This window comes from Oceanobacillus polygoni (assembly GCF_008304605.1).
Lineage (GTDB): Bacteria > Bacillota > Bacilli > Bacillales > Amphibacillaceae > Oceanobacillus > Oceanobacillus polygoni.
In genome coordinates this window covers 1-57671 of sequence record NZ_PIJY01000020.1, presented here as the reverse complement: position 1 = coordinate 57671, position 57671 = coordinate 1, and the positions used below count along the sequence as shown (strand labels likewise).

General features: G+C 37.4%; 60 protein-coding genes, 1 riboswitch and 1 other annotated feature (1 of these 62 running past the window's edge). Of the genes, 11 read left to right on the top strand and 49 right to left on the bottom strand.

Annotated features, from left to right (window positions below):
- The 28 genes from glyQ to gpr form a co-directional block, all read right to left on the bottom strand.
- Window positions 1–641 carry the 5' portion of a glycine--tRNA ligase subunit alpha gene (gene glyQ, locus F1560_RS07095; RefSeq protein ID WP_149473946.1) on the bottom strand. The gene continues 238 nt to the left of window position 1, outside the view, so only the first 641 of its 879 coding nucleotides appear in the window; it begins with the start codon at window positions 639–641; its stop codon lies beyond the left edge, outside the window.
- Window positions 642–711: 70 nt separating this feature from the next.
- Window positions 712–890: a binding site (T-box leader), on the bottom strand.
- Between the two features lie 61 nt (window positions 891–951).
- Entirely contained in the window at window positions 952–1695 is a 744-nt protein-coding gene (gene recO, locus F1560_RS07090) for a DNA repair protein RecO (RefSeq protein ID WP_149473945.1), read from the bottom strand.
- A 184-nt stretch (window positions 1696–1879) separates the two neighbouring features.
- The gene (locus F1560_RS07085; RefSeq protein ID WP_149473944.1) at window positions 1880–2020 is read right to left on the bottom strand and encodes a YqzL family protein; all 141 of its coding nucleotides are present in this window, start codon (window positions 2018–2020) and stop codon (window positions 1880–1882) included.
- Window positions 2021–2117: 97 nt separating this feature from the next.
- Window positions 2118–3026, bottom strand: a complete 909-nt coding sequence (gene era, locus F1560_RS07080; protein WP_149473943.1) for a GTPase Era — start codon at window positions 3024–3026, stop codon at window positions 2118–2120.
- 233 nt (window positions 3027–3259) lie between these two features.
- Window positions 3260–3622: a diacylglycerol kinase family protein gene (locus tag F1560_RS07075; protein WP_245347739.1), complete on the bottom strand. Its 363-nt coding sequence runs from the start codon at window positions 3620–3622 to the stop codon at window positions 3260–3262.
- Window positions 3612–4076, bottom strand: coding sequence for an rRNA maturation RNase YbeY (gene ybeY / locus F1560_RS07070; RefSeq protein ID WP_149473941.1), 465 nt, complete (start codon window positions 4074–4076; stop codon window positions 3612–3614). Before ybeY ends, F1560_RS07075 begins: the two co-directional genes overlap by 11 nt.
- Window positions 4077–6209 carry an HD family phosphohydrolase gene (locus F1560_RS07065; protein ID WP_338112801.1) on the bottom strand — a complete coding sequence of 711 codons (2133 nt, stop codon included), beginning with the start codon at window positions 6207–6209 and terminating at the stop codon, window positions 4077–4079. It abuts the gene before it with no gap.
- A gap of 80 nt (window positions 6210–6289) precedes the next feature.
- A complete protein-coding gene (locus tag F1560_RS07060; RefSeq protein ID WP_149473940.1) occupies window positions 6290–7249 on the bottom strand; it encodes a PhoH family protein in 960 nt (319 codons plus the stop codon).
- A gap of 2 nt (window positions 7250–7251) precedes the next feature.
- On the bottom strand, window positions 7252–8484 hold the full coding sequence (gene yqfD, locus F1560_RS07055; RefSeq protein ID WP_149473939.1) for a sporulation protein YqfD: 1233 nt from the start codon (window positions 8482–8484) through the stop codon (window positions 7252–7254).
- Window positions 8485–8509: 25 nt separating this feature from the next.
- Window positions 8510–8791 carry a sporulation protein YqfC gene (gene yqfC / locus F1560_RS07050; protein ID WP_149473938.1) on the bottom strand — a complete coding sequence of 94 codons (282 nt, stop codon included), beginning with the start codon at window positions 8789–8791 and terminating at the stop codon, window positions 8510–8512.
- Between the two features lie 508 nt (window positions 8792–9299).
- Window positions 9300–9815, bottom strand: a complete 516-nt coding sequence (locus F1560_RS07045) for a type II toxin-antitoxin system VapC family toxin (RefSeq protein WP_149473937.1) — start codon at window positions 9813–9815, stop codon at window positions 9300–9302.
- Between the two features lie 30 nt (window positions 9816–9845).
- Window positions 9846–10838, bottom strand: coding sequence for a flotillin-like protein FloA (gene floA / locus F1560_RS07040; RefSeq protein WP_149473936.1), 993 nt, complete (start codon window positions 10836–10838; stop codon window positions 9846–9848).
- 32 nt (window positions 10839–10870) lie between these two features.
- Window positions 10871–12214, bottom strand: a complete 1344-nt coding sequence (locus F1560_RS07035; RefSeq protein ID WP_420874446.1) for an NfeD family protein — start codon at window positions 12212–12214, stop codon at window positions 10871–10873.
- Between the two features lie 294 nt (window positions 12215–12508).
- Window positions 12509–12955: a GatB/YqeY domain-containing protein gene (locus tag F1560_RS07030; RefSeq protein ID WP_095307048.1), complete on the bottom strand. Its 447-nt coding sequence runs from the start codon at window positions 12953–12955 to the stop codon at window positions 12509–12511.
- A gap of 15 nt (window positions 12956–12970) precedes the next feature.
- A complete protein-coding gene (rpsU, locus tag F1560_RS07025; protein ID WP_010650937.1) occupies window positions 12971–13147 on the bottom strand; it encodes a 30S ribosomal protein S21 in 177 nt (58 codons plus the stop codon).
- Window positions 13148–13302: 155 nt separating this feature from the next.
- A complete protein-coding gene (deoC, locus tag F1560_RS07020) occupies window positions 13303–13974 on the bottom strand; it encodes a deoxyribose-phosphate aldolase (RefSeq protein ID WP_149473934.1) in 672 nt (223 codons plus the stop codon).
- 23 nt (window positions 13975–13997) lie between these two features.
- A complete protein-coding gene (gene mtaB / locus F1560_RS07015) occupies window positions 13998–15353 on the bottom strand; it encodes a tRNA (N(6)-L-threonylcarbamoyladenosine(37)-C(2))-methylthiotransferase MtaB (RefSeq protein WP_149473933.1) in 1356 nt (451 codons plus the stop codon).
- Window positions 15341–16111, bottom strand: coding sequence for a 16S rRNA (uracil(1498)-N(3))-methyltransferase (locus F1560_RS07010; RefSeq protein ID WP_149473932.1), 771 nt, complete (start codon window positions 16109–16111; stop codon window positions 15341–15343). Before F1560_RS07010 ends, mtaB begins: the two co-directional genes overlap by 13 nt.
- 31 nt (window positions 16112–16142) lie before the next feature.
- Window positions 16143–17081 carry a 50S ribosomal protein L11 methyltransferase gene (gene prmA / locus F1560_RS07005; RefSeq protein WP_149473931.1) on the bottom strand — a complete coding sequence of 313 codons (939 nt, stop codon included), beginning with the start codon at window positions 17079–17081 and terminating at the stop codon, window positions 16143–16145.
- Between the two features lie 113 nt (window positions 17082–17194).
- Window positions 17195–18322 carry a molecular chaperone DnaJ gene (dnaJ, locus tag F1560_RS07000; protein ID WP_149473930.1) on the bottom strand — a complete coding sequence of 376 codons (1128 nt, stop codon included), beginning with the start codon at window positions 18320–18322 and terminating at the stop codon, window positions 17195–17197.
- A 147-nt stretch (window positions 18323–18469) separates the two neighbouring features.
- A complete protein-coding gene (gene dnaK / locus F1560_RS06995) occupies window positions 18470–20302 on the bottom strand; it encodes a molecular chaperone DnaK (protein ID WP_149473929.1) in 1833 nt (610 codons plus the stop codon).
- Window positions 20303–20335: 33 nt separating this feature from the next.
- Window positions 20336–20914 carry a nucleotide exchange factor GrpE gene (gene grpE, locus F1560_RS06990; protein ID WP_246811915.1) on the bottom strand — a complete coding sequence of 193 codons (579 nt, stop codon included), beginning with the start codon at window positions 20912–20914 and terminating at the stop codon, window positions 20336–20338.
- A gap of 202 nt (window positions 20915–21116) precedes the next feature.
- Window positions 21117–22160, bottom strand: coding sequence for a heat-inducible transcriptional repressor HrcA (gene hrcA, locus F1560_RS06985; protein WP_149473927.1), 1044 nt, complete (start codon window positions 22158–22160; stop codon window positions 21117–21119).
- A gap of 90 nt (window positions 22161–22250) precedes the next feature.
- Window positions 22251–23417, bottom strand: a complete 1167-nt coding sequence (gene hemW, locus F1560_RS06980) for a radical SAM family heme chaperone HemW (RefSeq protein ID WP_149473926.1) — start codon at window positions 23415–23417, stop codon at window positions 22251–22253.
- An 85-nt stretch (window positions 23418–23502) separates the two neighbouring features.
- A complete protein-coding gene (lepA, locus tag F1560_RS06975) occupies window positions 23503–25311 on the bottom strand; it encodes a translation elongation factor 4 (protein ID WP_149473925.1) in 1809 nt (602 codons plus the stop codon).
- A 231-nt stretch (window positions 25312–25542) separates the two neighbouring features.
- Window positions 25543–25848, bottom strand: coding sequence for a hypothetical protein (locus F1560_RS06970; RefSeq protein ID WP_149473924.1), 306 nt, complete (start codon window positions 25846–25848; stop codon window positions 25543–25545).
- 12 nt (window positions 25849–25860) lie between these two features.
- Window positions 25861–27039, bottom strand: a complete 1179-nt coding sequence (spoIIP, locus tag F1560_RS06965) for a stage II sporulation protein P (RefSeq protein WP_149473923.1) — start codon at window positions 27037–27039, stop codon at window positions 25861–25863.
- A gap of 129 nt (window positions 27040–27168) precedes the next feature.
- Complete coding sequence (gene gpr / locus F1560_RS06960; protein WP_149473922.1) at window positions 27169–28263, bottom strand: GPR endopeptidase; 1095 nt, start codon at window positions 28261–28263, stop codon at window positions 27169–27171.
- Between the two features lie 241 nt (window positions 28264–28504).
- Between gpr and rpsT the strand changes: the two genes are divergently transcribed.
- Window positions 28505–28765 carry a 30S ribosomal protein S20 gene (gene rpsT / locus F1560_RS06955; protein ID WP_149473921.1) on the top strand — a complete coding sequence of 87 codons (261 nt, stop codon included), beginning with the start codon at window positions 28505–28507 and terminating at the stop codon, window positions 28763–28765.
- A gap of 169 nt (window positions 28766–28934) precedes the next feature.
- On the opposite strand, the gene holA is transcribed toward rpsT, so the two are convergent.
- Window positions 28935–29957, bottom strand: coding sequence for a DNA polymerase III subunit delta (holA, locus tag F1560_RS06950; protein ID WP_149473920.1), 1023 nt, complete (start codon window positions 29955–29957; stop codon window positions 28935–28937).
- Window positions 29958–30410: 453 nt separating this feature from the next.
- On the opposite strand from holA, the gene F1560_RS06945 reads away from it, so the two are divergent.
- On the top strand, window positions 30411–30542 hold the full coding sequence (locus F1560_RS06945) for a YqzM family protein (protein WP_149473919.1): 132 nt from the start codon (window positions 30411–30413) through the stop codon (window positions 30540–30542).
- A 125-nt stretch (window positions 30543–30667) separates the two neighbouring features.
- On the opposite strand, the gene F1560_RS06940 is transcribed toward F1560_RS06945, so the two are convergent.
- The 11 genes from F1560_RS06940 to F1560_RS06890 all read right to left on the bottom strand — a co-directional run bounded on the left by F1560_RS06940 (window position 30668) and on the right by F1560_RS06890 (window position 39515).
- Window positions 30668–32980 (bottom strand): DNA internalization-related competence protein ComEC/Rec2, encoded by a 2313-nt coding sequence (locus F1560_RS06940; protein ID WP_149473918.1) that lies wholly within the window; start codon window positions 32978–32980, stop codon window positions 30668–30670.
- A 124-nt stretch (window positions 32981–33104) separates the two neighbouring features.
- The gene (locus F1560_RS06935) at window positions 33105–33668 is read right to left on the bottom strand and encodes a ComE operon protein 2 (protein ID WP_149473917.1); all 564 of its coding nucleotides are present in this window, start codon (window positions 33666–33668) and stop codon (window positions 33105–33107) included.
- A 69-nt stretch (window positions 33669–33737) separates the two neighbouring features.
- A complete protein-coding gene (locus F1560_RS06930; RefSeq protein ID WP_149473916.1) occupies window positions 33738–34343 on the bottom strand; it encodes a helix-hairpin-helix domain-containing protein in 606 nt (201 codons plus the stop codon).
- Window positions 34344–34470: 127 nt separating this feature from the next.
- Entirely contained in the window at window positions 34471–35223 is a 753-nt protein-coding gene (locus F1560_RS06925; RefSeq protein WP_149473915.1) for a class I SAM-dependent DNA methyltransferase, read from the bottom strand.
- Between the two features lie 2 nt (window positions 35224–35225).
- Window positions 35226–35582, bottom strand: a complete 357-nt coding sequence (rsfS, locus tag F1560_RS06920) for a ribosome silencing factor (RefSeq protein WP_149473914.1) — start codon at window positions 35580–35582, stop codon at window positions 35226–35228.
- Window positions 35572–36159 carry a bis(5'-nucleosyl)-tetraphosphatase (symmetrical) YqeK gene (gene yqeK, locus F1560_RS06915; protein WP_149473913.1) on the bottom strand — a complete coding sequence of 196 codons (588 nt, stop codon included), beginning with the start codon at window positions 36157–36159 and terminating at the stop codon, window positions 35572–35574. The genes rsfS and yqeK overlap by 11 nt, the downstream gene beginning before the upstream one ends.
- Window positions 36137–36715 carry a nicotinate-nucleotide adenylyltransferase gene (locus F1560_RS06910; protein ID WP_149473912.1) on the bottom strand — a complete coding sequence of 193 codons (579 nt, stop codon included), beginning with the start codon at window positions 36713–36715 and terminating at the stop codon, window positions 36137–36139. Before F1560_RS06910 ends, yqeK begins: the two co-directional genes overlap by 23 nt.
- Window positions 36716–36737: 22 nt before the next feature.
- Window positions 36738–37028 (bottom strand): ribosome assembly RNA-binding protein YhbY, encoded by a 291-nt coding sequence (gene yhbY, locus F1560_RS06905; protein ID WP_149473911.1) that lies wholly within the window; start codon window positions 37026–37028, stop codon window positions 36738–36740.
- Window positions 37029–37033: 5 nt separating this feature from the next.
- On the bottom strand, window positions 37034–37879 hold the full coding sequence (aroE, locus tag F1560_RS06900; RefSeq protein ID WP_149473910.1) for a shikimate dehydrogenase: 846 nt from the start codon (window positions 37877–37879) through the stop codon (window positions 37034–37036).
- Between the two features lie 17 nt (window positions 37880–37896).
- Window positions 37897–38997 carry a ribosome biogenesis GTPase YqeH gene (gene yqeH / locus F1560_RS06895; protein WP_149473909.1) on the bottom strand — a complete coding sequence of 367 codons (1101 nt, stop codon included), beginning with the start codon at window positions 38995–38997 and terminating at the stop codon, window positions 37897–37899.
- Between the two features lie 2 nt (window positions 38998–38999).
- Window positions 39000–39515 carry a YqeG family HAD IIIA-type phosphatase gene (locus F1560_RS06890; RefSeq protein WP_149473908.1) on the bottom strand — a complete coding sequence of 172 codons (516 nt, stop codon included), beginning with the start codon at window positions 39513–39515 and terminating at the stop codon, window positions 39000–39002.
- A 388-nt stretch (window positions 39516–39903) separates the two neighbouring features.
- Here F1560_RS06890 and F1560_RS06885 point away from each other — a divergent pair, with 388 nt between their 5' ends.
- From F1560_RS06885 to F1560_RS06845, 9 genes are all read left to right on the top strand, one after another.
- Entirely contained in the window at window positions 39904–40044 is a 141-nt protein-coding gene (locus tag F1560_RS06885; protein ID WP_095307086.1) for a sporulation histidine kinase inhibitor Sda, read from the top strand.
- Between the two features lie 291 nt (window positions 40045–40335).
- On the top strand, window positions 40336–42753 hold the full coding sequence (locus tag F1560_RS06880; protein WP_149473907.1) for a Na+/H+ antiporter subunit A: 2418 nt from the start codon (window positions 40336–40338) through the stop codon (window positions 42751–42753).
- Window positions 42750–43184 carry a Na(+)/H(+) antiporter subunit B gene (locus F1560_RS06875; RefSeq protein ID WP_149473906.1) on the top strand — a complete coding sequence of 145 codons (435 nt, stop codon included), beginning with the start codon at window positions 42750–42752 and terminating at the stop codon, window positions 43182–43184. Before F1560_RS06880 ends, F1560_RS06875 begins: the two co-directional genes overlap by 4 nt.
- Window positions 43184–43522, top strand: coding sequence for a Na(+)/H(+) antiporter subunit C (locus tag F1560_RS06870; RefSeq protein WP_149473905.1), 339 nt, complete (start codon window positions 43184–43186; stop codon window positions 43520–43522). Before F1560_RS06875 ends, F1560_RS06870 begins: the two co-directional genes overlap by 1 nt.
- Window positions 43515–44999 (top strand): Na+/H+ antiporter subunit D, encoded by a 1485-nt coding sequence (locus F1560_RS06865; protein WP_149473904.1) that lies wholly within the window; start codon window positions 43515–43517, stop codon window positions 44997–44999. The genes F1560_RS06870 and F1560_RS06865 overlap by 8 nt, the downstream gene beginning before the upstream one ends.
- A gap of 5 nt (window positions 45000–45004) precedes the next feature.
- Entirely contained in the window at window positions 45005–45481 is a 477-nt protein-coding gene (locus F1560_RS06860) for a Na+/H+ antiporter subunit E (protein WP_149473903.1), read from the top strand.
- A complete protein-coding gene (locus F1560_RS06855) occupies window positions 45481–45756 on the top strand; it encodes a Na(+)/H(+) antiporter subunit F1 (RefSeq protein WP_149473902.1) in 276 nt (91 codons plus the stop codon). The genes F1560_RS06860 and F1560_RS06855 overlap by 1 nt, the downstream gene beginning before the upstream one ends.
- Window positions 45749–46090, top strand: a complete 342-nt coding sequence (gene mnhG, locus F1560_RS06850) for a monovalent cation/H(+) antiporter subunit G (protein ID WP_338112806.1) — start codon at window positions 45749–45751, stop codon at window positions 46088–46090. The genes F1560_RS06855 and mnhG overlap by 8 nt, the downstream gene beginning before the upstream one ends.
- Window positions 46091–46280: 190 nt before the next feature.
- Window positions 46281–47759: a UDP-N-acetylmuramoyl-L-alanyl-D-glutamate--2,6-diaminopimelate ligase gene (locus F1560_RS06845; protein WP_149473900.1), complete on the top strand. Its 1479-nt coding sequence runs from the start codon at window positions 46281–46283 to the stop codon at window positions 47757–47759.
- A gap of 226 nt (window positions 47760–47985) precedes the next feature.
- Here the strand turns inward: F1560_RS06845 and F1560_RS06840 are convergent, their stop codons facing one another.
- From F1560_RS06840 to F1560_RS06800, 9 genes are all read right to left on the bottom strand, one after another.
- A complete protein-coding gene (locus tag F1560_RS06840; RefSeq protein ID WP_149473899.1) occupies window positions 47986–49353 on the bottom strand; it encodes an LLM class flavin-dependent oxidoreductase in 1368 nt (455 codons plus the stop codon).
- A gap of 29 nt (window positions 49354–49382) precedes the next feature.
- Entirely contained in the window at window positions 49383–50048 is a 666-nt protein-coding gene (locus F1560_RS06835; protein ID WP_149473898.1) for a carboxymuconolactone decarboxylase family protein, read from the bottom strand.
- Between the two features lie 155 nt (window positions 50049–50203).
- Window positions 50204–50306: riboswitch (SAM riboswitch) on the bottom strand.
- Between the two features lie 152 nt (window positions 50307–50458).
- Window positions 50459–51238 (bottom strand): 2-keto-4-pentenoate hydratase, encoded by a 780-nt coding sequence (locus F1560_RS06830; protein WP_149474079.1) that lies wholly within the window; start codon window positions 51236–51238, stop codon window positions 50459–50461.
- A 22-nt stretch (window positions 51239–51260) separates the two neighbouring features.
- Window positions 51261–52085, bottom strand: coding sequence for an FAD synthetase family protein (locus F1560_RS06825; protein WP_149473897.1), 825 nt, complete (start codon window positions 52083–52085; stop codon window positions 51261–51263).
- A 27-nt stretch (window positions 52086–52112) separates the two neighbouring features.
- Window positions 52113–52592 carry a flavin reductase family protein gene (locus F1560_RS06820; protein ID WP_149473896.1) on the bottom strand — a complete coding sequence of 160 codons (480 nt, stop codon included), beginning with the start codon at window positions 52590–52592 and terminating at the stop codon, window positions 52113–52115.
- 195 nt (window positions 52593–52787) lie between these two features.
- Window positions 52788–54179: a solute carrier family 23 protein gene (locus tag F1560_RS06815; RefSeq protein WP_149473895.1), complete on the bottom strand. Its 1392-nt coding sequence runs from the start codon at window positions 54177–54179 to the stop codon at window positions 52788–52790.
- Window positions 54180–54278: 99 nt separating this feature from the next.
- On the bottom strand, window positions 54279–55130 hold the full coding sequence (locus tag F1560_RS06810) for an alpha/beta fold hydrolase (protein ID WP_149473894.1): 852 nt from the start codon (window positions 55128–55130) through the stop codon (window positions 54279–54281).
- A gap of 17 nt (window positions 55131–55147) precedes the next feature.
- Window positions 55148–56101: a 3,4-dihydroxyphenylacetate 2,3-dioxygenase gene (gene hpaD / locus F1560_RS06805; protein WP_149473893.1), complete on the bottom strand. Its 954-nt coding sequence runs from the start codon at window positions 56099–56101 to the stop codon at window positions 55148–55150.
- A 100-nt stretch (window positions 56102–56201) separates the two neighbouring features.
- Entirely contained in the window at window positions 56202–57398 is a 1197-nt protein-coding gene (locus tag F1560_RS06800; protein WP_246811914.1) for an acyl-CoA dehydrogenase family protein, read from the bottom strand.
- Window positions 57399–57671: the final 273 nt, after the last annotated feature.

The window sequence follows — 57671 nt, the reverse complement described above, 5'->3', positions numbered from 1 at the left end:
GAAAACAACTGAAATAACATTTCTGTATTGGATTCTTCAAACGTATATTTCGAATGCTCGAATTCCGGCTGATAAAAGATATCCCGGACTGTAACACCATTATTCCATTCTAAATCAAACACATTTTCCTTATCTTGGATGTAAGAAGCAAGTCGTTCAATCCCGTATGTTATTTCAACGGTTACTGGATTTGCTTCAAGTCCACCGATTTGTTGAAAATAGGTGAATTGGGTTATTTCCATTCCATCAAGCCAAACTTCCCAGCCAAGCCCAGCAGCACCTAATGTTGGGTTTTCCCAATTATCTTCCACAAAGCGAATATCATGTTCAAGTGGATTAATTCCCAGCTTCACTAAAGAATCTAAATAGAGTTGTTGAATATTAGCTGGTGATGGCTTCATAATCACTTGAAATTGATGATGCTGGTACAAACGGTTTGGGTTTTCCCCATATCGTCCATCTGCAGGTCTTCTTGACGGCTCCACATAAGCAACATTCCATGGCTCTGGCCCTAGGCTACGCAATAATGTCATTGGCGACATCGTGCCTGCTCCTTTTTCCACATCATACGCTTGCATTAAAATACAATTTTGATCTGACCAGTGTTTTTGTAATGTTAAAATCATTTCCTGGATATTCATTGCAAAATCCCTCCACATTCTTTAATCGTAAAACACTAAAAAACCGTCCCTATGTCTATATCTTGATAGACATAGGGACGGTTTTACCGCGGTTCCACCCTATTTGCTCTATATAATTGTATATAAGAGCCACTTTATTTACTTTGCTCCAGAGTTCCTTTCCCAGCCATCTCATTATCCAGCTCACACTATCCTGGACTCGCTTTAAACAGAATTCGTACTGGTACTCTTCTCCTTCGTCACAAATCATTATTTAATATTGAAATATGTAAAAATCATACTTTATCCTTTTCATTCTGTCAATCGTTAGCTATATTAATTTGTCAAGCTGTGTTAGAAATTTTCTTGTTTTTAAATAAAAGCCACCATATTGATCATAATACGCATTTAATAAATTTCGGAGAAGCTCTTTATTTTCTGGCTTGATGGAGATCGTCCCGATACGTTCCAAACCAACAGAAGAAAACATGAAGAGTAATTTAGCGATCGTATCAGGTAGTCCGACTGCTTCTGTATCCATATACCTACAGCGTGTGCAAAGCATTCCACCTTCTGCAATTGAAAAGGCGAATGGCATTTGTCTATTTCCACAATTGGTACAACGATCAACAGTAGGAGCAAATCCTCCTTTTTCAAATAGCTTCAACTCATACATCATTAACGGTATCTCGGCTTCATCATTTTCTGCGATCCAAGTCATGGTTTGAACAAATTGATCAAACAGGTATGGATCTGGGCTTTTTTCATCAAGTAACTTCTCTGTGAGCTCCGTCATATAGGCTGCATAAGCGGTTTTGACAATATCCTCTCGAATTGGTCGAAAAGAATCAATGATTTCTCCTTGCTGAATCGTGCTCAAGCCTTGATTTACATACACAAATAATTGGGCACGGATAAACGGCTGTATAACTGCAGCCATCCTACTTTTTGGTTTTTTAGCTCCTCTAGCAAGCGCTGTGAATTTCCCAATATTTTTACTAAGAATTGTTACAAGCTTATGAGTCTCTCCATAATCCCTTGTTTTTATGATGATTCCATCTATCTTCTCTAGCACACAACTTCACCCTTCTTCTTATACAAGAATAATCACAATTGTGGATCATTCCATCTCCCATATGAAGATGAATGCTTTAGTAGAAATTATATGTGTCATTGTTTTTATTAGTGGAATGGTCCTGTCAGCCACTTTGCTCACACAACCATTCCTTCGTTTCAAGCCGTATCGGCATTCTGTAATATTATATATTTGCATCTAGTGTTGCTTCTGCTTCAGTCTGTCCAAACTCTTGTTGCGATGTTGCATTTTCTAGTTCCTTTAATAACAAATAGGTTTCAATGTTTCCTGTCTGACTAAAAACTTTCCAAGTTAGGTCGATCACAAGAAACCCCACCTTTCTTTAATGTTTAATGAAAATGTAACTTACTACTTAGAGTGGCACTTCAGCTAAAAAACATTAGTATTAAAAATTACCATCTTTAATAATCATCACTACGATAGCCAAATTCATGCAATTGACTTTGCCTATTTCTCCAATCTTTCTTGACCTTAACCCATAACTCTAAGTACACTTTGGAGCCAAGTAATGCTTCAATATCTTTCCTGGCATTTCTTCCAATATTTTTAAGCATACTTCCTTGTTTTCCAATCAAAATGCCTTTTTGTGTACTTCTTTCGGTAATAATAGTTGCTTGAACAAGCAATTTCTCTTGTTCACGTTTTTCAATATTTTCGATTGCCACTGCAATCGAATGAGGTACTTCTTCTTTTGTTAAATGTAATACTTTTTCCCGAATAAGCTCTGAAATAATAAAGCGTTCAGGGTGATCTGTTACTTGATCTTTCGGATAGTATTGTGGACCTTCAGGTAAATGGCTTTTTAACACTTCAACTAAATGGTTCACATTGTTTCCTTCCAGTGCAGAAATCGGAATAATTTCTTCAAATTTACATTTATCTTTATATTGGTCAATCAATAAAAATAATTCATCTGGATGGATTAAATCAATCTTGTTAATGATTAAGAAAATGGGACTGTTTATTTTTTGCAGTCGATCTAAAATATACTGATCGCCCTTTCCATACCCTTCCTTTGCATTAATCATAAACAAAACAGCGTCCACTTCATTGAGTGTACCCTCTGCCACGTTTACCATGAAATCGCCCAAGCGGTGCTTTGGCTTATGAATTCCTGGTGTATCGATAAATATGAGCTGCGCATCATCTGTTGTAAGTACACCTTGAATTTTATTTCTTGTTGTTTGTGCCTTGTCACTCATAATAGCAATTTTTTGCCCGATAACACGATTCATAAATGTTGACTTTCCAACATTTGGTCTACCAATTATTGTAATAAACCCTGATTTAAAATGATGATTTGTTTCCATGCTGTATCCTCCGCGACGATTTCTTTAATATGTGATTCTTTACATTATAATACTACAAATAATGCAAGCTTTCATTCAATCGACAAAACCTTTAAAAAGATTATCTTTTCACTTAAAGTACCACAATAAATTCCAAAAGCAAAGGTGGAAGAAAAATATATGTAACTCTTAAATTCACATACCCGGTTTACTTTAACGTAAAACACACAAAAAAGTCCTTGAGACAAGGACTTTTAAAAAAGAATATGCAGTTTAGGAAGGAAAATTAGCAGGCCAATGATTGCTGCTATTATTGCAGCAATCAAAACCGCTCCTGCTGCAACATCCTTGATTATTTTAGCCGTTGGATGGATTTCTGGCCTTAAATAGTCAATCAGCTTTTCTATAGCAGTATTCGTTACCTCTACCATAAGTACCAATCCAATTGTCAGTACAATGATTGCCCATTCGACCATTGTCAGCTTAAATAGAAATCCAGCAGCTACCGTTAAAAATGTTGCTAGCAAATGGATTCTAAAATTCCGTTCTGTCTTTGCGATTTCCTTAATACCGTTCCACGCATACGAGAATCCTATTTTCCGCTTCTTATCTTTCAATTCCGAACTCACCTAGAATTTCCTCTTGTCTTTTAAACATTCTCTCTTCGTCAGCTTTATTCATATGATCATACCCTAACAAATGCAAGAACCCGTGTACCGTCAAAAAGGCAAGCTCTCTTTCAAAAGAATGTTCATATTCGATCGCTTGCTCCTTTGCCTTATCTACGGAAATAACAATATCCCCAAGTGCCAAAGGGAGATCCTCACCAACTATTTCAAGCTCTCCTTCTACTGATTCTTGCATCGCAAATGAGATGACATCAGTAGGTGTATCCTTTTGGCGATAATTACGGTTAAGTTCTTGGATCTCTTTATTACCAACGAAATTAACAGACATTTCCGCCTCTTTAGATACTCCCTCTTTTTCGGCAGCGAATTGTAGTAAACGTTCTAATAAATCAACGTAATCACTTATTACTGATTTTGTTTCATCATGAAAATCAATGTACATTCATTTTCCCTCCTTCGATGGATATTGAATTCTAGAGTGAAAAATTCCTTTTAACGATTCAATAATTGTTCGATGAATAACATGAAGCTCTTTTAATGTTAAAGGACTTTCATCTAATTGTCCATCAGCGAGCCGACTCTTTACAATAGAAGCCACAATCTCCTCAATTTTACCGGTTGTAGGTTCTTCCAAAGATCGAACCGCTGCTTCAACTGAGTCACAAATACAAATAATTGCAGCTTCCTTCGTCTGTGGCTTCGGACCCGGATACCTGAAAATGGATTCTTCCACATTGGGATTCTTTTCTTTCTCTTTGTAGTAAAAAAATTTCAATAACGATGTCCCGTGATGTTGTTTTGCAATATCGATAATTTCTTTTGGCATTTTATGCTTTTTTAACAGTTCTGCTCCATCATATGGGTGTCGAATAATAATTTCAGCACTTTTTTTCGGATCAATAAAATCATGTGGATTGCGAATGGATAATTGATTCTCTATAAAATACTGTGGTCGAGCCGTTTTACCAAGGTCATGATAATAGGCCCCAACCCTAGCCAACAGTCCATTTGCACCAATCGCTTCACATGCCGTCTCACTAATGTTTGCAACCATAACAGAATGATGGTACGTCCCAGGTGATTCGGTTAACAGTTTTTTCAAAAGCGGTTGATTCGGATTGGATAGCTGTAATAATTTGATATCTGATAGAATTCCGAGTATGGTTTCAAAAAAGGGAAGTAAACCAATTGCTAATACCGTTGCCAGAACTGCCGAACCAAGTCCAAAACTTGTATGTACAAAAAGATCGAACCAGGAATATTTTTCAAAGGAAAGAAATAAGAATAATAATACAGTAACGATATTGACAAAAGCTACGCCTAGCCCTGTCTTTAAAATTGTCAGTCGATCTTTCACATTCATTAAAAAGATGATCCCAGCTAATTGGCTGACAAGAAAATAAATCCCTGCTTCCACATTTAAAGAGCCTGCTATTTGCCCATTAAAGATAACACTTCCTAAGATAGCATAAAGAATGGACAACACAATTGCTAGCCTTTCATTGATTAGCATTTTAATTAGTATAACACCAGTAGCAATTGGTGTAACGAAAAAAAGTTGATTGGACTGTGTTGTATAAACACTAATAATCTTCATCAATGAAACTACAATTATGCTAATAAAAAAGATCGCAAGCATTTTTTCGAAACTCCATTGGTTTTGCTTGGAAATATGATACATCTCAACAGCTATAAAGCTACAAATCATGACAATAAGTAATGCAAGCCCAACAACTGGATAAATATTACTCTGCTCGTCCAATAATCCAACAAGATCCAGCCTTTCATAGATTTCATTTGTTATCGTCTGTCCTTCTCGAACAATTACTTCACCTGCACGAATCATAGCTGGATCAACGCTACTTGCAGCCTCTTTTCTAGCTTCTGAAGTTTTTTCCACGTCAAAAAATGAATTTTCAACCACAGCAAAATCAGTGAGCTCTGTTAATGGCTCCTTCAACGTTTCTTCTATATCCGCATATTCAATATACTGATTCACATTTGCTTTTGCCGTTTCCAAATTCTCTGTACGCACACCATTATTTAACGTTTCTTCAAGCGCATCTGCTAGTACTTCTTTCCCCGTATCCAACTCATCTTCGCTAAATTGTAAAAGGTGTATCAGTGTACCATCTTTTACAGAGCTGCTTATTTCATCAGATAAAATTTGCTTTAATTGTATTACTTTTTCTTGATCTGTAAGTGGAGCAGCTACATCCTCTTCATCGCGTTGATTTTCACTTTCTTCTTCCAACTTGAAAATACCGTCAAATATTTCCTCCACAAAACTAACTTGCTCCATGGTAACTTCATTGGATATACTATATCTATCTTGAACAGACTGAACGGTTTCTCTCGTTTTCCGTTCTGTTTCTTGTTCATTTTCAATTGTTATTGGAGAACGAATTGTTTCACTTGCATTGCTAAATCGTTCAATATCGTAAATTTTTGTTTGAATATTGTTCAACGTTATAAAAAAGAAAAAGACACCTAATAAAACCACTGGTAATAATATCAATAGCCAACTATGTTTTTTACCTAACGATTCAAGCTTGCTTCTCATTCGAACTTTCACTCGTATCACCCCATTTTATAAGACAGCTATACAGAAATAAGACCCGAATAGCTCAGGGCCTTACCTGTTTTATTCTATTTCTAGTTTTCGGTTTCATATGCTGCAATGATACGTTGAACTAGTGGATGCCTTACAACATCTGTTTGTTTCAAATACACTAATGAAATTCCATCAATAGAGGCTAACAACTGTTGTGCAATATGCAAACCAGATTTAACCCCTTTTGGTAAATCAATTTGCGTAATGTCACCTGTAATAACCATTTTGGAGCCGAAGCCCAGTCTAGTTAAAAACATCTTCATTTGTGCTGGTGTTGTATTTTGTGCTTCATCTAAAATAACGAATGCATCATCCAACGTCCGCCCACGCATGTAGGCTAGTGGTGCAATTTCAATCGTCTCTCGTTCTATCAAACGCTGTGTATGTTCTGCTCCTAATACATCATGAAGTGCATCATATAGAGGACGCAAATAAGGATCTACCTTCTCTTTTAAATCCCCTGGTAAAAATCCGAGGCTCTCGCCAGCTTCTACGGCAGGACGAGTGAGAATAATTCGTTTTACGAAACCATTTTTTAATGCATGTACTGCCATTACTACAGCTAGATATGTCTTACCAGTTCCAGCTGGACCGATTCCAAAGACAAGGTCATTCGCCTTAATCGCGGCGATGTAGTTTTTTTGACCAAGCGTTTTTACACGAATTGATTTGCCTTTTACATTTTTTGTGATTTCGTCTTCAAAAAGCGCTTCTAGTTGTTTAATTTCACCTTTTTTCGCTAAGTCTACAGCGTAAACAACATCTCGTTCAGAAATGGTTTGTCCTTTTCTAATAACCGATAAAAGGGTGAGAAGAATTTCTTGGACAAGCGCAATCGCTTCCTTTGAACCAGAAACATGAACAGCTTCTCCACGAGACACGATGGACACGTTTAAAAGATTTTCAAGCTGCTTCAGATGCTTATCGTTTATGCCGAATAGCGCAAGCGCTTCATTCGTACTTGTTAATTGCAAGTCAATTTCAATTAAGTTACCTGGCATAATCAGTCTCCTTGATTTAATGGTTCTACTCTTACAATATTTTCTTCAACTGAAACAAATAGGGTTAAATTTACTTTACCATGCTCTATACTTTCATGCAAAACTTTTTCAGACAATATTTTTGCGTCAGCACCTAGTTCATTCTGCAGTTGAATAATAGCTTGATCAATTCCTGCTTGAATAGCTTCTTCCTTTGTTCGGCTCACTTTATTATACGTCTTTTCACTTAAAATAGTTTCAACAATTTCTATTGGAAGCTCCCATTTAAAAAAACGCAGGTTATTACCATGTGATTCTCGATGAATTTCACTGTAATCAGGTTCTCCAAATCCCCATATTGGTAATTGAAAATCTCCTGTTTTGAGATAATACTTCTTTTTTTGGTTTCCTGTTATCTCTTCATAGTTAAATTCAAGCGGTACCGTAACAGAGACCTCATACCAAGTATTTGCTGTAATCTCGGCTTCTGCAGCAACAAACTCACTATCTTGTTGTTCACGTTCTTCTGTTTCACTTTCTTCTTCATCCAATTGCTCCTCGCCCTCCAAAATTCCAGAAACCAAGATGTCGCCAGGTTCTACATAATCATTCACTTGTACATGAGTGGTGCCTTTTGATACATATAAATTCATAATAACGCCTTTTTTCGCAGCAACTAAATTTCGTGGCTGTTTTGGGTCCGCTTCTTCAACGACAATCTTTTCTACTCCCTCTAAGTAAAAGGTTGTCCCTTTTTGATCCACACCAGCCCAAAGAAGCTCAGGTACATCCTTCATTAGCTTTTGCTGAATCGTAGTTGGTGGATCCAGGGAAAAAAGCCAAGCCCCTGGATGAATTCCGTAACTAACTAACTGCTTGTCTATCTTTTCTTCAATATCTTTTGGAACACCACTAATTTTAACTTCCCAAATAATATTCGATAAAAAAAAGAAGAGAAGTACACTGAAAAATAACCCAAGTACCAATGGCTTCTTTTTTAAAAAACGTCTAATAAAAAATGGATAACCGTTCTTTCCAGTAAACGTAATTTTATAAATCGTTTTCCTTCTGATATGTTTCATTTGTTTTATATCCGAAAGTTTTATATTGCCTTCACATAAATCGGTTGCTCTTTTTTTTACATCCCAAACAGAAATTCCAGCATTCGCGCATTTTTGAAAAAACATCTCAGGAGCTGTTCCTTTTACTTGAATCGTTACATAGCCAGTTACTGTTTTACTATTTAAATGCTTCAATTGTATCCTCCTCTAGTTCAAGGTTTTAGTTTCCTAAGAATTTCACTTCCGAGATGGTTCCTTCGAGCAGAATTTCTTTAGGAAGCATCATTTTTAACACAAAGGAAGTACCCCTAATTTGGACATATCCATTATTCGTTTTTAACTTTAGTTCATTTTCGGAATAAACAGCCAAGCCTTGATGATTTTCAATGTATAGGTGTATGTTTCCAATTACCGTAATTCTAGGCATTTCAAGGATTATATCAGAAGGAAGAGAGAATTGCTCCGTTAACAAGGTACGTAGTCTTTGTTGCCATTTAGCCAATGATGATCCCCCCTCACATACATATGTATGAGGCTGCTTAAAACATAAGAACAAAATGCGTGATAAAAATGAGCAGGTTTTATATGGTCGGGTGCTTTATATAATATATAAACTTCGCACTTGCTTAGTATGAGCAACTATTGCCGTCCGGGATCGCTTCGGGCGGATGCTTTCCGCGGACACGGCTTCAGCCTCCCCCGGACTGGTTTGAGCAACGTTTTTTTATTTATGATACCGATGTTAATACTAGGTAACGCGCCAATTCTAGCGAAGGAAACACACGAAGACTTCTGCGGGATACGTATCCAGAGTGAGGCTCTGAAGAACGGAGTTCGAAGAGTCTCAGGGGTCACCCGCGAAAAGCGTAGTGTGTTTCCGTAGCGGGGTATACGCACACTTAATCCATAATTGCAGTAGTTCGTAGTTTCTTTCAAATGCGATGATAAAAACAGCAAAAAACCACCGCTATAAAAGCTTTAAAGCTTTTATAGCGGTGGTTAGGCTATACTTATTTGATTCGATCGTCTAATACGCTTTTATATGACTTTTTAGCTCTTGGTGGTCCTAGTATTTCAGACATGATAATGCCATTAACTAATCCTTTTGCACCAAGGTTGCCAACTACTTGTTTCTTCAGTCTTTCTTGTTTTTTACTTGTTTCTTTCTCAGGCTCAAGTAAAATACTTCCGCTATTCGTCTGTGACTTCAAATCCTCAATTTTTGAATTTGAAATAGCGCTATACTTACTAGCCAGCTTCTCCATTTGTTGCTTTTGCTGCTCTGCAATGGACGCAGTTGAGACCGTATCTCGTGATCTTTCTTCACGATACACTCGCTGCTCTGCTACAGGCTGCGGCCTACGTTCTGGAGTTCTTTCTGGCACTGTTCTTCTCGGCCTTTGTGGAGGTGTTTTTTTCTTCTCTTTTTCTTGCTGTTTCTGCTTCTCATTCGAGTTGTTAAAAAAGCCGATAATCCCTGAAATAATAATGATAATTATGAAGAGGTTATCGAAAATCCAGCCCATCAGACCCCTCCTTCAATTTCATGACGAACATTATTTTTGATCATCTTCACTGCTATCTTTGGTTAATTTACCAATTGTATCACGCATACCAGTATCAGCATCAATGTTTTTATAATTCATATAATCCATGACACCCAATTTTCCAGTACGTAATGCTTCTGCTAGTGCTTTTGGAACCTCTGCTTCAGCTTCTACAACATGAGCACGCATCTCTTGAACTCTTGCAACCATTTCTTGTTCTTGTGCAACAGCCATTGCGCGACGTTCTTCCGCTTTTGCCTGTGCAATGTTTTTATCAGCTTCAGCTTGGTCTGTTTGTAGGATAGCTCCAATATTTTTACCGATATCCACGTCGGCAATATCGATCGAGAGAATTTCAAAAGCAGTTCCTGAGTCAAGGCCTTTACTTAATACTGTCTGTGATATTGAATCTGGATTTTCTAATACTTTTGCATGTGTGTCTGAACTACCAATTGTACTTACAACACCTTCACCAACACGAGCGATAACTGTCTCTTCTCCAGCTCCCCCAACAAGTCGATCAATGTTTGCACGTACTGTGATTCTTGCAAGTGCTTTTACTTCAATACCATCCATCGCGATACCTGCAATAAATGGAGTTTCGATTACTTTCGGATTTACACTCATTTGAACAGCTTCTAGTACATCACGACCTGCTAGGTCAATTGCAGCCCCACGTTCAAATGGAAGCTCAATATTTGCACGGTGTGCAGCAATTAAAGCATTTACTACTCTATCGACGTTACCACCTGCTAAGTAGTGACTTTCCAATTGATTTGTTTTTACATTTAAACCTGCTTTATGTGCTTTAATTAAAGGGTTGATTACACGATTTGGAACAACTCGACGTAATCGCATTCCAATTAATGTAAAGATACTTACCTTTACTCCAGCAGCTAAGGCACTAATCCACAGCGCAACTGGTACGAATGTGAATAAAATAGCCACAGCAATTAAGATTACCGCAATAATAATAAGCGGCATTAGTTCTGTTAATGACATTAAAATTCCTCCTTGTATTTTCATCTATATCATTATACTTCTCTAACTACGACACGAACTCCTTCAACTCTTACCACTTTAACAGACTTATTTCGATCAATAAAGCTTCCTTCTGAAACAATATCAATTCGTTCACCATCAAACTCACCAATCCCTGATGGTCTTAATGGAGTCAGCGTAATACCTTCCATACCGATTAACTCCAGGCGATTTACGGATGATACATATCCCTGCTCTGTTGCTGTGCTATCCCTAAGAATAATATGTCGAAAAACACCTTTATCCATGCCTATTCGTCTAAAAAGAATCACAGCAACAATGAGTGTAACAAGAAATGCAATTCCAATACTCATTGACATATGCCCTAAATCGTATCCTGACATAAACAATGAACCGATAATTGCCCCTACACCGAGGAGTCCTAATATCCCCCCTGGGACAAAAAATTCAGCTATAATCAAAATGATTCCTAATACTAGTAGTACGACCGCTTCCATACCTGCAAGTCCCGCAACGATATGACCATAGAAAAACAATAATAGTGAAACAATTCCCATAATTCCCGGTACTCCAAATCCAGGCGAATACAGTTCCACGATTAAACCAAGACTTGCCACTGATAGAAGAATCGGGATTACAATTGGATTTGTTAGAAATCGTGCTACTTCTTCTGCAGCACTCGGTTCCGTTTCTATAATGGAAGCATTCGATAAGCCAAGCTCATAAAGCAATTCCACTCGGTCATCCACAATTCCATCCGCATAACCAACTTCCACAGCATCTGATGGCCCAAGTGTTAGAAACCTGCCTTCAGGTGCACCATACTCAGGAAGGTCAATACTGCTATCAGCCATAGCTAATGCATAAAGTGGATCTCTCCCAGTAGACTCGGCAGCACTTTTCATTGCAGCGAACCAAGCTGATTGTGCTTTTTCGTCAGCTGCTGTACCATCAGCGGTAATCACACCGCTTGCCCCCATCGTTGCATGCGGTTTGAAATAAATGGTTTCAGAAAACAACGCGATATAAGATCCAGCAGACAAAGCTTCATTCACGATAAATGCTGTTGTCGGAATCGGTAAACCCTGGATAATTTGACCAATTTGACCAGCTGCATCGACCCTCCCGCCTGGAGTATCGATTTCAAAAATAATATGATCGGCACCAGCTTCAACCGCTTCGGAAGTTGTACGCTTTAAAAAAGCCTCTAGTCCACGCTCTACCTCTCGTTCAATCGGTATAACATAAACGGACTTTCCACCACCCTGTTCTTGCGCACTAGTAACTGAAAGATTATCCGAAACTTGGTAAATAAGTGCTACGAAAATGGCTGCAATAATGAGTATGTATTGTTTGAGTCGTTTCCTCGACATCATTATTCACCTCCCTCAGCCTGTTATCAATTAATACGGAAGTGGTATGGGATTGGTTTCATTTTTTAACGTTAGAAAAGTATACATCATTCCAATTTGCATAATTGCAATAACGAATCCCCAAAGGCTAGCAACTAGTAAGTTCTCTAACAGGAGTTATGTCATAATTAGATACTATCATAATCTTATCCATAGAGAAACTTTGATGGTGCTTATCTTCTATATTTCTAGAAGGCTTATAATTTTCATATATAAGAAAAGAATCCCAAGTCTTATGACTTGAGATTCTTTAACTTATTATTGTAATTCTTGTTGTACAAGTTTTTTTATTTGAGAGCCGTCTGCTTTGCCCTTTACCTTTGGCATTACAGCACCCATCACTTTACCCATATCTTTCATTGATGTAGCATTTACTTCCTGAATCGTTACTTGGATAATTGAAAGTAGTTCTTCATCTGAAAGTTGCTTCGGTAAATACTTTTGTAAAATTACCAATTCATTTTCAAGTTTTTCAACTAAATCTTCACGTCCAGCAGATTTAAATTCTTGGAGGGAATCTTTCCGTTGTTTAACTTCTCTGGATAAAATTGTTAAATCTTCGTCCTCAGATAGTGTATCCTTACTAAGTTTAATCGATTCATTCTGGATAGAAGCCTTCACCATGCGAATAACGCTTAGCGTTTCTTTATCCTTGTTCTTCATAGCTTGCTTCATGTCTTGATTCAATCGATCAAGTAACGTCATACGCTTGCACCCTCTTTAGAATTTACGCTTTCTAGCAGCTTCAGATTTCTTCTTACGTTTAACACTAGGCTTTTCATAGTGTTCACGTTTACGATATTCCTGTAGTGTACCGCTTTTTGACACACTGCGTTTGAAGCGACGAAGAGCATCCTCAAGAGACTCGTTTTTACGAACGCGAGTTGTATTTGACATGCTAATTTCCCTCCCTCCGAAGCACAAAACCAATTTATACCGACATGACTACCTTCTCATGCCTTTTTAAAGTATAATATATTCCTACAATCTGGTCAACGATTATTTAACTAATTATACTAGTAAATACATCTTTTATTGCATAGTTTGCTGAATTAATAATCGCTAGTACCTGTAATTCCATTGATAATATCGACTCCAGCACTAGCACCAATGCGGGTTGCTCCCGCTTCAATCATAGCGTTCATTCCTTCTAAATCACGGACACCACCAGATGCTTTGACACCTATTTCTGCACCAACTGTCTCACGCATCAATTGAACATCTTTTACTGTTGCGCCTTCATTTGCAAAACCTGTAGAAGTTTTAACATAATCAGCACCTGCTTCTTTTGCTAATTGACAAGCACGAACTTTTTCATCATTCGTTAGCAAAGCTGTTTCAATGATTACTTTTGTTAAAGCTTTTCCTTTAGCTGCATTCACAACAGCTTCAATATCGGCTTTTACAAGATCGTCATTACCAGACTTTAATTCTCCAACATTAATGACCATGTCTACTTCTGTTGCACCGTCTTTAATTGCTTGTTCAGTTTCAAAAGCTTTAACAGCCGTCGAATTAGCTCCAAGTGGGAAGCCAATGACCGTACAAACTTTTACTGTTGTTTCTTTTAGGTTCTCATAACAGTAAGAAACCCAATGCGGATTAACACAAACAGAGGCAAAATCATACTCCCTCGCTTCTTCAACTAATTTCTGTATTTGATCCTTTGTTGTATCCGTCTTTAATTGTGTATGATCAATATATTTAGCTAATTTATTACTCATCTTAAACGTCCTCTCTGAATAAGTTATTGATTAACTATCTTTTCACCAGCATGTGTTGCATGTTCCATAACCCTAACAAATGTACCTTCATTATATGGATATCCAGATTTCGTAATTTTCACACGGACAATCTTGCCAATCATATCTGCAGTACCCTCAAATTGGACTTTCATATAATTATCTGTGTATCCCACAAGCAATTCAGGATGATTCTCATCAAGTATACGTTCCTCTGGAATAACTTCAAGAACTTCATTCTCATATTGTGAAGCATATTCCTTCGCTAGTTGATCAGATAATGCGATTAAACGATGCACACGATTTTCTTTTACCGCTTCATCCACTTGATTATCCATACGTGCAGCAGGCGTTCCAGTTCTTCTTGAGAACGGGAATACATGTAGCTCTGAGTAGCCAATTTCTTTTATGACATTATAGGTTTCCATAAATTCTTCTTCTGTTTCACCTGGGAAGCCAACAATAACATCCGATGTAATGGCTAAACCAGGTAATGCTTTTCTAATTTTAGTTACTTTTTCTTTATAGAACTCTGTAGAATACTTTCTGCGCATTCTCGCCAAGACAGTATCTGAGCCAGCTTGTAATGGAATGTGCAAATGCCTAACAATTTTCTCTGATTTGTCTAGGACATCAATCACTTCATCTGTAATTTGACTTGCCTCAATCGAAGAAATTCGAATCCGTTTCAAGCCCTCAACCTGCTCCAATTCCCGAAGCAACATTGCAAAATTATAATCCTTCATATCTTCTCCATATCCTGCTGTATGGATACCAGTGAGGACAAGCTCTTTGTAACCAGCTTCAACCAATTTTTCAGCTTGTTGAATTACATTTTCAGGGTCTCTTGAACGTAGTAAACCACGAGACCAAGGGATAATACAAAATGTACAGAAATTATTACACCCTTCTTGAATTTTCAAAGATGCTCGTGTACGGTCTGTAAAAACAGGTACATCCATTTCTTCAAACACACGGTTTTTCATAATGTTGGAAACACCATTAACCGGTTCCTTCGTTTCTTGGTGTTTTTCAATATACGTGAAGATATTTTTTCGTTCCTGTGTACCGACAACAACATCGACACCCGGAATCTCCATAATCTCACCTGGTGACGTTTGAGCATAGCAGCCCGTTACACAAACTACTGCATTCGGGTTTTTCCGAATTGCTCTACGAATGACTTGTCTACTTTTTTTATCTCCAGAATTGGTTACCGTACACGTATTAATAACATAGACATCCGAATCGTGATCAAAATCGACACGCTCATAGCCTTTTTCCATAAACATGCGCCAAATTCCTTCTGTTTCATAATGATTCACTTTACAGCCTAATGTATGAAATGCTACTGTTGGCATTCCGAACACCTCATTTCTTCAAAATGATACGATATGCTAGCGAGCGCATAAAGTGCAGCAGTCTCTGTTCTTAAAATCCGCGGACCAAGCCGAACCGGTGAAAAATTATTTTCTTTCAACAGCCCTGCTTCTTTCGGAGAGAATCCACCTTCTGGACCAATGCAAACCAATATGTCTTGCCCTGGATCGAGCCTATTTATTATATTACCAAATGATTGGTGTTTCGAAACCTTCGCTTCTTCTTCATATGCAAAAAGCTTCACATGATAGTTTTTGCTCTCCTCAATTAAATCCTTCACCGACACTGGACTTTTTATAACAGGAACTTTATTGCGGTGACTTTGCTCACTAGCTTCTTTAATAATTTTTTCAAAGCGTTGTAATTTTTTTTCAGCTTTCTTTTTATCCCAAATCGCTATTGATCGGTCTGCTTGAAATGGAATAAATGCATGTGCACCAAGCTCTGTTCCTTTTTGAACTACTAAATCAAACTTATCCCCTTTAGGGATACCTTGGGCAATTGTAACATTGATTGGTAGCTCTACATTTTCATTCAGCCACGTTTCAATGATAACCTGAACTTCATCACTTGTTACTTGTGAAATACGGCAAATCGCAGCCTTACCTTCTTCGTTATTACATATTATTTTATCTCCCACATTGTATCTCATAACACGAGTAATATGATGAACATCATCACCAGTAATTGTAATGTTATTATCTTTAAAACGAGAAGATGAGACAAAATATCTTTGCATGTACACACCCACTTCATGTATATCGCGTTTTTTAATTTTTCTTAGCTACGATGGAAATCCAATCTTCCATTTCATTAACAGCTATAATTTCAAACCCTTGCTCCGTAAGTTTTTCTTTAACGAGTTGTTTCTTATTCTGTATAATTCCTGACGTTATAAATAATCCACCACTTACAAGGTTATCCCATGCATTGTCTACAAAACGAACGATAATTTCTGCCAGTATATTAGAAACAATAACATTTACTTGCTGGTTTACGTGGTCAAGTAAGTTATTCTGAGCAACAACAATTTGGCTGTTCAGCTCATTGAGCTTTGCATTTTGCTGTGTACTTTTAACAGCTATTTCATCCAAGTCATATGCATAGACTTCTTTTGCACCAAGCTTTGCAGCAGCAATACTAAGTACACCTGAACCACAACCAACATCGATAACTGTATCATCATGTGTTAAATAAGTTTCTAATGCTTGCATGCTTAGAACCGTTGTGGGATGTGTACCCGTACCAAAAGCCATGCCGGGATCTAGCTCTATAATGATCTCATCACTAGAAACTGGTGTATACTCTTCCCATGTTGGTGTTATGGTTATCTTTTTAGAGACCTTCACCGGTTTATAATATTTCTTCCACGCAGTTGCCCACTCTTCCTCATTTACTTCACTCAAGGAAACATGGTTTTTACCTAGATCAATATCATAAATCAATAAATTATTGATTGCTTGTTTAATTTGTTCTACCGTTTCTCCTAGGAAGCTATTCATCGGCAAGTAAGCCTTGATCCGCACTCCTTCTTCTGGATATTCGTTTGGATCTAAATCATAGATTTCTCCGTATACATTGTCGCGTACTTTTATTAAGTCCTGCGGGTCTTCAATTACTAATCCACTTGCACCCGTTTCATGTAAAATATTAGAAATCGGTTCAATTGCTTCATTTGTCGTATGAATACAAACTTCTGACCATTTCATTATTATTCACCCATTTCATTGGATGGTGGATCTCTTGGAATGTAAATCTTGCACATATCCCATCAAGATGCTTCACCTAAAAAATATGTAGACGATGTTGCTAAGCAACATCGTTAGTCACCTTTAAACGCTTTTTTAAAACGTTGAAAAATATTTCCGTCCTGTTCATCTGTGGAATCATTTCCACCAATTTCATTGAACTCACGAAGTAGTTCTTTCTGTCTATCTGTCAATTGTGTAGGGGTCATTACTTTCACTCTAATATGCTGATCCCCTTGACCGCGTCCACGTACATTCGGTGAACCTTTACCTTTCAGACGAAACGTTTTTCCGGTTTGCGTTCCAGCTGGTACTTTTAATTTTACTTTTCCATGTACAGTAGGAACTTCTACCTCATCCCCTAAAGCAGCTTGTGTAAATGTTAGAGGTAGTTCACAGAAAATATGATCTCCTTCTCTTATAAAGAAGTCATGTGGCCTGATCTGAACAACTACGAACAAATCTCCGGCAGGACCGCCATTTTTACCTGGCTCACCTTTTCCAGATACTCGAATTTGTTGACCTTCATCAATTCCTGCTGGAATACTGATATGGATCTTTTTATTCTTTTTCACATTTCCTGTTCCACCACAAGTATTACATTTATCAGGAATAATATTTCCAGTACCATTACAATGATGACATACTCTGCGGTTAACTACTCGACCAAAAGGAGTATTCTGTTCTTGGTTTAATTGACCAGAACCGTTACAATGAGAACATGTTTTCTTGCTCGTTCCAGGTTTTGCGCCTGAGCCACTACATGTTCCACATGTTTCTTCATTAGGAATCGTAATATCTGCTTCCTTGCCAAAAATTGCTTCTTCAAAATCTAATACCATGGTATACTGCAAATCTGCCCCTTGTTGTGGTGCATTTGGATCACGACTACGTCCGCCACCACCAAAGAACATATCAAAGATATCGCCAAACCCACCGAAATCTTGCGCTCCGCCGCCAAAGCCACCAAAGCCTTGACCACTAGCTCCTGCATGACCAAACTGATCATATTGCGCGCGCTTTTGTTCGTCACTTAATACTTCATACGCTTCTTTAGCTTCTTTAAATTTATCGGCTGCATCATCTGCTTTATTTACATCTGGGTGATACTTTCTTGCCAATTTCCGATATGACTTCTTAATTTCTTCTTTTGAAGCACCTTTTTCTACTCCAAGTACATCATAATAATCTCGCTTGCTCAACCTTCTTCACTCTCCCGACACACTATAGCATAGGTTTTATCATATCATCAATGATTGCTTCATAGCAAATCATGATTTCTTTAAAAAAGTCAAAGTCAAGAGAATCCTGACTTTGACTTTTGGTTGGGTCTATCCTTTATTCATTACTTACTTTTTTTCGTTGTCATCTTCAACTTCAGAGTAGTCTGCATCAACAACATCATCATTTGCATCATTCGCTTCTTGACCTTGTTGTGCCTCAGCATCCTGTTGCATTTGCTCATACAATTTTACTGATAATTGTTGTACATGCTCTTGTAATGCTTCTTTCTTTTCTTTAATTTGCTCGATATCATTTGCTTCAACTGCAGCTTTTAGTTCTTCTTTTGCTGACTCTGCTTTTTGTTTATCGTCTTCAGTTACCTTATCTCCAAGGTCTTTAATTGTTTTATCTGTAGTAAAGATTAACTGGTCTGCTTCGTTACGTAATTCTACTTCTTCACGACGCTTTTTATCAGCTTCCGCATTTTCTTCAGCGTCCTGTACCATTTTTTCTACTTCTTCATCAGAAAGACCTGAAGATGATTTGATTGTAATGGATTGTTCTTTGTTCGTACCCATATCTTTTGCACGTACATTAACGATACCATTTGCATCAATGTCAAAAGAAACTTCAATTTGTGGAATTCCTCTTGGTGCTGGTGGAATATCCGTTAATTGGAAACGTCCTAATGTTTTATTGTCTGCAGCCATTTCACGTTCACCTTGTAGAACATGGATATCAACAGCTGTTTGATTATCTGCAGCAGTTGAGAATACTTGTGAATGACTTGTAGGAATTGTTGTATTACGCTCAATTAATTTCGTGAATACAGAACCCATTGTCTCAATACCTAATGAAAGTGGTGTTACGTCTAGTAGAACAACATCTTTCACATCACCTTGCAACACCCCACCTTGAATTGCAGCACCTAATGCTACAACCTCATCTGGGTTAACACCTTTAGACGGATCTTTACCAATTTCCTTTTTAATAGCTTCTTGAACAGCCGGGATACGAGTTGAACCACCAACTAGAATTACTTTATGAATTTCATTTGTTGATAATCCTGCATCTGATAATGCTTTACGTGTTGGGATCATAGTACGTTCAACAAGGTCAGAAGATAATTCTTCAAATTTCGCACGTGTTAATGTCATTTCCAAGTGCAATGGACCTGCTTCACCAGCCGTGATAAATGGTAATGAAATTTGTGTTTGGGATACACCAGAAAGATCTTTTTTCGCTTTCTCTGCAGCATCTTTCAAACGTTGTGTAGCCATTTTATCCTTCGATAAGTCAATTCCGTTTTCTTTTTTAAATTCTTCCACCATATGGTTAATGATTACATCATCAAAGTCATCTCCACCTAGGCGGTTATCACCTGCAGTTGAAATTACTTCAAATGTACCATCACCAATATCTAGAATCGATACGTCAAATGTACCACCACCAAGGTCATACACTAAAATTGTTTGATCTTGATCATCTTTATCAATACCATATGCTAATGCTGCTGCAGTTGGTTCGTTAATAATACGCTCAACTTCAAGACCAGCAATTTTACCCGCATCTTTTGTCGCTTGACGCTCAGCATCATTAAAGTATGCAGGAACAGTGATTACAGCTTTATCAACTTTTTCACCAATATAATCCTCTGCATAGGACTTGATATATTGTAAAATAATAGCCGAAATTTCTTGTGGCGTATATTCTTTATCTTCAATTTTCACTTTATAATCTGTTCCCATATGACGTTTAATGGATTGGATTGTGTTCGGGTTTGTAATTGCTTGACGCTTCGCAACTTCCCCTACTTGTCTCTCACCATTTTTAAATGCAACAACAGATGGAGCTGTACGGTTACCTTCTGGATTCGGGATAACTACCGCTTCGCCACCTTCCATTACGGATACGCATGAATTTGTTGTTCCTAAGTCAATACCAATAATTTTACTCATAATTACATTGTCCTCCTTAAACTACCTATCCAATTATTTATTCACTTTTACCATTGCTGGGCGGATTACTCGATCTTTTAACTGATATCCTTTTTGTAACTCTTCTACAACGATATTGGATTCCATTTCATCATCTTCGATTTGCATAACTGCGTGATGTAAGTTAGGATCAAAAGCTTGCCCTTCTGTCTCAATCACTTCAAGTCCTTGTGATACGAGCGCATCCTGGAGTTGACGATATACCATCGTAATGCCATCAAAAAGATTTGAATTTGCTTCCGTAACTTCTACTTGTAGAGCTCTTTCAAAGTTATCTAGAGCAGGAAGCAGTTCATTGATCAAATCCTGTGATTTATATTTACGTTCTGCTTCTTTCTCTTTTTGGGAACGTTTTTTGAAATTATCATACTCAGCCTGTAATCGTAGCAGTCGATTGAATACTTCATCCTTTTCCGCTTTTAATGCTTGGTTTTCTGCTTTTAACTCTTCCATACTAGCTGAATCAGTCTCGTTTGATTCCGTTATTTCTTGATCAGTGGAATCAATCACTTCAACTTCTTCATTGGTGATGGATCTATCATCTGTCACTGTATCTTTATTTTGATCTTCCACCAATGCCACCTCCATATTAAAATTTCTTAGAAAACATTCCATTCGCACACTTTTGAGCGAATGCTTTATTGTGCTTACGTTAATAGAACAGTTTTATACTTTCCTATTTTCCAAGTAAGACTATATCATGAATAGCATTTTAATGAAACTATATTGGTAACTGGTCTAGCATAGATGCTAAGACCTGCGATTATTGATTCATTTATGCATCATCATCATTTTTGTACCACATGTACAATGCATCTGTCATCTCATTCGATAAGCCTCTCAGAAGTGTGATGACCTTTCTATACTCCATCCTTGTTGGACCAAGTAATGCAATGGTTCCCATATGGTCCCCTTCCATGTGATAAGAAGCAGTTATCAAGCTTAAATTCTTAATTGCTTCTACTTCGTTCTCATTACCAATCGTTACTTCAATACCACTTTTCGTGTTTTTGAGTAAATTGGCTATCTCGTCTTCTCTTTCCATCATATTAAAGAATGAGCGAATTTTATCGACATCGTTAAATTCAGGTTGCATCAGTATATTGGATTTACCTCCAATATATAGTTTAACAGGATGTTCACTCAAGAAAACAGATTTCAAATAGTCAAAGGATGTATCAAAATCATCAATGTACATCTTCATCAGTTGAGCAATCTCTGTTGTTAATTTCTCTTGCAATTGAACAATCGGCACTCCTTTAAGTCGATCATTCATTATATTTACCATTTTTTCTAGATCCGAAGCGCGGACCTTTTCAGGTATCGAGAACGAACGATGCTCCACATGCCCTGTATTTGTAACCAGAATAGCTACAGCAGTATACGCTGAAAGCGGGAGAATTTGAATTTGTTTCAGTTTCGTCTCAAACATTTCTGGTCCGAGAATAATCGATGTATAGCTCGTAAGCTTCGATAAAACCTCTGCCGACATTTGCACGATTTGTTCAAATTCAAAGAAGCCATCGTCGATAATGTTTTTAATAATCGTAACTTCATTTTGGCTCGGACTTAAAATTGGACCAATCAAATGGTCTACATAATACCGGTAGCCTTTTTCTGATGGAACTCTCCCTGAAGATGTATGAGTTTTTTCCAAAAAACCCAGTTCTTCTAAATCAGCCATCTCATTTCTAATCGTTGCTGCACTATATGGAAGGCTTTCCTTTTTGGAAAGTGCTCGTGACCCGATTGGATGAGCTGAATCAACGAAATCATCAATTATGACTTGTAAAATTGTGAGTTGCCTTTCTGTTAGCATGATGATCACTCCTGTTAGCACTCTAAGTACCTGAGTGCTAATACTACTATAAAATTATCAAATGACTATTTTTTTGTCAATTAGAACGTCTTAGGAGATTGTTTCTATTTTAGGATCGCTTTCCAGAAGAAATTTTTCAAATACGCGATTACCAAGAAGCATCCCCTGTTCCGTTAACCGAATCATTTTCATATCTTCCTGAATCAATCCAAGATGGATTAGATTTTCAAGCTCTTTTCTATATAACCTTTCCAATTCGATCCCAAACCGCTCCCGAAAATGCTGCTTGTCTATCCCATTTATTTTCCGAAGTCCAAGAAACATTTCTTCCTCAATTCGTTCCTTTATGGTAACCTCATCTACTTGCAATATCGGCATTCCGTCTGAAAACGCCTTTTTAACATAGGCTGGAAGTGGGCGAATGTTTGTAATTCGTTTCCCTGGTAAATAACCATGGGCCCCAGCACCGAATCCATAATAATAATCGTTATTCCAGTAGGTTAGATTATGTTTGCTTTCAAATCCTGGAATAGAAAAGTTACTTACTTCGTATTGGCGAATCCCATTGGATTTCATCGTACGCTTTAATATGTCATACATCATTACTTCATCATCTTCAGGCGGACGATGGAGTTGCCCTTTTTTATGCTTTTGATAGAAAATTGTTTTCGGTTCAATTTGCAAAGCATACGTGGAATAATGTGGCAGTCCAAAAGAAAGAGCTTCTTCCAAGGAAGCTTGAAACTGTTCAACCGTTTGATGCGGTAAAGCATATATAAGATCAAGACTAATGTTTGAAAAATCATGCCGCTTTAATAAATCAACGGTATCATACACATCTTTCACTCGATGCACACGACCAAGCTGTTCAAGCATCTTGTCATCCATCACTTGCACACCAAAAGATATCCGGGTTATCCCATAATCCCTTAGTAGCTTTGTTTTTTCGGTATCAATATCGCCTGGGTTTACTTCAATTGAAACCTCTTCAAAGCTCGAAAGATCAAATTTCTTAGATAAAAACCGAAATAGCGTATGTAATTGCTCTATAGTTAAAGCAGTCGGTGTACCACCGCCGATGTACATGGTCCTCAACTTATGATTATCTCCTGGCAAGGCTGTATCTATCTCATGCATCAAAGCCTCTAAGTATTCTGTAGCTAATTCCTCATTATAGAAAAACTTTACAAAATCACAGTAATGACAAATCTGTCTGCAAAACGGAATATGAATATAGACCGATTGTATGGATTCCATAAAATTGTTCACCTCCTGTAGTACGAATAAGTGCGAAAAGGAAAAACTATCCCACATCACGTGTTCAAGTTCTCCCTTTTATCAATTAATCGTCGTTCATTTGTAATACAGCCATAAATGCTTCTTGTGGAACTTCCACAGATCCAACCATCTTCATTCGTTTCTTACCTTCTTTTTGTTTCTCAAGTAATTTACGCTTTCTTGAAATATCCCCACCATATAACTTGGCTGTTACATCCTTACGTACCGCTTTAATCGTAGATCGTGCAACAATTTTATTTCCAATTGCTGCTTGAACAGGAACCTCAAACTGCTGTCTCGGTATTAACTCTTTCATTTTATCCACAATCTGTTTTCCGCGTTCAAATGAAAAGTCACGATGAACAATGAAAGACAATGCGTCAATCGTGTCACTATTCAGTAGGATATCCATTTTTACAAGCTTAGAAGGCTGATACCCAATTAGTTCATAGTCAAAAGAAGCATATCCCTTTGTATGTGATTTCAACTGATCGAAGAAATCATAAACGATTTCCGAAAGTGGAATATGGTAAATTACGTTCACCCGAATATCATCTAAATATTGCATATCAACAAATTGACCACGTTTTTTCTGGGCTATCTCCATTACTGCACCAACATAATCATTTGGCACCATGATTGTTGCTTCTACATACGGCTCACGGATTTCTTCAATTACTTGTGGATCGGGCATTTTTGATGGATTATCTACCGTCATGACCTCACCATTTGTTTTTTCCACTTCAAAAATAACACTTGGAGCAGTTGTGATGAGACTAATATTAAATTCTCTCTCAATACGCTCTTGAATAATCTCCATGTGCAATAGACCAAGGAAGCCACATCGGAAGCCAAATCCAAGGGCTTGTGAAGTTTCCGGCTCATACTGCAAAGAAGAATCATTTAATTCCAATCTTTCTAATGCTTCTCGTAAATCGTTATAGTCATTGGAATCAACTGGATAGAGTCCACAAAATACCATTGGATTTAATTTTCGATAGCCAGGCAATGCTTCGGCAGCTGGTCTATTTGCAAGTGTTATTGTGTCCCCTACTTGCGTGTCTCCAACATTTTTAATCGAAGCTGTTATATAGCCTACATCCCCGACATTTAATTCATTCTTAGCGAGTGCTTTCGGTGTAAACACTCCAACTTCATTAACTTCAAATTGTTTCCCAGATGACATCATTTGGATTTTATCGCCAACCTTGATTGAGCCTTCCTTGATACAAACATAGGAAATAGCTCCACGATAAGAGTCATATAATGAATCAAAAATCAATGCTTTTAATGGAGCATCAGGTTCACCGGCAGGTTCTGGTACAACCTCTGTAATCCGTTCTAATATTTCTTCTATCCCTATATTCGCTTTCGCAGAGGCAAGGATTGCATCCTCGCCATCGATCCCAAGAACATCCTCTAGCTCTTTTTTAACCCGTTCCGGATCCGCACTTGGCAGATCAATTTTATTAATAACAGGAATTATTTCTAATTCATTTTCCATTGCCAAATAAACATTCGCTAAGGTTTGTGCTTCAATACCTTGTGCCGCATCAACAACAAGGATAGCTCCCTCACAAGCAGCGAGACTTCTAGAAACTTCATATGTAAAATCGACATGCCCAGGCGTATCAATTAAATGAAATATAAATTCTTCTCCGCTTTTACTTGTATATGACAATTGAACAGCATTAAGCTTAATGGTAATCCCACGTTCGCGTTCTAAATCCATTCCATCAAGAAGCTGTTCCTTCATTTCTCGTTTTGTAACCGTTTGTGTATTTTCTAAAATCCGATCAGCTAAGGTTGATTTTCCGTGATCAATATGTGCTATAATCGAAAAATTACGTACTTTCCGTTGTTTTTTCACCATTCGTGTTGCTCACTCCTACAAGACCTTCATCCACTCTACGTGTGAAAGTTTAAAATATAAGCCAATAATTACTAGGTTGATTATAGCAATTGAAGCTGTTATATTCAAGAACAAAAGCGAAAGCGCCCGGTTTGCGACATCCAAAATGAGAAGTGGGCCACATTTCTACTTGAACGGTTTACAATCGCGATGAGATAAACAACCCGTAGCAACTATAAAAATTTTAGTGTTCTAGAAAAATAATTGCGCAGTTTGATACAACACTTGCATTAGAAGTTCAAAAAAACCTTTAACCCCCGCCCCTAATATAGAGGCGGTTTTTTGCGTATATTGCGCAGGAGCGTCAGCATCAGCCATTGGCTGGCTTACTGGTATGGTAACCGTTTCAACAGAGGACTCTTGCTCCTCAGTATCTTCTATTACATCAACAACAGCCGTGTCATTGTCTATTGCTTGGGGTTCTTCCTGGTTCATCCCATATACAATCCCTGATAGAAAAAAAACAGCGAGCAAAAGTAGAATTACGATAAACCGCATTGGTCATACCTCCTAAGGATTTCCTTGAACCGCTTCTGCGTCCCAATAATAGTCACTAAATATTTCTGCTACAGCATCTGCTGCTCGATATAATTCATCTAAATCGTTGTCGACACCGCCAAATTCAATTAAAATTGCATTTTCCGATAGGTCTTGATTATAAACACCGTTTACACGTGGGCCCTCACTCTTAATCAGCCCTCTACTTAAGCCTGGATACTTTTTTTCAATTAGCTGATGTAACTCGGAAGCTACTTCAATGTTTTTCTCATGATTAGGATGCTCCATACCGACAACAAACATAATCCTGGCATATGACTCACCATTTATTTCTTTTGTCGTAATGTCTTTGCGTGCTGAATCCCGATGCAAATCAAATATATATTGTATTTCGCCATTCATTGCTATAGCTTCTTCTACGAATTCTCGAGAGGCATCATATGCTTGTGGACGCTTCATCCCCCTATCATTAAGAACCTGATCAATATCCGTATCTTCTACTTGGGCTCCAATCCCTTTTTCCTCAAGTGCTTTAGCTAGATGGTCACTTACCTTCGTAATATTCACTTCACCATGGAAAGCAAGATCTGGATCTGTGACGTCAGGTAGATGCGGTAAAAATGATTCACGAGTATGTGTATTATATATATAAACCACTTTTCTACCATCTGTCGTTGGGTTTTCACCTTCTGTACCTTCCTGAGTCTCATCATCTATTTGATCTTCCTCTTCTTTCGGTTCATCGATCAAAGCCTCCCGATCCCTTAAAACTTCTTCAAGAGGCGGAGACGATTCAAAAGGCAGGTTTGTATAGTTTGTCCCTTCGCCAGCTATTAATATCTGTTGATCATAGATAGAAAATCCAGGAATTTCATTTCCTAATAGGCTTCTTGGGTCATCAGGCTTTAAATTTGTTGCAACTTGGAAGAACACACCTGAAAGTTTAGGTAGTTGACGATCTTCTGGAAAAGCTTGTTTAAATGCCCTATTTTCCATACTTAACAAGTTATAAAATACAAAGCCATCAATATCTCTTGTCCATTCTGTTAATAGACTGGATGAGAAGCGATATGCCGGCTGTACGGTTGTCAATATTCCTATGCTGACAAACAGAACAACGATACTTATAAGATATAGGCCACTTTTTCTATATATACTATTCACATTTCTTTTTAGGTGTTTGTTTTTCATAAAAATACATGATCCCACCTTCCTAACAGTTAACTCTTGTTTTAAATCTATGAGTTGAACAAAGAAGCTAGAACCATGTATTTAAAAAAATAGAGACGATTTAATAGAGTAAATCAACCCTACTTTAATTCATCGAGTGTATGAAGCAAAATTGTCGACATTGACATTTTCATGTAAAGCGGCATTTAAACCATTAGCAATGACATTCGCCATATCAATCATAAACCCATCGACTTCCTTTGGCGTAACCATTAAATTATGACCAATTGGAGTTAATACCTCAGAAATAAGCTTTCTTTTCTCATCTTCGGAAAGTCCACCAACCATACCCAAAACGGTTTGACGCTGTTCTTCATTCGGCATATCAGCTTCCGTTAACTTTTTTCCGCCAAATACCATTCCTGCCGGCGCTAAAGATTTAGACGGTTTATCTTTCTCATTCCATTCACGTCCAAAGTGCTTTAATAGAAAGTCAATTGTATCGCTCGTAATGGTTACTGCATCAACAACCGTAGGAACGCCAATTGCTAAAACAGGTACACCTAATGTTTCCCTGCTTATCTCCTTACGTTTATTACCAACGCCAGACCCGGGATGAATACCAGTATCTGAAAGTTGAATGGTTTCATTCACACGTTCAATCGACCTAGAAGCAAGCGCATCAATTGCTATTACAAAATCAGGCTTGTACTTTTCTGCAATCCCAAAAATAATATCGCTTGTTTCAATACCTGTAACCCCCATTACTCCAGGTGTTACCGCTGCAACTTCACGATACCCTTCAGCTACTGTCTCTTGTTGCAGTTTAAATAAATGACTCGTAACGAGTACTTTTTCAACAGCCATTGGTCCTAATGCATCTGGTGTAACATTCCAATTTCCGAGGCCAACAATTAAACCATTCGCATCTATCGGTATATTATTGCGAACTAATAGCTGTTCTATCTCCTTCGCAAGCACTTTAGCAGCTGCTTCTTGCCTGGCTGTGTCCTGTTTTTTCACACCATCAGCATAAATCGTTACATAATTACCCGGTTTTTTCCCAAGTAATTTTGCCCCTTCTTCATCAATATCAACATAAGAAATTTTGATATCAGCCTCGTGCCTCTCTTTAAACGTAACTCCTTTTAACTCGCTTTCTTTTTCCACTGTCTCTGTATACATATCCCTAGCTTCAACGGCTAAATCTGTACGCACCTGAAACACCTTGTTTTCATCAGTCATTAGCTTGTCTTCCCTTCATTCAATACTTACAATACTTATCAGTAATAGAATGAACCATTGGCAAAAAAACATACGAATTGTTCCATGTTCTAACAATTTTATTGAAAACATCCTGTTCCTTTGGTAAAATACTCTTTGTCCACATTGAAAGTTAAACGAATCTAATGATTGACTTTGATAGGATTATTGAACATTATCACGAAACGTTTCGAATTTCGTTCATTTTTAGGAGGTGAAATAAATGGCTAATATTAAATCTGCAATCAAACGTGTAACGGTTAACAATAAAAAACGTGCGAATAACGGACCACAAAAAGCAGAAATGCGTTCTGAAATCCGTCGTGTAGAAAGCTTAGTTGAAGCGAATGACGTAGAAAACGCTAAAGCTGCATTACAAAATACTGTAAAACGTATTGATAAAGCTGTTCAAAAGGGACTTGTCCACAAAAATGCTGGAGATCGTCAGAAATCCCGTCTTACTAAAAAAGTAAACAGCCTATAAAACGTAAAAAACGATCCTCGAAGGATCGTTTTTTTAGTTTACTAAAGTTATTATATTTAATCGTCAGGCGATAACATATTTACTAGACTAACCCTACAGGAAGCGCTGAAACCGTACAAGTTTCCTCACAGCTCCCTGCATTACTAATCAAGCACTTTCCCTTTTTCACTCACGAAGCCGTTTGAATCAAGTCATAAAGCAAAAGTTCAAAAGCGAGATCCTTTTCCATTTTACCTTGCTTCATAACTGCATCTGTATCTGCCAATTTACGCATAACATCCTGAAGTTTTTTAGTTGAAAATTGTCTCTCTCTACTTAAAGCAATTTTTACAACATATGGATGGGCACCAATGCTTTTTTGTATTTGGGATTGTCCATAACCTTTCTGCTTTAGCAGCTTTACGCGCAAGATAGTTCGGAATTGAAATGCAAGCAGACCAATCAATGCAATTGGTTCTTCTTTCATTTTTTCTAAATCCTTAAAGATAGCAATTGCCTTATGTAAATTCCGCTCCATAACAGCATCTACCAGTCGTAAGGATGAGCTACTTGAGGTATGTGAGACTAGGTTCTCAGCAATTTCCTTTGTAATTACCCCGTTCTCTCCAACATATAGAGCTAACTTTGATAGTTCATTTTCCAACAAATGAAGATTTGTAGACAATTCCGTTTCAAAAATTTCGTAAGCATCTTGATCGATTGAAATTTGCAGCTGATTTGCTAACGTGTTTATCCACTGTGTTAATTCTTGCTCTTTTACTTCGTTACAAATTGCAATCGTAGCGTGTTTTTTCAATTGTTTGCTTATTTTTTTCCGCTCATCTATTTTCTCATATGGTGCTATTAGCACGAGAACAGAGTATGTAGCAGGTTCACTTAAATAGCGCTCTAAAGACTCCATTTTATGTTCGAATGGTAACTTTCCGGGCTTGGCCTTTAAAAAATCAGGATTGGTGGCAATGATTAGCTTTCTTTCTCCAAAAAAAGGATATGTCTCTGCATCAGCCACAACTTCTTGAATCGGTGTTTCTTCGAGATCATATAAGGAAAGATTCTCTTCTTCCCCGTTCAAAACACGCTTAATTAATTCCTGTTTTAAATTTTGTAAGAAAAAAGACTCAACTCCATGCGCGAGATAGACGGGAGAAATTTGGTTTTTCTTCAATTGTTTGACTACTTCTATATAAGACATCTATAATCCACTCCAACTTGGTATAACTATAATGGTAAATCGGAACAGATGGAATGGCAAGAACTTTTGTTTGATTAGGGATGCCTTCATTCCGAAAGCATCCCTAAATTCATCTATATAAACGCCTGTTGTACAGCTCTAGAAACTAGACAACAGACGAAATTTTACTCGTCATTAGCTTATACTGACACAGCAAAAGTATAGATGTTAAGTCTTGCTAAATATGGAGAAGAATAAAGTGAAGCTTCATTCAGTGGTCTTTCTGAATGTTAGTACCACAAGGGTATGACCTAAAGGCCATTGAACAGAATCAGGAATTTACGCAACGTTTACCCTCGTTTTAAACTTTTCACACTTAGATGCGCGATAAATTTAAAACGCGTTTTTATCATTAAGTAGATTTTTTTAATCATTTAATTTATACTAATGTTGATGACATAGGAGGGGTATATTGTGAATGAATTTGAAAAGGATGTACAGTATAAAGGAAATGATGTAGTTGACTCCGCTTTAGGATTTGTTTTTTCATTCGTTTTCTTTTTCGTAATCTTTGCGGTCGGAGCTGCAATTAGCGTCTTCGGATAAGAGCAGGTTACACATGTAATCGTTACCTTTTACCTAAATTTTGTTGAAAGAGACTGTACCCCTACAGTCTCTTTGTTCATTTAATTATTCAATACGAATACGATTAGAAGTTTGAACGGTGTGTTTTACTCTTCTCCACGTAGTTTATGTAAAAACGTGAAAAACGTTCCTCCATCACTTTTGTACTTAAATTGCACAGCGCCATGTTGATCAGTTCGTAAAATCACCACACCCCATTTTTCCAGCGTTTCTAAAACTTTTGCCGTAGGATGCCCATAGGAATTATTTACTCCAACAGGGATGAGAGCAAACTTGGGATCGATCACTTCTAGAAAGTTCTGATCTGTAGATGTGCTGCTCCCATGATGTGCGACTTTTAATACGTCCACCGACAATTCGGGATAGATTTGTACCAATTCCCATTCTTCCGCTTTACTTATATCACCAGTAAATAACCAGTTTACTCCTCCAAATTCGGTAAACATAACAATGGAATTTTCATTTGATGATGCATGATCAATCTCTGGTCCAAGTACATAAAATTGTTGATCGGCAACCTCAATTAAATCTCCCCGCTTAACTTGAACAACCTCTGGCTGTTTTCTTATTTGCGACCACTCTTGCATCACGGATAAATCAAAATAGCTACTGACAATCAATTGTTCAACTTCCATTTCCTTCAATAAAAATTCAGTACTTCCAACGTGGTCGATATCCTCATGGGTAAGCAGGAGTGTATCAAGTTGTCTAATACCTCGTGAATAAAAATAAGGTCTTAATATTTGTTGATAAACACTGGCTGTCGGCTCCATATCTTCAAACGAAAATCGGGAGCCAGCATCAATCATAACTACGCCTTTCCGATATGGCAGTTCAATCAAAAACGCATCCCCTTGTCCGATGTCAAACATCGTTACTGTACCAACAGGAGAGAAATATGGTCTAGCAGCAATCCCCATTACTAACAATGCCAATAACAAGCCATTACAAAATGCTCGAACTAATATCGCTCGTTCCAAATCATGCATAAACCAAAAAAACAAACCAAAATAAATAATGATCGCAATAAATGGAAACTCTGAGGTTAAAAATGGATAGTACAGAACCGAATCAGTAAATGTTATAAAAGCTATAACAAATTGATGAATATGCATAAAACATGTATCCAGTATATTCACTAAAAAATCCGGTAAAAAACTTATCGGCACGAGGATATACATTAACGGAATAACGAATACAGTAAAATAAGGTATAACAATTAAATTAAGAATAATGGATAAAGGTTGGAAAATAGAAAAGTATGCAAATTGAATAGGAATGATTACCATTTGGGAGACGAAGCTGATTTGTAATACTTGCCAAAAGACGGATTTCGATTCACTGACCCATTGTTTCGATAAGAGTATGGCAAATGTAACGAGAAAGGACAATTGAAATCCTACATGGTAGATAATATATTTATCAACTATAATGAGTAAAATAAATACGATGCTCAATATATCTGTATAACTGAATCGTAGTTTAAATTTATTCAATAGAATAAATAGCACCACCATAATTGCTGCCCTCCAGACAGAAGGGTCACCACCTGCTAACAACGCATAAACAGGTAAAAAGAAAATCATGAGCCACTGTGCTTTCTCTTGTGTAAGTAAATTTAGTTTGACCAGTAAAAAGTAGAACAATGCAACAATTAAACCAATATTAGAGCCAGAAATAGCAATAATATGTGACAGGCTCCAGCGCTGAAATATATCTTCCACTTCCGAGTCCATCGTCGAGTCATCACCAAACACAATTGCAGTTAACCACGAAGCAGTGTATGCACTAAACCGACTTTCTACATGATTCAGGAGATGCTCGCGTAACGTATAGAACCGTTCCAGGGACTTTGATCCGTTACACTCGATGTCTTCTAAATCCTTTAGTATAAGTTGATAAGCTATTCCATTTTTTAACAAGTAATCTCGATAGTTAAACTGAGCTGGGTTTCTGCTTTCATTCGGAAGTTCAACTTCGCCTTTCACCATACAACTGGCACCGTATTTTAAGCTGCGTACGGTGGATTCAGTTTGCGTTTCTCGTTTATTCGTTTCAGGGAAATAAAGAATGAGGATGTTTTGCTTTGAATATTGTTCTTCTAGAACAAACTCCAACTTGTCATTTGTTAACTGGACTGGGGCTCTGATTTCGCCTGTATAAGATGTAGTCTCGTGTGGTAACTCCGTAGAGGATTGAATATCAGGCGGAGGAATATGGAGCGAAAAGAAGAAGAACAAAATCAATGAAATAATGATTGGGATTTTCCTTAACCTCCCATAAAAATGCAAGTATAAGGTCCAAAGTAAGAAAGCAATGATTACCCAATCATTTGCGTAATAAACGCTAACAATCGCTGCACCTGCTGCAAGTGCAGCAAAATGCCAATATCCTTTCAATTGTAAATTCACCTATTTTCGTTTATTAAATTGCTTTTAAGAAGAATGAAGATAGAGAGCTCCTCACCTATTATCATAGGTGAGTTAAACCCTATACGGCATGCGCTACTCTTGGAAATTATCGTTATTTTAAAAACAGTTTTTCCGCTTGTTCTCGAAGCAAAACTGCTTCCTCGTCATTTCCTGAAACTGCTTCCAGTTTTTCAAGCACATTTTTCATAAGCTCTGCTTTTTCTTGATAGTTTGTATCTACGGCAAGGTAATCGAGTTCTACTTTTTCCGTGCGGATACCTGCTTCTTTAAATAATTGAATCGCGTATTCATGATTATGGTAATCTTCCGCATAATAAACCGTACGAATACCACTTTGGATTAACTGCTTCGTACATTGTAAACAAGGGAAATGCGTTACATAAATGTCTGCATTATCCGTTGCAACACCAAACTTTGCGCATTGCAGGAGCGCATTTGCTTCGGCGTGAACGGTTCGTACACAATGGCCATCAATGACATAGCAACCATCATCAATACAGTGAACACTACCAGACACACTTCCATTATACCCTCCTGCTATAATCCGCTTGTCACGAACAATTGTTGCACCGACCATTAACCTTGTACACGTACTGCGAAGTGCAAGTAGGTGACTCTGCGCCATAAAATATTGATCCCATGAAATTCTTTCCATATGTATTCTCCTTTACGTATTCTTTCACTAGTTTACATTCCAAGGTGAATCTTCGTCAATACACACTGTCTATGGAATTTGAATGGCATCCTGCATGTTCTCAAGTGTTTTTTGACCAATCCCTGAAACGTTTAGTAAATCTTCAATCGAGTTAAATAAGCCATGTTCTTCTCGATGTTGAATAATTGCTTGTGCCTTGGCAGGACCAATTCCAGGTAGTTGCTCGATTTCCTCCTGTGCAGCCATATTTACTTTTATTTTTCCATCACTTCCAACAGAGCCCTCGTTACTGCCACTGTCGCCATCGTCCCCAATTTTAGGTACAATGATAATCATTTCATCCTGTACTTTTTGTGCAAGATTTATTTGATGTTGATCAGCATCCGAAGTAAAACCTCCTGCAGTCAGAATGACATCATGCAGCCTTGCGTCAGCAGATACTTCATAAACACCTGGGCTTACGATTGCACCTTTAATATCAACAACTGCTACTGTATCAGTATCTTGACTTACTTCTGGTTGTTGTTCAAATGGATTCTCCGACGAAGAAGAACCAGCATGTAAATCTGGCATCGTTACTTGTTCTTCACTCGCATCTCGGGTAACAATGAGGAATAAGACAACTAGTATTGCAACAGCAATAAAAAACGAGGATTTTTTAAGAAGGTTTAACAATCCTTTTCACATCCATTCTTTTGTAGTAGTAGGAGGAGTTATACAGAAGATAATTCTTGCAACTATTTAGACATATTCGTCATCATTTTAAAAAATCCTGCAAGCAAAAAAAGATCAGGAATCTCAATTATCCTGATCTTTTTTCAGCTAAAAAGAAAATTCGCTCTGATTTTTCATCTATATCATTCGTTTTTACCGAAAAATCAGCAAACAATTTAATATTTTCAAAGCCTGACTCTTTTAACATTTTTTTATAAAATGATATCGGATAGGTCCTTTGATGATGATATTCATCAAAACGTTTATACATTTCTCCTTCTAGAGCAAAAAATGTTAAATCATGGAACATTTCACCAGGCTCATCGCCGGCTGAACAAAACCAAATGTAAGAAGCTTCATCGGTCACCTCAGAAAATGTTTGATTTACATAGTTCTGCTCTACTTGATATAAGGAGTGAACATCGAAAATGAATAGACCACCTTCCTTTAAGCAATTCGCTATATTATGGAAGGATTTCTGCAAGTCAGTTGGTTCTATTATATAATTCATGACATCACAATAACTGATTGCTACATCATATTCGGATAAACCTGTAAGTTTCGTTAAATCCTGATGTAACCATTGTATAGAAAGATTTCTCTCCGCTGCTTTATGTGCTGCATACGTAAGCATATCTGTTGAATAATCCACACCAGTTATTTGATAGCCTCGCTCTGCTAATCTTGTTGCAATCTCTCCAGTACCACACCCAAGGTCAGCTATCCTTTCAGCTTCTTTTCCGGTTTGCCTAAGCATTTCTTCTGTAAAAGAAACCCATTCATCATAAGGGGCGTTTACCATTAATTGATCATACAAGGAAGCCATTTGCTGATATGCCATGATCAGCCTTCCTGACCAAGCTGTAAGGCTACTCGAGAGGCATCTCCCCATAGGCGTTCTAAATTATAATAATTCCGTTCATCCTTGTGGAAAATATGACAAACAATATCTCCAACATCTACAAGAATCCAGCGTGCAGATTCAAAGCCTTCCATTCGGTTAACTTCAATGCCTTTTTCATCCATTACATCTTTGATTGCACGTGCTATTGCCTGTACCTGTCTTTCGTTACTCCCATGACAGATCAAGAAATAATCCGCTACTAATGATACTTGGTTCATATCTAAAGCAATAATATCTTCTGCTCGTTTATCATCACAAGCTTCAGCAATTAAATCGATAATTTCTTTATTTTTCATGTAAGGAACTACCTCCAATAATTTGTCTTGTTAAATCATTATACGCATGAAAACTATCTGGATAAACCGTTGTGTTTTTAGATATTAAATAGGTTATCGTATTTTTTGATGCCATCAAACAAGCATGTGTTAAATCCTGCTCCGCCTTTTTTCTGACATCATTAATTCCTGGAAAAGATCTCCCTGGTTCGATATAATCCGCAAGGAAAATAATCTTATCAAGTATGCTCATCCCGGCTTTGCCTGTCGTATGGTAATGAACCGCACTTTGTATTTCCTTATCCCTTATACCGAATTCCCTCTCTATCAAAATAGCTCCAACTGGTCCATGCCAAAGCTCATGATGATAATCAAGAAGGTCTTTTGGAAGTGTCGATTTTCTTATCCAGCGTTCCATTTCGTCTAGCGAACGATATTTCGCGTAGTCATGAAGAATAGCGGCTAACTCCGCCTTCGTTTGTGACGCATCATAGCGCTTAGCGAGCTTTACAGCAGTGTCTGCTACGCGCAGCGTATGCTCGAACCTTTTCACCGTTAAATGGGGTTTAACCTTTTCAATTGCTTCCGTTATGTTCATATAAATCTTTCTCCTTGATATAGGATATGACCGGTTGCGGTACGATGTAATGAACCGATCGCTTCCTACGCAACCAATTTCTGAGCATCGATGACGAAATATCAATCATAGGAATATCGATTTCGATAATCGGATATTCTGTATCAAGGTGATAGCCCGATCGTTTCACTCCTACAAATCGTACAAGTGAAAACAATTCATCCACTTTGTGCCAATGTGGTAAATATTCAACCATATCTGCACCGATAATAAAATAAAACTCTTTCTCTGGATGTAACTTTTGCAATTCTTTCATCGTTTCTACAGTATATGATTTACCTGTGCGATCTATTTCAATTGTATTCACTTTAAAGTGAGGATTGCTCTGTGTCGCTAAGTATAGCATTTGAATACGATCCTGTGCACTTGTCTTGGATGCTGTTTTATGCGGAGGGGTATAGGTAGGGATAAACCAGATCTCTTGAAGATCCATCGCTAACCTTACTTCCTCAGCAATCAATAAATGCCCTAAATGTGGGGGATCGAATGTTCCGCCCAGTATCCCTATCCGTTCCATGTCAAACTCCTCTATCGTACATTTATGGTAATTGCAGCTGTTTATTTTCCTTTGATTCTTTATAGAGCACAATTTGATTTCCGATGATCTGAACAATGTGAGCATCCGTTCCTGTAGCAATCTGTTCAGCCACCGAATCTTTATCTTCCATACAATTTTGTAACACACTTACTTTAAGCAATTCTCTTTTTTCTAAGGCTTCTGCAATTTGCTCAACCATGTTATCATTGACACCAATTTTTCCAACTTGAAAAATAGGCTTCAAATGATGTGCCTCAGCTCGTAAAAAACGTTTTTGTTTACCTGTTAACATAAAATTTATCTTCCTTCCAAAATAGCTTGTAATTGTAAATCCAAATCATCCATAGGTACCTTTTTGTTTGTCCAAATTTCGAACGCATACTGCGCTTGGTACAGTAGCATTGTATGCCCGTAGTGTATAGCAGCACCATTCTTTTCTGCTTCTTTTAGAAATTTTGTTTGCAGTGGCTGATATACAATATCACTGGCAATTGCATTTTCTTTCAACTGACTGAATGAAAAAATGGACGTATCTACATTCGGTTTCATTCCGACGGAAGTTGTTTGGATAATTAAATCATAATTTCCTATTCCCTCTTCAGCCTCTTTTAAAGATACAACTTTCGTATTTCTTGATAGGGTGGCAAGCTTTGCAATTTCTTCTGCGCTCACCTTCGTTCGATTAGCGATATCAATACAATCAAACCCAGCCCTATCCAGTGCATAGTAAATCCCCCTTGCTGCCCCGCCAGCACCAATCAACAGAATACGCTTTGATTTATCCTGAAAAAAGGTAGGATATTTGCTTTCTAATGATCGTAGATATCCGATTCCATCAGTATTATAACCAATCCATTTTCCCTCTCGATATACAACTGTATTCACAGCACCCATTTGCTTCGCTGTTTCATCAAGCATATCCAAATATGGAATGATTTCTTCTTTATATGGCACTGTAACATTAAATCCGTCTACTTCTTCTTTTTTTAAGGTAAGTATATTTTCGTCAAATGATGCATCAAGACTAATCTCATGCAACGTATAAGTTCCTTTTAAATATGTTCGCTCCAAGAATTTATTATGTATCCATGGAGACAAGGAATGCTGTATCGGATAGCCAATCAGCTTTAAGCGATAATCCATCATTCTCCCCCCTTTGATTACAACAATGATTTCCGAACTGTAACGGAAACGCCTTTCGGACTATGTGCAGCAACTGTCGTATCGGTTCCTGCAATACTTACCCAACCAAGCCCTGGAAAAACAATGTCCGTTTTCTCCCCGCTCAATTTGAAAGTGCTTTGCGTGAACTTTGGTAATTGTTCTAACGTGCTCTCATTTGGTGGTGCTAATAATTCCCCAATATGGTTCTCATATAGCTCATCCGCATTCTCTAGCTTCGTACGATGAATTGGAAGCTCATTTGAGAAATAGCAAACAAAGGATTGACGTTCCCCCTTGATAAAATCAATCCGAGCTAGTCCGCCGAAATAGAGTGTTTGTCCATGGTTAAGCTGATATATTCTTGCTTTAATTTCTTTTTTTGGCGTAACGATTTTTAAATCAGCATCAGACAAATAGTGTGTTAATTGCTGTTTGTTTACAATTCCTGGTGTATCAATTAATGAACTACTCTCATCTAGCGGTATTTCAATAAAACCTAAGGTTGTTCCAGGGAAGTAAGAGGTCGTAATAACGTCCGTATATCCGGTTGATTGTTTAATTAACCGATTAATAAAAGTAGACTTTCCAACATTCGTTGTACCTACAATATAAACATTTTTATTTGCACGATAAGTATCGATTTGTTGGGAAAGTTCTTCTATTCCTAGTCCTTTTGTCGATGAGACTAAGAAAACATCTTTTACTTTAATCCCTATTTCTTTTGCCTCTGAACGAAGCCATTGGATGAGCTTGTTCTGATTGGTTGATTTTGGCAATAGATCTACTTTATTTCCTACTAATATAATTGGGTTGTCCCCGGTAATTCTTGGAAGGCTTTTAATTAAACTTCCATTCACATCGAAAATATCAATCATATGAACAACGAGACCATTAGCTTCTCTAATCGTGCTGACCATTTTTAGAAAGTCATCATCCGTGATTGCTACATCCTGTATTTCATTGTAATGTTTTAAACGGAAACATCTTTTACATAATATATTTTCCTTATTTAATGAGGATGCTGGTGTGTAACCAACCCCATCTGGGTCAGTTATCTGAATCTCCGCTCCACATCCTTGACAATAAATGATTTCCAAACCTATTCCTCCCAGCTAATTTTTCCTTTTCGTCGCATGTAATTTAGAATTCTTCGTTCAATTTTCCGGTTAATTCTCGTTATTTTTCCATCTGTTTGAACAATGGGAACAACAAGAATCGTATAGAAACCAGCAAAATTTCCTCCGAGAACATCCGTGAGGATTTGATCCCCGATAACAACAATTTCTTCTCTTTTTAAATTCATTTCTTTAGCTACCGTTTTAAACGCACGGCCTAGTGGTTTTCTTGCGCTATATACAAAAGGAGTTTCAAGGGGATCTGAGAAAACCTGTACCCGTTCTTGATTATTATTTGAAATAATAGTCACTTTTATATCATGATCTTTCATGAGTTTAAACCACTGAATCACTTCAGGAGTAGCATCTTTTACATCCCAGGCAACAAGCGTATTATCCAGATCCGTAATAATCCCTTTAATACCTTGGCGCTTCAATGTTTCTGGTTGTATGTCGAACACGCTTTTTACATGTTCATTAGGCAAAAAATTCGATAACATTCATTACACCTCAATATACCTTCTAATCAGTTCATTTTTATCCAATACCACATTATAACCTAATCCTATAATAACTTACTAGAGATTTAAAGCGAAATCACATTACGTGCAAATAATAACTGTATGAATGACCCCTTCTATATATTCGTTTTTTATCGCTAAAAACCGAAAGAATCGTTCGACAAATTCATACAAATTTCTAATTGTGGATAACTTTATTAACAATCTTCGTTGTTCTTATATTAGCAACAGCAAGCATTCACAAACCCTTATGCACAAGTTATCTACAGGTTGTTGTAGATAACTTACGCCTTGTTCTTACAGTTCAATCATGTTAAATTATTAATAGATTCAGCTAGTAAATTCTAAATTTTAGGAGGGCTGTATTATGGAAAATTTATCAGATGATTTACTATTAGAATCCTATTATACAGCATGTGAATTAAATTTAAGCCCTGACTTTTTATCTCTATTTGAAGAAGAAATTCACAAAAGATGTCTAACACAAAAAATTAAACGTTCAGGTTAACTAAGCATAATATAAGAAAGAGAAAGGTCAGAACCCGTTGCATGTAAGGGATCTGACCATTTTTTATTTTCCAAAATACTAAAATCCTAAATGGGTGTCTACCTATTTAAAAGAGGCTATAAGATGCTGAAAAATGACGCATTATAAGACATGCAACTCACTTGGATTTAGGTTATACTGTAAAAAGGGTCAAAATTCATCCGACATTTGTATGTAAACATTGAAAAACTAGACCTTATTTTCAATTTAATTCGAACAGTTGTTCAATTTTTAAATAAAGGAGGATTTTATTTGACGGCTTTACATTGGGCTACGATTTCCCCATTTTTATTAGCCATTCTCATCCCATTTTTGTACAAATATGTACGAAGGATACATACGGGCTGGTTTGTATTAATAGTACCACTCGTTCTATTTATTTACTTTCTATCCTTTTTACCTGTAACAGCGAATGGGGATGCTGTTATGCGTTCTGTACCTTGGGTTCCATCACTTGGAATCAGCTTTGATTTATACATAGACGGGCTTAGCTTATTGTTCGCATTACTAATTTCAGGAATAGGTACGCTAGTAGTTTTATACTCCGTATATTATTTGTCAAAACATAAGGAAAAACTGAATAACTTCTATGTTTACTTATTGCTATTTATGGGAGCTATGCTAGGGGTAGTTTTATCGGATAATTTGATTGTCCTTTATGTATTTTGGGAAATCACAAGCATTTCATCTGCACTCCTAATTAGTTATTGGTTCCACCGTGAAAAATCTACTTATGGAGCACAGAAGTCCATGTATATTACAGTATTTGGTGGACTTTCCATGCTAGGTGGGTTCTCACTGCTTTATGTCATGACAGGAACGTTTAGTGTTCGGGTAATAATTGCAAATGTTGATCTTGTTGCAACAAGCTCACTATTTTTACCTGCAATGATTTTAATACTATTAGGTGCATTTACAAAGTCGGCACAATTTCCATTCCACATTTGGCTACCCGATGCAATGGAAGCCCCTACCCCTGTTAGTGCATACTTGCATTCAGCAACAATGGTAAAAGCGGGGATTTATCTTGTTGCAAGAGTCACCCCTATTTTTGGTGGTGCCGCTGAATGGTTCTGGATTATTTCACTTGTCGGATTAACAACACTTATCTGGGGTTCTATTTCTGCGGTTAGACAAAAGGATTTAAAATCCATTCTAGCTTTCTCAACAGTGAGTCAACTAGGAATGATTATGAGTTTACTTGGAGTTGGCTCTGTCGCCTATTATTTTAATGATGGAGATAATGCGCTTTATACGACAGCAATTCTAGCTGCTGTTTTCCATTTAATAAACCATGCGACATTCAAAGGTAGTCTATTTATGACTGCAGGTATCATTGATCACGAAACAGGCACACGCGATATTCGTAAACTTGGTGGTTTAATGACACTCATGCCGATTACAGCTACTGTTTCTTTAATCGGGTTAGCAGCAATGGCTGGGTTACCTCCATTTAACGGTTTTCTCAGTAAAGAGCTTTTCTTTACTGCTATGGTAAACGTAACCGAATATGGGATTTTCAGTGTAGAGACGTGGGGAATTGTGCTACCTGTTTTAGCATGGATTGCTAGCATTTTCACATTTTTGTATTGTGCGATTCTATTCTTTAAAACATTTACTGGGAAATTCCAACCCGAAAAGCTTGCGGTTAAAGAAGTGCATGAAGCTCCATTCGGGATGCTGCTCAGTCCAATCATTCTTGGTTCTCTCGTAGTTATTTTTGGACTATTCCCAAATATCCTTGCCTATACATTGGTTGAACCAGCTATGGCGGCCATTCTTCCAGGTATTCTAGAACCTGGAGAGCAATTTTATGTGAACATTTACCACTGGCATGGATTTATCTTAGAACTGTGGATGACGATTGGTGTTATAGCTATAGGAACACTTTTATTCCTAACAATGAAAAAATGGTCACAATCTGCTTTCTATAGAAGTGAACAAGATATATTTAATCATATATATGATAGCGGCTATAATGGCCTAATTAAAGGATCACAAGTACTTACTAGAGTACAGATGACGGGAATGTTACGTGATTATTTTCTCTATATGTGCACATTTATCGTACTCATCATTGGCTATACGATGATCCGTTACGATGCATTTGCAATCAATACGGATAACCTATCACCAATTGATCCATATATGTGGATTGTCGCAATTCTATTAGTAGTATCTGTTGTTGCGGTGCCATTTATTAATAATCGAATCACAGCAATTATTGTGGCTGGAGTTGCGGGATTCTTGGTTGCACTTATATTCACGATCTTCCGTGCACCTGATTTAGCATTAACACAATTACTGGTAGAGACCGTTTCCGTAATCCTGTTTATGCTCGTTTTCTATCACTTACCTGATCTACGTAAAGAAAAGATCAAACCATCATTTAAGCTAATTAATTTAATCGTTTCAATTGCAGTAGGTGTTATGATAACACTCGTTTCACTCAGCGCATTTGCTCTTGGTAGTGAGACGAATTTCACATCAATCGCTGCCTACTTTATTGAGAATTCCAAAGTATTAGCTGGTGGATATAATATCGTTAACGTTATTCTCGTTGACTTCCGTGGACTTGATACGATGCTAGAAATTCTTGTACTAGGAATCGCAGCTCTCGGGGTTGTATCTCTAATCAAACTTCGTCTAAAAGGGAGTGAAGATGTATGAAACAATTGAGGCCAAATGATATGATGTTACAAGTCTCGATGCGGCTCATAACATTAATCATCTTCGCTTTTTCATTTTACTTATTCTTGGCTGGTCATAATAATCCTGGCGGTGGATTTATCGGTGGATTAATGACAGCAAGTGCTATTTTAGTTCTATATTTAGCATTTGATATGAAAACAATTACGAAGGCAATACCATTCAATTTCACGACTATGATCGGCGTTGGATTGCTGTTTGCTGTTTTTACAGGAATAGCTTCTATGCTATATGGATTTCCATTTCTAACACAGTTCTTTGATTATTTTCAATTCCCTGTGTTTGGAGAGGTAGAATTAACGACTGCACTTCCATTTGATTTGGGGGTATACCTAGTTGTAGTCGGTGCTGCCTTAACAATTATTTTAGCAATCGCGGAGGATGATAAATAATGGAAATACTGATGTCAATTATAATAGGAATCATCTTTACCGTAAGTGTCTACCTATTTCTATCAAGAAGCATTATCCGTGTTGTTCTAGGAACTTTATTATTATCACATGGGGTGCACCTATTACTTATCACCATGTCTGAATTGCAACGGGGTGCGCCACCTCTTTTAAATTTAGGTGCCGAGAGCTACACGGACCCACTTCCACAGGCTCTTGTATTAACAGCAATTGTAATAGCTTTTGGGGTTACGTCTCTACTGTTAGTAATGGTTTATCGGACGTATAAAGAGCATGAGACTGATGATTTAGAAGAATTAAGGGGATCTGCTGATGAATAATTTAATTATCCTTCCGATAATTATTCCATTTATTATCGGAGCTGTATTAATTATATTTGCAAAACACCATCGCCTTCAGCGAGTGGTTAGTGGGTTCACAGCTGTTGGGATGCTTATACTATCAATCTATTTAGCGATAGTTGTCTATCAAGACGGGGTTATTGTTCTAGAGGCAGGAAATTGGGCTGCCCCGTTTGGAATTGTATTAGTTGCTGATATGTTTGCAACATTAATGGTTTTACTCACCAGTCTGTTAAGTGCCGCTTGTTTATTCTTTGCTTTTAAAACCATTACACCAAAGCGGGAGAAGTTTTTCTTTTATCCATTCTACTTTTTCCTTTTGGTTGGTGTAAATGGTGCTTTTTTAACAGGGGATATTTTTAACTTGTTTGTGTTTTTTGAAGTAATGCTATTATCTTCTTACGCACTTATTGTAAATGGCGGAACAAAATATCAGCTTCGTGAATCATTTAAATATGTCATTATAAACGTATTTGCTTCAGCACTATTTGTCGTTGCAGTTGCATGGCTATATTCCGTAACAGGAACACTGAACATGGCGCATATCTCTGAACGGGTTGCTGAGCTTGAACAAACTGGAGTTGTAAATGTCATTGCGATTATGTTCTTTATTGTATTCGCATCTAAAGGAGCCTTATTTCCACTTTACTTCTGGCTTCCAAAATCATACTTCGGTCCACCTGCTGCAATTGCCGCACTATTTGGTGGTCTACTAACAAAGGTTGGTATTTATGCGATTATTCGTGTATTCACGTTGATTTTCTATCACGAACCGACCTACACACATAAAGCTGTTATTGTGACAATTGCTGGGTTTACGATGTTGTTTGGGGTTCTAGGAGCCGTTTCTCAGTTTGATTTTAAACGTATTCTTTCCTACCATATTATCAGTCAGGTTGGCTATATGGTAATGGGACTTGGAATCTTCACTCCCCTAGCAGTTGCAGGTGCAATTTATTATATTGTGCATCATATGATTGTGAAAACCGCACTTTTCTTATTTGCAGGAGCTGCAGAACGAGTTACTGGCACAACGGATTTGAAGAAAATGGGAGGACTGCTTAAAACACACCCTGTACTATCTTGGATGTTCTTTATTAGTGCTATTTCACTTGCTGGTATTCCACCTTTCAGTGGTTTTTTCAGTAAGTTTCCGATTATTTTAGCTGGTTTCCAAGAAGAGCAATATATTATTTCGGGTGTTGCTTTATTAGTCGGTTTATTAACGCTTTTCTCGATGATGAAGATATTCAGTTATGCTTTTTGGGGCAAACAAAAACATACCGACGAACAAGCGAAGCTACCAATTGGTAAACTTTTATTACCAATTGCACCTCTAGTAGCACTAACGATTATTTTAGGTATTGCTGCTGAGCCTATTTTCCAATATTCATTACAAGTAGCTGAGCAAATCATGGACCCATCCATTTATATTGAATCTGTTCTTAAGGAGTAGTTGCTATGGCTTTCCAAATTTTAGTCAATCTAATAATAGCCGTTACATGGACGTTTTTACAAAATAGTTTTACGGCTACTAGTTTTCTATTTGGATACATTATAGGAATCATTATTTTGTTCATCCTGCGCCGTTTTCTTGTCTTTAATTTTTACATGAATCGAGTTTGGGCAATTATTAAACTAATAATGCTTTTCATTATTGAGCTTATCAAGGCGAATATTGATGTTGTAAAAATTGTACTTAGCCCAAAGCTTAATAATCAGCCTGGAATTGTGGCGGTAGAAACGAGATTAGAATCCGAAGTTGAAATAACCTTGCTTGCTGCACTTATTTCCTTAACACCTGGTACGGTATCAATGGATTTCTCAGCCGACGGGAAAACAATTTATATTCACTCCATTGATGTTCCAGATAAGGAAGATATGATCGATCAGATTCAAAATTCATTTGAACGTGCGATCATGGAGGTGACAAAATAATGTTTCAAATCATTCTTTATTTTTCACTTTTAGTGTTAGCTATTTCTTTAGTTTTGTTCTTAATCCGAATAATTAAAGGCCCTTCCACGCAAGACCGAATACTTGGATTGGATTGTATTGGAGTCACATTAGTTGGCTTTATTGGGATCATTATGATTCTTCAAGAAACGATTGCATACTCTGATATTATTCTTGTATTAAGTATTCTTGCATTCGTTGGAACTGTTGCGATGTCAAAATTTATGGAAAGGGGTGCTGTATTTGACCGTGATTGAGATTATTACGAGTATATTCATTTTGATCGGCGTATTTTTCACGTTCTTAAGCGCGATAGGAGTTATACGTCTTCCAGATGTATATAGTAGAATGCATGCTGCCGGGAAGAGTTCTACCCTCGGGGTTGTCACTTTAATGATAGCTACGTTCATCTATTTTGTTCCATCGGGTATTATCAATGCAAAAGTATTACTTGCTATTCTATTCCTGTTCATAACAGCACCATTATCTGCCTTGATGATTAATCGTTCTGCATATCGCAATGGAGTGCCACTTGCTAAAAACAGCGTACAGGATGATTTAAAAGAGATGTATGAACAAGGCAAAGAGTAAGTTTACACCAGCTAAATAAAAAAATAATAAAACAAAGATGGATCATCAGCATATGATGATTCATCTTTTTATTTTCTCCCTCAATTGATCAGTGAACGTATCGATTAAAAAATAACAAAAAGGGAATAATTAAGTTTAAACCAACTAGGATAAAACTTAATTGCAATCACTGGATGGAGAGGTTTTCACATTGAATACTTATGGGTTATTAGCAAGCTTAAAATTAAAATCAATTCACGGAACATTACCAGATAAAGTTCATTCGATTGAGCAAGATTCCAGAAAAGTGAAACAGAATTCATTATTTATATGTATAAGAGGTTTTCGTTCAGACGGTCATGCCTTTTATTCAGAGGCATTAAAAAAGGGAGCTACAATCATCGTTGCAGAAGAAAAACTTGCCATTGATCACACAAAACACGCTTTAGTAATCGTTAAGGATACTGCTAAAGCGTTGGCAATTCTTGCAAATAAATATTATAATTATCCTTCTAAAAATATGACCGTATTTGGTGTGACTGGTACAAACGGAAAAACGACTGTAACTACTTTAATAAATCAGCTGTTACAAAAGAACAATCAACAAGCTGCACTACTGGGTACAAATGGTATGCAGCTTTTAAACGAATCCTTAGAGAGTAATAATACGACATGTGATGTATTAACTAATCAGAAGCTACTTCATAAAGCTGCTAATCTTGGTATCGATCATATGGTTATGGAAGTATCTTCGCACGGTCTGGATCAAGGAAGACTTCGGGGAATTGACTTTGACGTAGTAACTTTTACTAATCTTACACAGGATCATCTTGATTACCACAAGACAATGGAGCACTATGGCAACACGAAAGGATTACTTTTTGCGCAGCTTGGAAATAATTTGACACAAGAAAAAAATGCTATTCTTAATAGAGATGATCCGTGGTATGAGGTTTATAATTGTATGACGCCTTATGAAGTTATTTCCTACGGTATTTATAAAGATGCTGACTTTAGAGCAACCAATATTACGTATCACGTGGATCGAACAAGCTTCACTTTACTTTCTCCAGAAGGGGAATTTACAGTAACAACGAAATTAATTGGAGAATTTAATGTATATAATACAATTGCTTCCATTGCATCCGTATACGCTCGGGGAGTAATTTCTGTAAGTGATTTAGTGACCTCCCTCTCCGATATGGATTGTATAAATGGTAGGATGCAGAAGCTTGAAATCGATGCACCAATAACGATCTATATTGACTATGCACATACTCCTGATGCGATTGAAAAAGCGATTGCTTCCGTCTATCCATTTAAACAGAATCGTATTCTCTTTGTTGTTGGTACTGGTGGGGATAGAGATGAATCGAAACGCCCATTCATGGCAGAGAAAGCATCCGTAGCAGACTATGTAGTTTTAACGATTAATGATTCAAGATATGAGGATACTTCTTCCATTTTAAGGGATATGGAAAAGGGAATGCAACACAACAATTACGTACTAATAGAAAATCGGAAATCAGCAATTGTTCACGTAATCGAAGAGAGTGAACCTGGTGATATCATTATAATTGCTGGTAAAGGGCTCGAAGAATACCAAATCATCGAAGGTAAAAAACAGCCGCATAGTGATAAAAAAATAGCGGTTGAAAAGTGTGCGATTAAATATAATTTAAATGTATGAATTTTTATTTGTATTTAGCTGAAACACCAATTGGATGATGATTTATAATTGCAGCTGAAGGTTACCATAAAAGATTCATTTTCGTTTAGACTACTGTTTACTTTGATGAAAATAATTGCCCTACAATGGATTATATATAGGGCAATTATTTATTAAGATAGACTACCCCTACCCTAGGCTATAGAGGCTTTGTCTTTTGTTCAAACACGGAATAAATCGGTCCAGTTTATACAAACGATTTCAACCTTCTTGCTGGATGATTGTTAGGCAAGTATGGACTTTGAGTTCCGAAAAGGTTTTCCCTTAATGTGTTCCCTTCGTATTCTGTTCGATATATACCGCGCCTTTGTAATTCAGGTACAACATGATCAACAAACTCACGGAATGTTTCTAAGGAATACGATTGCGCAATGTTAAACCCATCTACGTTCGCTTCAACCGCCCATTGTTGCAGCTTATCTGCTATTTGTTCTGGCGTTCCAATAAATTTCACAGTTCCGTTACCAAGACCATGGTTCTGAAGCGCCTCACGAAGTGTCCACCTTTTCGTTGGATCCTTTGTATACATGTCCAAATTCCCCTGTACAGCATCTGTTTCCATATCATCCAAGTATTGATCTGGGTCATATTTAGACAAATCAATTCCTGTATGACCAGAAAGCAAGGCAGCTGTTCCTTCATAGCTAACGAGACTTTTCAGCTCCTCGTATTTAGCGAACGCTTCTTCCTCAGTAGAGCCAATAATAGGTAGAACCAGCGGGAATATCCGAATATCTTCTGCATTCCTGCCCTGTTCCACTGCACGTTTTCGAATATCAGTGGAGTAATTTTTCATTGATTCCAATGAATGTCCCTTTGTAAAAACCGCCTCCGCATGTTTGGCCGCAAAGTCTCTTCCCCTCGGTGAGGCCCCAGCTTGAAACAGGACTGGAGTCCGCTGTGGAGATGGCTCCGTTAGATGTGGTCCAGGTACATGGAAAAATTCTCCTTCATGATCGATGGTATGTACTTTTTTAGGATCAGCAAAGGTATCCGTCTCCTTGTCAGAAACAATCGCGTCATCTTTCCAACTGTGCTCCCATAGCTTATAAACAACTTCAAGAAATTCATCGGCACGGTCATAACGTAAATTTTTCGGCAACCTGCCTGACAATCCAAGATTAATTGCCTCACTCTCTAAATACGAAGTAACAACATTCCAAGCAATTCTTCCTTCTGTCAAGTGATCTAGCGTTGATAGTTGACGCGCTAGTGCATATGGCTGGGCATAGGTTGCTGATATAGTTGGAGCGAATCCGATATGTTTCGTGACCGCTGCCATAGCAGAAATCGGCATCAATGGATCATGTGCTGGCAATTGCACAGCATGCTTAATAGCGGCATCATGACTATTTCCATAAACAGAATAAGTACCAAGAACATCGGCAATAAAAACCGCATCGAACTTCCCGCGTTCTAAAACTTTTGCTGTTTCTGTCCAATAATGAATTCGATTATGATGAGATCCCTTATCTTTTTCATGTTTCCAGAGTCCCATTGAATGTGGTGAAGGTGAGTTTTGCACAAATCCGTTCAAATGAATCTGCTTTTTCAAGCTGAACACTCCTTATAAATTATCAATTTCTATTCATCATACGCATTTAATGCATTTACACTATGCGCGATTGCTGATCCAGCTTTCAATGCTACAGCAACAAAAATTGCTTCAGATATCTCTTCTAAATTTGCTCCTGTCTTTTTCGCATTTTTCGTATGTAAATCAATACAATAGGCACAGCCTGTCGCGTGAGCGCTAGCTACAGCTATCAGCTCTTTTTCTTTTTCTGTTAATGTTTCTGCTTTAATGGATTGTTGATCGAATTGAAGAAACGACTTAAACGTCTCGCCATTCAACTGAGAGAACTCCTTTATACGAGCAAAATAAGATGCTTTATATAATTCATCATCACCGTTTCCATCATATGCATTTAGGGCATTGACTCCATGTGCTGCTGCAGACCCAGCTTTTAATGCTGTTGCTACAAAAATTGCCTCTGCTACCTCTTCTTTAGTCGCTTTTTCTTTTTTTACATTTTTGACATGCAAATCAATGCAATACGGACATCCTGTAATATGCGCTACAGCTACAGCAATCAATTCCTTCAACTTAACAGATAGTTTTCCCTCTGCCAATGCCTGGTTATTAAACGCAAAGAAAGTTTGAAATGCATCTGGTGCATATTCCTTCAATTCGTGAATCCTACCAAAATATTCTTTTCTGTACAAGCTATCTGTTTTTGTTATGCTCATTATTTATCTCTCCCTTTTTAAGTTGGTTAACCTATTTCATTCGAATTATGATTTTTCTTATTAAATTACTTGGTTTTATAATGAGAAAATCTATTATTTTTTCGTATTAGACAAAAAGACCTCTTCCGATGAGGAAGAGGCTATATGTAAGTCTCATCTCATCTTTCAAGCATCTGCTTGCTGGAATTAGCACCTTGTTACATGTAACGGTTGCTGCAGGATCATAGGACCAGTTCCTCCCCCGACTCTCGATAAGAAAAATCATATTCAATTTAATAGGAATTGTTCACATCATACACCTATCTATTAATCATGTCAACCGTATTTTTTGAATTCATTAAAAAAGTTAGAAAGATGCAAATGCGAACTCTCCTGTCAATTATTACGAATCATATAGAATTAAAATTTCTTCAAGAAAATGATACGCTTACGTTCCCCAATCCTTTAAATTTCGCTTTAAACGTATCTCCACTTTTCACCGGAACAGCTTTCGTCAATGCTCCTGCAAGTATCTTCTCTCCTGCTTCAAGCGAAATATCATATTCACCGACAGCGTTAGCAAGCCAAGCTACAGCTTTTAAAGGGTCTCCCATAACAGCAGAGCCTTTAGCTTTATCTAGATAGTTACCATTCCGGTAAACAGTCATTTCCACATTGGGAAGATCTAGCCCATCTATACGACTTCCTTCTTTGCCGAATATTGCACCAGCAGAAGAGCCGTTATCTGCTACCGTATCCTCGAACTTAATCTTCCAATCCTTAATTCTACTATCAATTAATTCTGCCGCAGGTACAACGTAATCGACAGCTTGCTTTACTTGTTCTACTGTGACACCGGGGCCTTTGAGTGGTTTTTTTAATACAAATGCAATTTCAAACTCTATTTTGGGAGCAATGAAACGGTTCACTTCCAAAGGAATTTCTTCTGAAAAAATCATATCATCCAGGATGTGACCATAATCGGGACGATCCACCCCCAACATCTCCTGCATGGCTTTGCTTGTCAACCCAATTTTCTTTCCCTTAATAGTAGCTCCGTCATTTTTTCTTTTCTTTACATAATCCAATTGAATTTGATATGCATCATCAACAGAAATATTGCCTTCTGTCTCTGTTAATGGTTCAATTGGCTGAAGCGTTTTTTCTGCTTTATAAATTGCTGTTGCTAAATCCTGCGTAGTAGTTGTCATCATTTTCCAATTCCCCTTCATTTCATGAGTAATCAAATATAATCTTCTTGGATATATTTTTTCTCCAAGTAATGGATATCTCTCCATCATCCAAGCCTTGTTTTAAACGCTTATCCATAATTGAAAATACCCCTCGCGTCTGATTGACAACCACTTGGGTATAAAAAATATCATGTACAGACTTTATAGTCACCTCATACACACCGTCTCCTGGAAGCATATAGCAAGATTCCACTGAAATGATGCGATTATTTATTATTCTTCCTTTAACTTCGTAAAAACGCCCCATCAGTGTAGGAAGGTCTTCCACTTGTCCTTCCGCTATCGTATTTCTAATTCTTGTTGAACTTATTTTCTGGCCTAAATGCTCTACCCTATCCACTTTCGTTACTTCAAGCTTTCCAAATGAGTCATCCTTCATGCGACCAACGTGTCCGGCACCTTTTTTACCATAGGAGAAATCATAGCCGACAACAGCATGAAACGTTCCTAGCTTTAACAAATACGTATCAATAAATTCTCCAGGAGAAAGGGAGGCAAAATTCCTATCAAACTTTACAATATAGAACCGATCCACCCCTAAACTTTGTAATGTTTCTGCTTTTTCCTCTAAAGGCATCAAATAATTAAACGTTATCTTTCCGTCAGAAAGCACTGTTTTAGGGTGTGGAAAAAAACTCATCACTGTAAGATCAACGTTTCTTTTTCTAGCCACTTCTGCAGCTGCACGGATCACTTTTTGATGACCTTTGTGAATTCCATCAAAAAAGCCTAAGGCAATCACATTTTCTTTGGAGCGCTTCTGCCAATATGATAAGTTCTTTTCGTTAAGATGTATTGTTTGCATCCGTTTTTGCCTCCCTTCCACCATCTATTAAATGATTGCTTTCTCCATTTCTTTTAGTCCACGATACTTGCCACAATTAAAGATTAATGGTTCTCCATCTTGTAATTCCAGTGAAGTCACCTTTCCAATGAACAACGTATGATCCCCCTCTACATGCTCATTATAGACTTCACAGGATAGTTGAGCTAAGGAATCTCTGACAACAGGAACACCCTCTAAATAATCAAACTCAAATTTCTCTTCAACCTTTTTTTGACCGGCAAAAATCATGGATTGCTCTTGTTGTTCACTAGATAAAATATTTACAGAAAAACGATTACTTTCTTTGATTTTATTCAACATTTTTGCATCTTCTTTAAGTGAAATAACAATCAACTTTGGATCTAACGACACGGACATAAAAGCATTTGCTGTCATTCCATGCACTTCTCCATTAACCTCCGTAGCAATTACATTAACCCCTGTTGCAAATTTTCCCATGGCATTTCTGAATTGACGATCGTCCATAATAGCATCCTCCTTAATTATAGTTAAGGTTGTTATTTCCTAACATACCTATAACGAAATAAAACTTCTTTTTCTTACTATATATTATAAAATTAAACGCTTTCATTTCATACAACAAAAAGATTCGGAAATTATCTTATTTTTAGTTATTTTTATCGGTTATTCCTAAAAATGTATTTTATAATTTACAAGTAGCTAAACAACATTTTTTTCATCTTGATTTTCTTGTTCTTCCTGATCCTCTTGTTTATTTTCTCCCTTTGCAAATAAACTTGTTTTTTGAATAGCAAAGTATAGAACGAAACCGATAATCAATGCTGGAGCTGCACCATACAGGGCTAATACAATTGCCATGACACCAGCAACCCCCATTTCTGCTTCTGTTTTAACTTGCTGCATACCGATAGTGATACATAGATAACCGGTTAGAATAAGAGTAATCGATAATGCTAATGGTAGAAAAGGCCTGAAGAACGTAACAAGTGGTAATATAAAAATACCGATAGAAAAGGCAATCAGCATTGTATTTGTGCCTGAATAAATAGAATCCATCGCCTTTCGTCCAAACGTATACCGTTCAGCAACGGAAACCGTTCCAGCTGTAAAAATTGGACCAGCCATTCCCGGATGAGGTGCAAATAAGCTATTAAGAAGATTCCTTATAAAAGTTACTGTATGAACTTGGCTGAAACTATAAGTAATCTTTTCGTCTGTCCTTACTTTATTTGCACGTTCAATAACTTTTTCTCCGACAATAATATCCCCATATGCTAAAATATAAGCCAGGATTGCTGTTGGAATAGCAGCTATGAAGATGTCTAAACTAGGAAGTCCTATAACAAATGGGGTGATTTCCCATACTTCTCTGAAGGAAGGAACTGTAATTCCCCATTCGATTTTCGGCCAATTATACTCTCCTACCGCCTTTCCGACAAAAATTGCAATTAGGATGGAAGGCATAATACCATAGCTTGCTATAAAACGTATAATTCTATTTTTTTGAGATAATCTTCTAAAATAGATAGAAAACATGGTGAATAAACAAAGAACCCCTCCAACGATGATTGTAATTGGTGTCTCAGAGAGTCTTCCACCTGGTTCGATTTCTGTCATGATCGCTGCAATGCCTGCTCCAATCAATATGCCAGCTTTAAGAGAAGCAGGTAATTTGGTTACTACCTTTTCACCTAACCCACTTACTCCGAATAACAGGAAAATTAAAGCAAGAATTAACTGAACAGCAATAACTGCCCGTATAGCCTCTGGACCAGGATCATATCCTTGCAAGAATACTACAATTAACGGAATTAGTGCAGTAATGAACCCTGACACGAAGGGTACTCCTAATGTGGATGGTATCAACATTAGGAATTGATTTATTATGGTAATTGTCAATGCCGCTTCGTAAGAGATTCCCATAACACTTGTCATTATTTCAATCATGCTTAGTCCTGCCGTAAACAAAACCATACCCTGAATAATTTCTGGCGTTTCCAGTCTATAATGTATAAAGGGTAGTCGAAGCTTATAAGAGCCTAATGGCCAATATGGTTGTTCCTCACCATGCTTCCTTTTGATCAGAGACAAAAACAACACTCCTTTACTCACATTCAGTAAACGCTTTCAAAAATTTGATTAAAATACATGCCCTCGATGCACAAAGGCATGTATCTATTAATATAGTTGTTACTTTACCGGCTGAAGCAAGAAGTTTGTTAACACATTATTGAATTCTTCTACTTGTTCCCACTGTGGCCAGTGACCAGCATTTTTAATTACAGTAAGCTCACTTCCTGGAATCATATCTTGAATCGGTTTTGCCTGTTCTACAGAAGCAGTAGGGTCATTGTCCGTCCAAGCAAGCAATGTTGGAGATTTTATCTTGCTGCACCAAGATGGATCCCAAATATATTTTTTACGAGCTTCTGGTTCCTGCAGGTAAACAATGTTATACACTGCTTTTTGATATTCCGGCTGTGTATAAATTTTATATCGTACGTTAATCAATTCATCCGTAACTTGACTCTTATCGTACATTAACCATTCTAAACGTGTTTTAACATTTTCATAATTTGCTTCAATAACAGCTTTGATCGTAGACTCCCTTAAACCTTTCATAATCTTAGGATCACTATTCACGTTACCGGGAGTATTTAGTACCATAGCTTTTACATATTGTGGATGTTCAGCGGCAAACCAAGCTGCTGCCCATCCGCCCAAAGATTCTCCGGATAGGAACACTTTCTCTAAATCTAGCGCCTTAATAACTTCTAATAAATGGTCACTATATGCATCTATTCCATAAGGACGATCAGGTTTATCTGTATATCCGTGTCCTAACATATCGATGCAAATCACCCGGAATTTTTCACTCAGACCTTTAAAGTTACGTCCATATGCTTCGATATGTCCACCTGTTCCATGAAGCAAAATTAAAGGGTCACCTGTGCCTGCTTCAAGTACGCGCGTTTTGATACCACCGGCATTTAAATAGTAAAGCTTATATTCAATATCTTGAATCTCCGTCCAAAGTGACATGTATATCTCTCCTTCTATTAGTTCGTAATTTTTGTTTTGATCCAATTTTTATTGATTGGTGTCGTTTCAAAGAAACTATCTGGAACGGAAGGCCCCCACCACAGTCTGCCTTTAGCATCGTATTCTTCTTTCGTCCATCCGATTGGTGGTAGATCAGTATCCCGATTGTAGTCTCCAGAATAAATTTCTACACGGTGTCCATCCGGATCTCTCACATAGAGGAAGAATGCATTGGTTGTTCCATGGCGGCCAGGTCCATATTCTACAGAGTCACGGTATCCGGCATCTGCCAATAAATCTGCTGTACGAATCACACCCGCTACTCCATCTACGATATAAGCAATATGGTGAAGAGCAGCTTCTTTATTTTTCACTAATGCAACGTCATGTGTGGAAGTTTTTGCCCGAGTCCAGGCGGCAAATTTTCCACCTTTATCCTGCACATACTCGGAAATGCTAAAACCAATTGCTTCCCAGTATTCAAGTGCCTTATCCACATCTGGAACTCGTAGATTCATATGATCAATGCAGATCGGAGGAATACCATTTTGTAAGTGTGTATGCCTCATTGGTAAAGCATCTACACCGACTTTTCCTTGACCAATTTCAACTTGCTCCATCACGTGATAAAACTCGACAGGATGGCCATTCGGTTCGGCGACTTTTAACACTCTCCCCTTTCCTGGGTGTTCACTGTCTGTCATTTCTGTGGCAATGCCCATTAATTCGTGTTTCTTTTGAAGTTCATCAAGAAACGCTTCACTTGATACCCTCAAGCTAAAGCTACCTAAAGCTGCCTCTTCTTTTTCCGTGAGAATAAGTGTATACTTATCAAACTCATCTGTAGCTTTTAAATACAAGCTGTTCCTTTGCTTATCTACTTCAATAAATCCTAACGTATCAACATAAAACTTTTTCGAGGCTTCTAAGTCTTTGACAAACAATTCTGTTTGACCCAATCTCAGTATCATAAGCTCATTCCTTTACATAGTTTTGTTAAAAAGTCTAATGGAACATTTTTTTAATTTATAAAGATTGGTTTACTTACTTTTCTTTCTAGAAATTTAGCTATTAACCACGGACTCCACTTTCAAACCCAAACAACTCTTGACCATAGGCAGCTACGGAATCTTCATAAAGCGAGGTTTTGTGCGTTGCTACAGATAAAATATCTCTAAAGAAAAGTTCGATAGGTCCACCCTTGTAAAGTGCTCCCCCACCTAGTGTTAGAAGGATTCTTAATGCAATTTCACTTGTCGCTTTAACAATCTTTGTTCTGATAGCAAAAAATTCAGCATTAGAAGTTGTCGCTCCATCTTTTTCATAATTCTCCAACAGTTCTAGGTACTTATCCATCAATGCTTCTGCAGCTTTAAACTCCATGGTAATCTCTGCCATTACTCGCTGGCTTCGAGGTGATTCACTTTCTGTCACACCATCCATTAAGCGGACTCGCTTCTCTGTTTGTTTTTTAAATTCCTCAATCATTCGTTCTGCTCCGCCTAATGCAATTAGCGGAAATCCAAAGTAGAATGCCGGGAACAATGGTACGTGATACAGAGGGTAATCTTCTTCATAGTTTTCTTCATACGGACGACGGGTTTTCTCAGCCTGCTCGGGACGAAAGATTCTTTCTAACGGTACGTATACATCTTCCGCAATGACCTGATTACTACCACTTCCTCGTAAACCGAATGTGTCCCAGTTTTCTACAATTTGAAGCTCAGATACCGGAATAATTGGTAAGCATACTTCTGGCTTTCCATCTCCATCAGACATCACGATTTTAACTCCCACACCAACCCAATCTGCATGATTTACACCGCTTACAAAATTCCATTTACCGCTAATACGATAGCCATCCCCATCTTTTTCTGCAGTTCCAATTGCAGCAAATATATCTGCAATCAAACCACCTTGGTTAAAAATTTCATCTTGTCCTTTTCGGGGCAGATAAGCTGGCAACATATTGTGTAATGGATAAAGGTATGCCAACCATGCAGCAGAGAGATTATAATTAGCTACTTTACGTACTACTTTTGCAAATGTACGTAGTCCTATATCCGGACCACCTTGATTCTTAGGGATCATCATCTGGGTAATCCCCGTGCTTTCCATAAGGCTTACGACTTTAGCAGAGACACTTGCTATTTCGTCTGCTATTTTCGCCTCCTGTTCGGCAAGCTCTCCTACTTTTTTTGCGCCCTCTAACAATAGCTCTTCTGTGAGTCTATTTTCCTTTAATACTTGTTGACTCAACCCAGCCACTTCCTTTCTGATAATTCAATTATGATTACGCTTTCTTTTTCATATATTAAATGTAAACAAATTCACTTCTGAATTCTAGGACATACAATGTTGATGTTTTTCGTAATCTTGAGCACATTTTGTTAATTAGGGAAATTTCTTATCACCTCATATACATTTATAAAAGCTTAATACCTCTTTAGTTGCATAAAAAAAGAGGCTGGGACAAAACCCCAGTAAGAAAATAAGCGTGGTACCTCGGGTACCACGCTTATTTTTATTATAAATATCATA

Excerpts from the sequence above, each read along its gene's own strand:
- F1560_RS06890 (WP_149473908.1), bottom strand. The coding sequence starts at position 39,515 with ATGTTATCGAATTTTTTGCCTAATGAACATGTAAAAAGCGTGTTCGAC.
- F1560_RS06885 (WP_095307086.1), top strand. The coding sequence starts at position 39,904 with ATGGAAAATTTATCAGATGATTTACTATTAGAATCCTATTATACAGCA.
- F1560_RS06970 (WP_149473924.1), bottom strand. The coding sequence starts at position 25,848 with ATGCGGTTTATCGTAATTCTACTTTTGCTCGCTGTTTTTTTTCTATCA.
- F1560_RS06910 (WP_149473912.1), bottom strand. The coding sequence starts at position 36,715 with ATGGAACGGATAGGGATACTGGGCGGAACATTCGATCCCCCACATTTA.
- ybeY (WP_149473941.1), bottom strand. The coding sequence starts at position 4,076 with ATGTACATTGATTTTCATGATGAAACAAAATCAGTAATAAGTGATTAC.
- F1560_RS07060 (WP_149473940.1), bottom strand. The coding sequence starts at position 7,249 with ATGCCAGGTAACTTAATTGAAATTGACTTGCAATTAACAAGTACGAAT.
- F1560_RS06935 (WP_149473917.1), bottom strand. The coding sequence starts at position 33,668 with ATGGAAAGAATTTCATGGGATCAATATTTTATGGCGCAGAGTCACCTA.
- rpsU (WP_010650937.1), bottom strand. The coding sequence starts at position 13,147 with ATGTCAAATACAACTCGCGTTCGTAAAAACGAGTCTCTTGAGGATGCT.
- F1560_RS06830 (WP_149474079.1), bottom strand. The coding sequence starts at position 51,238 with ATGACAACTACTACGCAGGATTTAGCAACAGCAATTTATAAAGCAGAA.
- F1560_RS06925 (WP_149473915.1), bottom strand. The coding sequence starts at position 35,223 with ATGGCATATCAGCAAATGGCTTCCTTGTATGATCAATTAATGGTAAAC.
- F1560_RS06865 (WP_149473904.1), top strand. The coding sequence starts at position 43,515 with ATGAATAATTTAATTATCCTTCCGATAATTATTCCATTTATTATCGGA.
- gpr (WP_149473922.1), bottom strand. The coding sequence starts at position 28,263 with ATGACTGATGAAAACAAGGTGTTTCAGGTGCGTACAGATTTAGCCGTT.
- era (WP_149473943.1), bottom strand. The coding sequence starts at position 3,026 with ATGGAAACAAATCATCATTTTAAATCAGGGTTTATTACAATAATTGGT.
- F1560_RS07030 (WP_095307048.1), bottom strand. The coding sequence starts at position 12,955 with ATGACGTTACTTGATCGATTGAATCAAGACATGAAGCAAGCTATGAAG.
- F1560_RS07035 (WP_420874446.1), bottom strand. The coding sequence starts at position 12,214 with ATGATGTCGAGGAAACGACTCAAACAATACATACTCATTATTGCAGCC.
- hrcA (WP_149473927.1), bottom strand. The coding sequence starts at position 22,160 with ATGCTAACAGAAAGGCAACTCACAATTTTACAAGTCATAATTGATGAT.
- spoIIP (WP_149473923.1), bottom strand. The coding sequence starts at position 27,039 with ATGAAAAACAAACACCTAAAAAGAAATGTGAATAGTATATATAGAAAA.
- rsfS (WP_149473914.1), bottom strand. The coding sequence starts at position 35,582 with ATGAAAAATAAAGAAATTATCGATTTAATTGCTGAAGCTTGTGATGAT.
- aroE (WP_149473910.1), bottom strand. The coding sequence starts at position 37,879 with ATGGATTATCGCTTAAAGCTGATTGGCTATCCGATACAGCATTCCTTG.
- mtaB (WP_149473933.1), bottom strand. The coding sequence starts at position 15,353 with ATGCCAACAGTAGCATTTCATACATTAGGCTGTAAAGTGAATCATTAT.
- hpaD (WP_149473893.1), bottom strand. The coding sequence starts at position 56,101 with ATGATACTGAGATTGGGTCAAACAGAATTGTTTGTCAAAGACTTAGAA.
- yqeK (WP_149473913.1), bottom strand. The coding sequence starts at position 36,159 with ATGAACATAACGGAAGCAATTGAAAAGGTTAAACCCCATTTAACGGTG.
- F1560_RS06860 (WP_149473903.1), top strand. The coding sequence starts at position 45,005 with ATGGCTTTCCAAATTTTAGTCAATCTAATAATAGCCGTTACATGGACG.
- dnaK (WP_149473929.1), bottom strand. The coding sequence starts at position 20,302 with ATGAGTAAAATTATTGGTATTGACTTAGGAACAACAAATTCATGCGTA.
- hemW (WP_149473926.1), bottom strand. The coding sequence starts at position 23,417 with ATGGAATCCATACAATCGGTCTATATTCATATTCCGTTTTGCAGACAG.
- rpsT (WP_149473921.1), top strand. The coding sequence starts at position 28,505 with ATGGCTAATATTAAATCTGCAATCAAACGTGTAACGGTTAACAATAAA.
- holA (WP_149473920.1), bottom strand. The coding sequence starts at position 29,957 with ATGTCTTATATAGAAGTAGTCAAACAATTGAAGAAAAACCAAATTTCT.
- F1560_RS06810 (WP_149473894.1), bottom strand. The coding sequence starts at position 55,130 with ATGTCACTTTGGACGGAGATTCAAGATATTGAATATAAGCTTTACTAT.
- lepA (WP_149473925.1), bottom strand. The coding sequence starts at position 25,311 with ATGGTGAAAAAACAACGGAAAGTACGTAATTTTTCGATTATAGCACAT.
- F1560_RS07010 (WP_149473932.1), bottom strand. The coding sequence starts at position 16,111 with ATGCAAAGATATTTTGTCTCATCTTCTCGTTTTAAAGATAATAACATT.
- prmA (WP_149473931.1), bottom strand. The coding sequence starts at position 17,081 with ATGAAATGGTCAGAAGTTTGTATTCATACGACAAATGAAGCAATTGAA.
- F1560_RS06855 (WP_149473902.1), top strand. The coding sequence starts at position 45,481 with ATGTTTCAAATCATTCTTTATTTTTCACTTTTAGTGTTAGCTATTTCT.
- F1560_RS06825 (WP_149473897.1), bottom strand. The coding sequence starts at position 52,085 with ATGCAAACAATACATCTTAACGAAAAGAACTTATCATATTGGCAGAAG.
- deoC (WP_149473934.1), bottom strand. The coding sequence starts at position 13,974 with ATGAGTAATAAATTAGCTAAATATATTGATCATACACAATTAAAGACG.
- yhbY (WP_149473911.1), bottom strand. The coding sequence starts at position 37,028 with ATGTTAACAGGTAAACAAAAACGTTTTTTACGAGCTGAGGCACATCAT.
- F1560_RS06835 (WP_149473898.1), bottom strand. The coding sequence starts at position 50,048 with ATGAGCATAACAAAAACAGATAGCTTGTACAGAAAAGAATATTTTGGT.
- F1560_RS06875 (WP_149473906.1), top strand. The coding sequence starts at position 42,750 with ATGAAACAATTGAGGCCAAATGATATGATGTTACAAGTCTCGATGCGG.
- floA (WP_149473936.1), bottom strand. The coding sequence starts at position 10,838 with ATGTCATTAACAGAACTAATGCCGCTTATTATTATTGCGGTAATCTTA.
- F1560_RS06820 (WP_149473896.1), bottom strand. The coding sequence starts at position 52,592 with ATGGACGATCGTCAATTCAGAAATGCCATGGGAAAATTTGCAACAGGG.
- F1560_RS06870 (WP_149473905.1), top strand. The coding sequence starts at position 43,184 with ATGGAAATACTGATGTCAATTATAATAGGAATCATCTTTACCGTAAGT.
- F1560_RS07045 (WP_149473937.1), bottom strand. The coding sequence starts at position 9,815 with ATGGGCTGGATTTTCGATAACCTCTTCATAATTATCATTATTATTTCA.